General features: G+C 55.1%; 52 protein-coding genes, 1 tRNA gene and 1 pseudogene (1 of these 54 running past the window's edge). 28 read left to right on the top strand and 26 right to left on the bottom strand.

The window, feature by feature from the left end:
- Both ACB040_RS13895 and mdtH read right to left on the bottom strand, forming a co-directional pair.
- Positions 1 to 445, bottom strand: the 5' portion of a protein-coding gene (locus ACB040_RS13895) for a bifunctional helix-turn-helix transcriptional regulator/GNAT family N-acetyltransferase (protein WP_005340520.1). The gene continues 467 nt to the left of window position 1, outside the view; only the first 445 of its 912 coding nucleotides appear in the window; the start codon lies at positions 443 to 445; the stop codon falls past the left edge of the window.
- A gap of 139 nt (positions 446 to 584) precedes the next feature.
- Positions 585 to 1,781 (bottom strand): multidrug efflux MFS transporter MdtH, encoded by a 1,197-nt coding sequence (mdtH, locus tag ACB040_RS13890; protein WP_005340523.1) that lies wholly within the window; start codon positions 1,779 to 1,781, stop codon positions 585 to 587.
- Positions 1,782 to 1,873: 92 nt separating this feature from the next.
- Here mdtH and ACB040_RS13885 point away from each other — a divergent pair, with 92 nt between their 5' ends.
- Complete coding sequence (locus ACB040_RS13885; protein ID WP_005340524.1) at positions 1,874 to 2,767, top strand: LysR family transcriptional regulator; 894 nt, start codon at positions 1,874 to 1,876, stop codon at positions 2,765 to 2,767.
- A 32-nt stretch (positions 2,768 to 2,799) separates the two neighbouring features.
- Here ACB040_RS13885 and ACB040_RS13880 read toward each other — a convergent pair whose 3' ends face one another.
- The gene (locus tag ACB040_RS13880) at positions 2,800 to 4,575 is read right to left on the bottom strand and encodes a M4 family metallopeptidase (protein ID WP_338773744.1); all 1,776 of its coding nucleotides are present in this window, start codon (positions 4,573 to 4,575) and stop codon (positions 2,800 to 2,802) included.
- 346 nt (positions 4,576 to 4,921) lie between these two features.
- Here ACB040_RS13880 and ACB040_RS13875 point away from each other — a divergent pair, with 346 nt between their 5' ends.
- Positions 4,922 to 5,476 (top strand): GNAT family N-acetyltransferase, encoded by a 555-nt coding sequence (locus tag ACB040_RS13875; protein ID WP_139436561.1) that lies wholly within the window; start codon positions 4,922 to 4,924, stop codon positions 5,474 to 5,476.
- A complete protein-coding gene (gene rimJ / locus ACB040_RS13870; RefSeq protein ID WP_338773745.1) occupies positions 5,476 to 6,027 on the top strand; it encodes a ribosomal protein S5-alanine N-acetyltransferase in 552 nt (183 codons plus the stop codon). Before ACB040_RS13875 ends, rimJ begins: the two co-directional genes overlap by 1 nt.
- Positions 6,028 to 6,089: 62 nt before the next feature.
- Here the strand turns inward: rimJ and ACB040_RS13865 are convergent, their stop codons facing one another.
- The 3 genes from ACB040_RS13865 to ACB040_RS13855 all read right to left on the bottom strand — a co-directional run bounded on the left by ACB040_RS13865 (position 6,090) and on the right by ACB040_RS13855 (position 8,996).
- Complete coding sequence (locus ACB040_RS13865; RefSeq protein ID WP_005340533.1) at positions 6,090 to 6,338, bottom strand: hypothetical protein; 249 nt, start codon at positions 6,336 to 6,338, stop codon at positions 6,090 to 6,092.
- A 309-nt stretch (positions 6,339 to 6,647) separates the two neighbouring features.
- Complete coding sequence (locus tag ACB040_RS13860; protein ID WP_201947103.1) at positions 6,648 to 7,697, bottom strand: oxidoreductase; 1,050 nt, start codon at positions 7,695 to 7,697, stop codon at positions 6,648 to 6,650.
- 135 nt (positions 7,698 to 7,832) lie between these two features.
- Positions 7,833 to 8,996, bottom strand: coding sequence for a multidrug effflux MFS transporter (locus ACB040_RS13855; RefSeq protein ID WP_201947104.1), 1,164 nt, complete (start codon positions 8,994 to 8,996; stop codon positions 7,833 to 7,835).
- 238 nt (positions 8,997 to 9,234) lie between these two features.
- Here ACB040_RS13855 and rdgB point away from each other — a divergent pair, with 238 nt between their 5' ends.
- Both rdgB and hemW read left to right on the top strand, forming a co-directional pair.
- Positions 9,235 to 9,831 (top strand): RdgB/HAM1 family non-canonical purine NTP pyrophosphatase, encoded by a 597-nt coding sequence (rdgB, locus tag ACB040_RS13850; protein WP_005340539.1) that lies wholly within the window; start codon positions 9,235 to 9,237, stop codon positions 9,829 to 9,831.
- Positions 9,832 to 9,921: 90 nt separating this feature from the next.
- Complete coding sequence (hemW, locus tag ACB040_RS13845; RefSeq protein ID WP_371155230.1) at positions 9,922 to 11,067, top strand: radical SAM family heme chaperone HemW; 1,146 nt, start codon at positions 9,922 to 9,924, stop codon at positions 11,065 to 11,067.
- A 103-nt stretch (positions 11,068 to 11,170) separates the two neighbouring features.
- On the opposite strand, the gene ACB040_RS13840 is transcribed toward hemW, so the two are convergent.
- Together ACB040_RS13840 and zntR are read right to left on the bottom strand one after the other, a co-directional pair.
- Positions 11,171 to 11,410 (bottom strand): alternative ribosome-rescue factor A, encoded by a 240-nt coding sequence (locus ACB040_RS13840; RefSeq protein WP_005340543.1) that lies wholly within the window; start codon positions 11,408 to 11,410, stop codon positions 11,171 to 11,173.
- Between the two features lie 214 nt (positions 11,411 to 11,624).
- Positions 11,625 to 12,080: a Zn(2+)-responsive transcriptional regulator gene (gene zntR / locus ACB040_RS13835; protein ID WP_005341244.1), complete on the bottom strand. Its 456-nt coding sequence runs from the start codon at positions 12,078 to 12,080 to the stop codon at positions 11,625 to 11,627.
- Between the two features lie 415 nt (positions 12,081 to 12,495).
- On the opposite strand from zntR, the gene purH reads away from it, so the two are divergent.
- The 5 genes from purH to ACB040_RS13810 all read left to right on the top strand — a co-directional run bounded on the left by purH (position 12,496) and on the right by ACB040_RS13810 (position 18,371).
- The gene (purH, locus tag ACB040_RS13830; RefSeq protein ID WP_040067541.1) at positions 12,496 to 14,088 is read left to right on the top strand and encodes a bifunctional phosphoribosylaminoimidazolecarboxamide formyltransferase/IMP cyclohydrolase; all 1,593 of its coding nucleotides are present in this window, start codon (positions 12,496 to 12,498) and stop codon (positions 14,086 to 14,088) included.
- 114 nt (positions 14,089 to 14,202) lie between these two features.
- Complete coding sequence (gene purD, locus ACB040_RS13825) at positions 14,203 to 15,489, top strand: phosphoribosylamine--glycine ligase (RefSeq protein WP_338773754.1); 1,287 nt, start codon at positions 14,203 to 14,205, stop codon at positions 15,487 to 15,489.
- A gap of 277 nt (positions 15,490 to 15,766) precedes the next feature.
- Complete coding sequence (locus ACB040_RS13820; protein WP_005349056.1) at positions 15,767 to 16,141, top strand: cytochrome b562; 375 nt, start codon at positions 15,767 to 15,769, stop codon at positions 16,139 to 16,141.
- A complete protein-coding gene (locus ACB040_RS13815; RefSeq protein WP_338773756.1) occupies positions 16,122 to 16,679 on the top strand; it encodes a cytochrome b/b6 domain-containing protein in 558 nt (185 codons plus the stop codon). The genes ACB040_RS13820 and ACB040_RS13815 overlap by 20 nt, the downstream gene beginning before the upstream one ends.
- 399 nt (positions 16,680 to 17,078) lie before the next feature.
- The gene (locus ACB040_RS13810) at positions 17,079 to 18,371 is read left to right on the top strand and encodes a site-specific integrase (RefSeq protein ID WP_201907986.1); all 1,293 of its coding nucleotides are present in this window, start codon (positions 17,079 to 17,081) and stop codon (positions 18,369 to 18,371) included.
- Positions 18,372 to 18,672: 301 nt separating this feature from the next.
- Here ACB040_RS13810 and ACB040_RS13805 read toward each other — a convergent pair whose 3' ends face one another.
- Genes ACB040_RS13805 through ACB040_RS13795 form a run of 3 tightly spaced genes read right to left on the bottom strand, consistent with a single transcriptional unit; the run spans position 18,673 to position 21,070 of the window.
- A complete protein-coding gene (locus tag ACB040_RS13805) occupies positions 18,673 to 19,467 on the bottom strand; it encodes an SIR2 family protein (RefSeq protein WP_201907985.1) in 795 nt (264 codons plus the stop codon).
- Positions 19,464 to 20,024 carry a non-canonical purine NTP pyrophosphatase gene (locus ACB040_RS13800; RefSeq protein WP_201907983.1) on the bottom strand — a complete coding sequence of 187 codons (561 nt, stop codon included), beginning with the start codon at positions 20,022 to 20,024 and terminating at the stop codon, positions 19,464 to 19,466. The genes ACB040_RS13805 and ACB040_RS13800 overlap by 4 nt, the downstream gene beginning before the upstream one ends.
- Positions 20,021 to 21,070 carry a hypothetical protein gene (locus tag ACB040_RS13795; protein WP_201907981.1) on the bottom strand — a complete coding sequence of 350 codons (1,050 nt, stop codon included), beginning with the start codon at positions 21,068 to 21,070 and terminating at the stop codon, positions 20,021 to 20,023. The genes ACB040_RS13800 and ACB040_RS13795 overlap by 4 nt, the downstream gene beginning before the upstream one ends.
- Positions 21,071 to 22,184: 1,114 nt before the next feature.
- Here ACB040_RS13795 and ACB040_RS13790 point away from each other — a divergent pair.
- From ACB040_RS13790 to ACB040_RS13760, 7 genes are all read left to right on the top strand, one after another.
- Positions 22,185 to 22,385, top strand: coding sequence for an AlpA family transcriptional regulator (locus ACB040_RS13790; protein ID WP_201907979.1), 201 nt, complete (start codon positions 22,185 to 22,187; stop codon positions 22,383 to 22,385).
- Positions 22,386 to 22,494: 109 nt separating this feature from the next.
- Complete coding sequence (locus ACB040_RS13785) at positions 22,495 to 22,656, top strand: hypothetical protein (protein WP_201907978.1); 162 nt, start codon at positions 22,495 to 22,497, stop codon at positions 22,654 to 22,656.
- Position 22,657: 1 nt separating this feature from the next.
- Entirely contained in the window at positions 22,658 to 23,515 is an 858-nt protein-coding gene (locus tag ACB040_RS13780) for a replication protein (protein ID WP_201907976.1), read from the top strand.
- On the top strand, positions 23,512 to 24,924 hold the full coding sequence (locus tag ACB040_RS13775; protein WP_234916221.1) for a DnaB-like helicase C-terminal domain-containing protein: 1,413 nt from the start codon (positions 23,512 to 23,514) through the stop codon (positions 24,922 to 24,924). Before ACB040_RS13780 ends, ACB040_RS13775 begins: the two co-directional genes overlap by 4 nt.
- Positions 24,925 to 25,060: 136 nt before the next feature.
- Complete coding sequence (locus ACB040_RS13770) at positions 25,061 to 25,366, top strand: hypothetical protein (RefSeq protein ID WP_201907972.1); 306 nt, start codon at positions 25,061 to 25,063, stop codon at positions 25,364 to 25,366.
- A complete protein-coding gene (locus ACB040_RS13765) occupies positions 25,363 to 25,635 on the top strand; it encodes a hypothetical protein (protein ID WP_201907970.1) in 273 nt (90 codons plus the stop codon). The genes ACB040_RS13770 and ACB040_RS13765 overlap by 4 nt, the downstream gene beginning before the upstream one ends.
- A 327-nt stretch (positions 25,636 to 25,962) precedes the next feature.
- Positions 25,963 to 28,116 carry a nuclease-related domain-containing protein gene (locus tag ACB040_RS13760; RefSeq protein WP_371155237.1) on the top strand — a complete coding sequence of 718 codons (2,154 nt, stop codon included), beginning with the start codon at positions 25,963 to 25,965 and terminating at the stop codon, positions 28,114 to 28,116.
- A gap of 103 nt (positions 28,117 to 28,219) precedes the next feature.
- Here the strand turns inward: ACB040_RS13760 and ACB040_RS13755 are convergent, their stop codons facing one another.
- Positions 28,220 to 29,920 (bottom strand): tetratricopeptide repeat protein, encoded by a 1,701-nt coding sequence (locus ACB040_RS13755; RefSeq protein WP_201907966.1) that lies wholly within the window; start codon positions 29,918 to 29,920, stop codon positions 28,220 to 28,222.
- 330 nt (positions 29,921 to 30,250) lie between these two features.
- Here ACB040_RS13755 and ACB040_RS13750 point away from each other — a divergent pair, with 330 nt between their 5' ends.
- The 3 genes from ACB040_RS13750 to ACB040_RS13740 all read left to right on the top strand — a co-directional run bounded on the left by ACB040_RS13750 (position 30,251) and on the right by ACB040_RS13740 (position 37,533).
- On the top strand, positions 30,251 to 30,808 hold the full coding sequence (locus tag ACB040_RS13750; RefSeq protein WP_371155239.1) for a recombinase family protein: 558 nt from the start codon (positions 30,251 to 30,253) through the stop codon (positions 30,806 to 30,808).
- 435 nt (positions 30,809 to 31,243) lie between these two features.
- Positions 31,244 to 35,773 carry a sacsin N-terminal ATP-binding-like domain-containing protein gene (locus ACB040_RS13745; RefSeq protein WP_371155241.1) on the top strand — a complete coding sequence of 1,510 codons (4,530 nt, stop codon included), beginning with the start codon at positions 31,244 to 31,246 and terminating at the stop codon, positions 35,771 to 35,773.
- Positions 35,774 to 37,224: 1,451 nt separating this feature from the next.
- On the top strand, positions 37,225 to 37,533 hold the full coding sequence (locus ACB040_RS13740) for a hypothetical protein (protein ID WP_371155243.1): 309 nt from the start codon (positions 37,225 to 37,227) through the stop codon (positions 37,531 to 37,533).
- 133 nt (positions 37,534 to 37,666) lie between these two features.
- On the opposite strand, the gene ACB040_RS13735 is transcribed toward ACB040_RS13740, so the two are convergent.
- Positions 37,667 to 37,831, bottom strand: coding sequence for a hypothetical protein (locus ACB040_RS13735; protein ID WP_162629635.1), 165 nt, complete (start codon positions 37,829 to 37,831; stop codon positions 37,667 to 37,669).
- 165 nt (positions 37,832 to 37,996) lie between these two features.
- Positions 37,997 to 38,548 carry a hypothetical protein gene (locus ACB040_RS13730; RefSeq protein WP_371155245.1) on the bottom strand — a complete coding sequence of 184 codons (552 nt, stop codon included), beginning with the start codon at positions 38,546 to 38,548 and terminating at the stop codon, positions 37,997 to 37,999.
- 258 nt (positions 38,549 to 38,806) lie between these two features.
- On the opposite strand from ACB040_RS13730, the gene ACB040_RS13725 reads away from it, so the two are divergent.
- Positions 38,807 to 39,046, top strand: a complete 240-nt coding sequence (locus ACB040_RS13725; protein WP_371155247.1) for a hypothetical protein — start codon at positions 38,807 to 38,809, stop codon at positions 39,044 to 39,046.
- Positions 39,047 to 39,186: 140 nt separating this feature from the next.
- Here ACB040_RS13725 and ACB040_RS13720 read toward each other — a convergent pair whose 3' ends face one another.
- The 8 genes and pseudogenes from ACB040_RS13720 to rpsU form a co-directional block, all read right to left on the bottom strand.
- Positions 39,187 to 39,333, bottom strand: coding sequence for a DUF4113 domain-containing protein (locus ACB040_RS13720; RefSeq protein ID WP_371164849.1), 147 nt, complete (start codon positions 39,331 to 39,333; stop codon positions 39,187 to 39,189).
- Between the two features lie 74 nt (positions 39,334 to 39,407).
- The gene (locus ACB040_RS13715; protein WP_371155251.1) at positions 39,408 to 39,722 is read right to left on the bottom strand and encodes a hypothetical protein; all 315 of its coding nucleotides are present in this window, start codon (positions 39,720 to 39,722) and stop codon (positions 39,408 to 39,410) included.
- 195 nt (positions 39,723 to 39,917) lie between these two features.
- A pseudogene (locus tag ACB040_RS13710) lies at positions 39,918 to 40,469 on the bottom strand (hypothetical protein).
- A gap of 702 nt (positions 40,470 to 41,171) precedes the next feature.
- A tRNA-Ile gene (locus tag ACB040_RS13705) sits at positions 41,172 to 41,248 on the bottom strand.
- Positions 41,249 to 41,435: 187 nt separating this feature from the next.
- A complete protein-coding gene (rpoD, locus tag ACB040_RS13700; RefSeq protein WP_263718854.1) occupies positions 41,436 to 43,331 on the bottom strand; it encodes an RNA polymerase sigma factor RpoD in 1,896 nt (631 codons plus the stop codon).
- 183 nt (positions 43,332 to 43,514) lie between these two features.
- Positions 43,515 to 45,302, bottom strand: a complete 1,788-nt coding sequence (gene dnaG / locus ACB040_RS13695; protein ID WP_338773757.1) for a DNA primase — start codon at positions 45,300 to 45,302, stop codon at positions 43,515 to 43,517.
- Between the two features lie 88 nt (positions 45,303 to 45,390).
- Positions 45,391 to 45,834, bottom strand: a complete 444-nt coding sequence (locus ACB040_RS13690; RefSeq protein ID WP_005349081.1) for a GatB/YqeY domain-containing protein — start codon at positions 45,832 to 45,834, stop codon at positions 45,391 to 45,393.
- Positions 45,835 to 45,849: 15 nt separating this feature from the next.
- Positions 45,850 to 46,065: a 30S ribosomal protein S21 gene (gene rpsU, locus ACB040_RS13685; RefSeq protein WP_005309452.1), complete on the bottom strand. Its 216-nt coding sequence runs from the start codon at positions 46,063 to 46,065 to the stop codon at positions 45,850 to 45,852.
- Between the two features lie 179 nt (positions 46,066 to 46,244).
- On the opposite strand from rpsU, the gene tsaD reads away from it, so the two are divergent.
- Entirely contained in the window at positions 46,245 to 47,258 is a 1,014-nt protein-coding gene (tsaD, locus tag ACB040_RS13680; RefSeq protein ID WP_019444959.1) for a tRNA (adenosine(37)-N6)-threonylcarbamoyltransferase complex transferase subunit TsaD, read from the top strand.
- 242 nt (positions 47,259 to 47,500) lie between these two features.
- Here tsaD and ACB040_RS13675 read toward each other — a convergent pair whose 3' ends face one another.
- A complete protein-coding gene (locus ACB040_RS13675; RefSeq protein ID WP_021229055.1) occupies positions 47,501 to 48,820 on the bottom strand; it encodes an anaerobic C4-dicarboxylate transporter in 1,320 nt (439 codons plus the stop codon).
- A 125-nt stretch (positions 48,821 to 48,945) separates the two neighbouring features.
- Positions 48,946 to 50,388 carry an aspartate ammonia-lyase gene (gene aspA / locus ACB040_RS13670; RefSeq protein WP_005340569.1) on the bottom strand — a complete coding sequence of 481 codons (1,443 nt, stop codon included), beginning with the start codon at positions 50,386 to 50,388 and terminating at the stop codon, positions 48,946 to 48,948.
- 442 nt (positions 50,389 to 50,830) lie between these two features.
- On the opposite strand from aspA, the gene ACB040_RS13665 reads away from it, so the two are divergent.
- Positions 50,831 to 51,307, top strand: coding sequence for an FxsA family protein (locus ACB040_RS13665; protein WP_338773760.1), 477 nt, complete (start codon positions 50,831 to 50,833; stop codon positions 51,305 to 51,307).
- A gap of 34 nt (positions 51,308 to 51,341) precedes the next feature.
- Here ACB040_RS13665 and ACB040_RS13660 read toward each other — a convergent pair whose 3' ends face one another.
- The gene (locus ACB040_RS13660) at positions 51,342 to 52,676 is read right to left on the bottom strand and encodes an MATE family efflux transporter (RefSeq protein ID WP_240337311.1); all 1,335 of its coding nucleotides are present in this window, start codon (positions 52,674 to 52,676) and stop codon (positions 51,342 to 51,344) included.
- A gap of 54 nt (positions 52,677 to 52,730) precedes the next feature.
- Between ACB040_RS13660 and ACB040_RS13655 the strand changes: the two genes are divergently transcribed.
- The 5 genes from ACB040_RS13655 (at position 52,731) to ACB040_RS13635 (ending at position 57,465) form a co-directional block, all read left to right on the top strand.
- Positions 52,731 to 52,913, top strand: a complete 183-nt coding sequence (locus ACB040_RS13655; protein ID WP_371155255.1) for a hypothetical protein — start codon at positions 52,731 to 52,733, stop codon at positions 52,911 to 52,913.
- 23 nt (positions 52,914 to 52,936) lie between these two features.
- Positions 52,937 to 53,230 (top strand): co-chaperone GroES, encoded by a 294-nt coding sequence (locus tag ACB040_RS13650; protein ID WP_005340573.1) that lies wholly within the window; start codon positions 52,937 to 52,939, stop codon positions 53,228 to 53,230.
- A 43-nt stretch (positions 53,231 to 53,273) separates the two neighbouring features.
- Positions 53,274 to 54,908 carry a chaperonin GroEL gene (gene groL / locus ACB040_RS13645; protein ID WP_005340575.1) on the top strand — a complete coding sequence of 545 codons (1,635 nt, stop codon included), beginning with the start codon at positions 53,274 to 53,276 and terminating at the stop codon, positions 54,906 to 54,908.
- Between the two features lie 101 nt (positions 54,909 to 55,009).
- Positions 55,010 to 55,510 carry a molybdopterin-binding oxidoreductase gene (locus ACB040_RS13640; RefSeq protein ID WP_201944309.1) on the top strand — a complete coding sequence of 167 codons (501 nt, stop codon included), beginning with the start codon at positions 55,010 to 55,012 and terminating at the stop codon, positions 55,508 to 55,510.
- A 23-nt stretch (positions 55,511 to 55,533) separates the two neighbouring features.
- Positions 55,534 to 57,465, top strand: a complete 1,932-nt coding sequence (locus tag ACB040_RS13635) for a putative bifunctional diguanylate cyclase/phosphodiesterase (RefSeq protein ID WP_371155258.1) — start codon at positions 55,534 to 55,536, stop codon at positions 57,463 to 57,465.
- Between the two features lie 19 nt (positions 57,466 to 57,484).
- Here ACB040_RS13635 and ACB040_RS13630 read toward each other — a convergent pair.
- Positions 57,485 to 57,671 (bottom strand): hypothetical protein (locus tag ACB040_RS13630; RefSeq protein WP_371155260.1); only part of this gene is annotated, 187 nt, incomplete at its 5' end.

Raw genomic sequence — 57,671 nt, 5'->3', positions numbered from 1 at the left:
TGGGGCGGATCTGGTAACCCCGCTGGCGACGGGCGCGGGAGAGGGCGCTGCGATAGAGCCGCAGCCCTTGCCACAGCTGCTCCCGCTCGGGCAGGCTCAACTGCGCCAGCATCTCTTCCATCGCCCCGTCCATCTCCCGGTGCAACTCCAGCAGCATCCCCTGACCGTTGACGGTGAGGCGGGCCTCCTTGCTGCGCCCATCGGAGGGGTGCGGGTGCCAGCTGATGAGCTCCCGCTCGGCGAGGCGCGCCAGCGGACGGCTGGCGTTGGATTTGTCGATGTGCAGCTTTTCTGCCAGCTGCTGGTTGGTGGCCGGGGCGTTTTCCAGCTCGATCAGCAGGTGAGCCTCGATGGGGGTGAGGGCCAGATTGCCGCACTGCTGGGAGAGCATGCCGAGTTCGCGAACCAGATCGCGCGACAGGGCGCGCAGGGGACGGGGATCCATATCGTGGGTTCCTTTTTAGTTGTGCATGACAACTAAAATAGCGTAAAAGTTGTAATTCGCAACCTTTTGCTGTGATGACTTGCAGAATATGGGGTGAGCGGCAGCCCCGTTGGCGGGGCTGCCGTAGGCAGGGGGGGCTTCAGGCAGCGGCTCTGATGGCCAGCTCCGGGCGGCGGGAGAAGCAGCGGGCGAGCAGCAACATGGTGGCGACGCCTATGGTGCCCAGCACCAGCCAGGGGAGGGCCGGTTGCCCCTGTTGCAGCGAGAAGTCATAGAGGGAGCCACCGCCCACGTAGCCGGTCATGCCCCCCAGCGCCAGTCCGAGGCGGCTGAAGCCCATGTAGCTGCCGCGGGCTGTGGGGTTGGCCAGCCGGGTCATCAGGGTCTCCCGGGCCGGTTCGCAGATGATGATCCCCAGATAGAAGCAGGCCAGCAGTACGAAGATGCCGGAGAGGGTGCTGACGAAAGCGACCAGCCCGATCCCCACCGTCATCAGCAGGATACCTGCCATCAGTCGGCTCTCCAGCCGATAGCGCCGCTCGCTGAAACGGGCGATAGGGTAGAGCAGCGCCAGTGACAGCGCCGTTTCCAAGCTGTACATCCAGCCCACTGCAGTGGTTGTGCCGGAGAGCTGCTTGACCAGAATGGGGAAAATCAGCATCACCTGTACCCACAGCATGTAGTAGCCGCTTAAGATCAGCACCAGTCGGCAGAAGGCGCGATCCGCCAGCACCTGTCCCAACCCTTCCCGCATCGGAGTCGGTTTGACCGAGAGGCGGTAGGCGGGTAGCAGGGTCCAGTTGCAGAGCGCCGCCAGGGTGAAGAGTCCGGCGCCCAGCAGGCAGACATAGGTGAAGTCAAAGCGCAGCAGCCAGCTGCCTAGCAGGGCACCGGTGACGGCCCCTGCGCTCTCCAGCATCATCAGCAGGGAGATAAAGCGGCCCCGCTCATGGGGACGGGTAAATTTGATCACCAGTGCGGCCCGTGGCGGGTCGAACAGGCAACCGCCCAGACCCGAGAGGAAGCAGGAGAAGATCAGCATGGCGCCGCTGTCGGCCCAGGCCAGGGTGGCAAAGCCGACGGCGCGCAGCAACATGCCGGTGACGATGAGCGGGCGGGCGCCGAAGCGGTCGGCCAGCGAGCCGCCAAAGATCCCCAGCCCCTGCTGGGTCAGCTGGCGCAGGCCGAGGGCCAGTCCCACCAGACCGGCCGCCCAGCCGAGTTGATCGACGAAGCGCAGGCTGATCATCGGCATCACCACAAAGAAACCCAGGATCACCAGTGTGGTATCCAGCGCCAGAAACCAGCGCCCCCAAAACCTCGCCCTATCGACCATAACGCCCTCTCATTTACAGATACCTTCATTCTGGAGAGGGTTTAGATATAGTGGTAGACGACAACTACCTATATTTCATATCAGGATTATTTATGTCTATGGATCTGGACGATCTGCAACTGCTGCTGGATGTGGCCGAGCTGGGCAGCTTCAGTCAGGCGGCGGCCATTCGTGGCTGGTCACAGCCGCTGGTGAGCCAGCGGATTGCCCAGCTGGAGGAGAGCCTCGGGGCACCGCTGTTTCAGCGTCATCGGCGCGGGGTGACGCCGACCCGTGCCTGCGAGGAGTTTCTCCCTGCCGCCCGCTCGGCGCTGGCCACTCTGAGCGAAGGGCGGTTGGCACTGCAGGGGGCGCCTGCGCTGCCTTGTATCCGTCTCTCCAGCCTGCCATCCCTCACTTCGGTGGTGTTTGGCTCGTTATTGATGGAGCTGGTGGACGAGCCGTTCGAGATCCGCTGCACCACGGATCACTCCGGCGAGATCATGCAGTCGCTGCTGACCGGCGAGGCCGATATCGGCTTTGTGCTCAAGCGCCCGCCGGTTGCGGGCCTGCAGATGGAGCTGCTCTGCTGCTCCCCTATCATCGCTATCGCCTCGCCATTGCATCCGCTGGCCGGTTGTCACGGCCTCACCCTGGAGGATATTGCCGACCAGCGGCTGGCGCCTCAGGTATGGGGGCCGGGGTGTGACGTCTTTATCCAGCAGTTGCGGCGGCTGCGGCGGGCGGCCAGCCCCCTGCATGCGGTGCAGCCCGCCAGTGCGGCGCGGGATCTGGCGCTGGAACACGGGTTTATCACCCTGATGCCGGAGCTGGCCATCAAGCGGGATCTGGAGGTGGGGCGGTTGGTCAGGCTCGATGTGCGCAATCTGCCGCAGGAGCATTGGGATGTGATGATGGCGTGGCGCGGTGGCAAGCGGCCCAATCCGGCCCGGGAAACCGTGTTGGCCACCGCCCGCACGCTGGCGAAACGGTGGCGCAATGAGTAGCGCGATGCGGGACAAGGCCCGCATCGGGTGGATCAGTAGCTGGCCTTGAGGGTTACGCCACTGAACGCGGAAAACCCTGACAGCTGCACATGCCAGGTGCCCGCCTTGGGATTGGTGAACGAGCAGCTTTCGTTATTGCCCCCCTTGTAGGGGCGGCAGTCATAACTGCTGCTGGTGGGGGCGCTGCCAAAGCGGACGTAGAGGTCGGCATCACCGGTGCCGCCGTTGCTGCTGATCTGCAGCGACCTGGTGCCCGCCAGTACGTTCAGGGTGTAGTTGAGCTTGCCACCCTTGCTGGCGGCGAGGTTGCTCACTGGCACGCCGTTTTGCAGCACATTGTCGCTCGGTGGCGGAGTGGTGCCGCAGCTGGTATCAACCCCGACGGTCTGGAAGGCCCGTGCCACATCCGCCTGACTGTAACCCAGATCGGCGGTCGCCCGGCTGACGCCGCAGGCCCCTTGCTGGTAGTTGGTGTTGGCGCCCCAGTAGAGGCGGTTGGCCAGCAAGAACACTTCAAATGCCTTGCGGGTGTTCCAGCCGCTGCTGGTGGCGAGCAGGTAGAAGGCGCGGTTGTAGACCCCGGAGCTGTGGTGTACATCCATCCCCTCCTGATAATCCGCGGCATGGCCGATGGATCTGCCATCCCGGGTCGGATCCTCGAAGTAGCGCAGGGAGCCGTTGCCCTTGAAGATCTGGGCACCGACCAGCCAGTCGTTGCTCCCCTTCATGTAGAACTCGGCCGCTTCACCCGCCATATCGGAGAAGGCCTCGTTGATACCGCCGGATTGTCCTGAATAGATCAGCCCGGAGTTCTGCTCGGTAAAGCCGTGGCTCACCTCGTGGGCCGCCACATCGAGGCTCACCAGCGGGTGGAAGGTGGTAGCGCCGTCACCGAAGGTCATCTGGCTGCCATCCCAGAAGGCGTTCTCGTAATTCTTGCTGTAGTGAACCCGCATCTTCAGTTTGAAGGTGAGGGGCGCCGTGTTGTACCAGTTGCGGTACATGTCGAACACCACGTTGCCGAAGTAGTGGGCGTCGTTGAGGGGCGAGTAGGCGCCGTTGATCTCCTTGACCCGGTTCTCCGGGCAAGTGAACTGGTGGATGGCGCCGCCGGAGGTGGCGTGGTTGAGGTTGATGGTATCGACGTTGGGGCTGGTCATCCGGCAGTTGTCATCCACGATGAGTGGGCCAAAGTCGGTGCCGTAGACGTATTTGCCGGTCTTGATGTTGCCCCCGGGGCCAGTGGCATCCTTGTGGTTGATCCCCTCCCAGCGTTTGAGCTCCTCACCGCTCTGGGCATCAAGAATGACGAAGGGGCGGCTTGGCTTGTCACCTTCGGCGATGAAGGAGACCTGATAAACCAGCCGGGCCAGCCCGTTCTCATCCTGCATCACGTAGAGTTTGACCTGCTCGTTGCTCCCCTTGCTGCCCCCCTTGGCCTTGCTGGCGGCATCCTGTGGAGATAGGGTGGCGGCCGGGCTTGCCACATCCTGATCGATCTGGCGCAGCATGCGTCCACTGGCCTGTTGCAGCTGGCCGTTCAGGCTCTTGTCAGCCACCACCACCTGACCCATTACCGGGATGCCGTTCCAGACCTGCTCGTAGCGGATCCGCTGCTGGCCGTTGGGCAGCTTGACCACCCGCACCTGACGAAATTCGCCATCTTCCAGCTGCAAGGTACCACTCGCGGCACTGAGGCCTGTCATGGCCCGGATGCCGTTTGCCGTTACGTTGATCTCTACCTCTTGTGCCGCCAGTGCGGCGCTTCCCCAGCAAGCCAGCGCAACGGCCAGATAAATTTTATTCATCTCTTCTTTCCTTAAATCGATGAGGTTGATAAACCGACCGAAGGTCGGGCGTTTTGAAGCTAGTGCCGGTGGGGGAAAGTGCCCCCTGTCAAAAGTGACAGCGCAGCACAAAGGGGTAGCAGGATCTGCCAAAGTGCCGTTTGGGGGCATTCTTCGGCGCCATGTGGAGAGCATTATCCGGTTTCAGACACCCACCCTCCTCTTTTGAGGGAGGAGAGAACGCACGCTGAGACCCTCTGCGATACCTGCCGGAGGGGAGGCGTAAAAGTGGCTGGCGCGGCCAGTGGCGATTGGCTACATTGGGTGCTGATTCGCTATTTGATCACTGATTTGAAAGGAGAATCCCATGTTTTCATGGCAGTTGGACGACGAGCTTGCGCTGCTCTTCTTGCAGCCAGATATGGCGAGCGAACTGTTTGCCCTCTGCAATGACAACCGGGAGTACCTCTCCCAGTGGCTGCCCTGGCCGCCACTGATCCAGCGCCCTGTCGACAGCGCCCTCTTCATTCGCAGTGCCATCGAGAAGTTCGCCCGCGGCGAGGGGCTCACCACTGCCATCGAGTATCAGGGGGAGGTGGTGGGGGTTATCGGTTACAACAGCATCGATCATGACCTTGGCAAGGTGGTCATCGGCTACTGGCTGGCGGAGCGCTGGCAGGGTAACGGCATCATCACCCGGGCCTGTCAGGCCCTGATCCACCACGCCTTCGAGGAGATGGGGATGGAGAAAGTGGAGATCAGCGCCGCCACCGATAACGAGCCCAGCAGGGCTGTTTGTGAACGGCTCGGGATGCAGCTGGAGGGGGTGACCCGGCGCGCAGAGCGGCTGGGCAACCGGATTGTGGACCATGTCCACTACAGCCTGCTGCGCGATGAGTGGCTAAGACAGAGGGAGTCCTGATGGCGCTGCCACATATCAAGACGGCCCGCACCCACCTGACCATACTGTCGCCGGATCAGGCCCCCATGATGCTCGACTTCTACCGGCGCAACCGCGCCCATCTCGCCCCCTGGGAGCCGCTGCGGGACGAGCACTTTTACACCCTCTCTTACTGGCATGCCCGGCTGCAGGACAGCTACAGCCAGTTTTTCAACGGCACCGGCGTCAATCTGGTGGCCCTCGATCCGGCTGGCGAGCGGGTGATCGCCACCTGCAACTTCAGCAATATCCTGATGGGGGTCTTCAAGGCGTGTCATCTGGGCTATGCCATCGACCAGCAGCATCAGGGGCAGGGGGTGATGAGAGAGGTGCTGTCAGCCGCCATCGACTACCTGTTTTGCGAGCACGATCTGCATCGCATCATGGCTTGCTATATGCCTGCCAATCAGCGCAGCGGCGCCCTGCTGGAGCGGCTCGGCTTCGAGCGGGAGGGATTCGCGCGGGCGTATCTGATGATCAATGGTCGCTGGGAGGATCACATCCTCACCTCGCTGATTAATCCGGCTCCCTGATCGTCAGATAAAAAAACGGGCCCGAAGTTGCCTTCGGACCCGTCTTCGAATGAGGTGCAGGCTTAGTTGGCCTTGGCATCGCTCACTGCAGCTTCAACCTTGGTAGCGGCTTCGGTAGCAGCTTTTTCTACGGTTGCAGTCGCTTCGGAGGTGGCCTTCTCTACGGTAGAGGTGGCTTCGCTAGCGGCTTTTTCTACAGTGGCAGCAACTTCGGCGGCCGGAGCAGCAGCAGGAGCGGCAGCTTTTTCTTCTTTCTGACCGCAAGCAGTCAACATCAGACCCAGGATACCGGCTACCAGTACTTTGTTCATGTGCATTCCCTCAAATAAATATGGAGAGATGGTCTGTGCAACCATCACAGCGCCCACCGTTGCCCGGTATTGAAACAAGAAGCCGGGAGGCAGCAGGCGGGCGCAATATAGCCCCATTAGTTACCGATGAAAACGGATATCACAATGACATTTTTTCGTGCCGTGGATAAAAAGCTCCACTGCAACGACTGATATCAATACAAGATGCCGTTAAATGGCGCCAATTGCACAATAAAACACCACTTTGATGCCATCTTGTGGCGGTTTAACAAGGTCAAGGTTGGTCAATAGCGGCCGATGACCCGCACCTTAGTCAGACAGCTTCTGACAGGGCAGCCGTTTTCCCTCAAGGTGGCTCTGACGGGCCAGATCCAGCAGCGCCATCACCGCCAGCGCTTCACTTGCTGGCACCGGGTTGCTCCCTTCGCCCTTGATGGCGGCGCAGACACCGCGATAGTAGGCGCCATAATCCCCCGCCTCACCCACCACGCTCTGCTGCTGCAGCTGACCATCGACAATGCGGCTGAGCTGACCGGGTTCACTATCAATGCCCCAATCAGCTGCTGGTGGCCGCTTGCCCAGCTTGAGCTGATCTTCCTGCACATCCATACCGAATTTCACGAACGAACCCTGGCTGCCGTGAATGACAAAGCGCGGCATGGTGGCCGAGACCAGACAGCTGCCATGCAGAATAACCCGCAGAGCACCGTAACCCAGCACCACATGGAAGTAGTCGTCCGCCAGTGCGCCGGGGCGTTGCTCGGCCAGATCGGCCTGCAACCAGTCCGGTTGGCCGAACAACTGCAATGCTTGATCCAGCACGTGAGGGCCGAGATCGAACCAGAGGCCGGAACCCGGGCCACCCGCTTCGCGCCAGCGCTGGCGCACCTCGGGGCGATAGCGATCGAAGTGGGATTCGAACTGGGCGATCTGTCCCAGCGTCCCCTCGGCAATCAAACGGCGCACGGTAAGGAAATCCCCGTCCCAACGACGGTTGTGGAAGATACTGAGCAGCCGCTGCTGCTTTTCGGCCAGCTCGACCAGCGCTTGCGCCTCGGCCAGATCCAGTGCAAAGGGCTTATCGATCACCACATGTTTGCCTGCCAGCAGCGCCTGGCGGGCCAGAGGAGCGTGGGTGTCGTTGGGGGTGGCGATCACCACCAGATCGACGGTCTCATCGCTTAGCACCTCCTCCAGTGAACCGACCCGGCAGCCGGGCAGATCGGCCTGCACCTTGGCGGCATCGCGGCTCACCACCCAACTCAGGGACAAGCCCGGCGTGGTGGCGAGGAAGGGGGCGTGGAAGGTCTTGCCTGCAAAGCCATAGCCCACCAGGGCTGCGTTGAGAGTGTGGCTCATCGGGAGTTCTCCGCTGACATCGAGTGAGTGGGGTCGCCATCACAGGCTCTCTGCCGGATGGCCATTCGTTGTAAAGGCGATACAAACGAGAAGGGGGCCGATGGCCCCCTGAGTGTGCCCATCAGAGCACAGGATTTATTGCAAACACAAGCGGCGGCCGCGTCGGGTCATCAGCATCACCAGAGGCGGCAGCAGCAGCCACATATGCAGCGCCAGCTGGCTGATCGGGTCGTGCATCAGGGCGCCAGTCAAGCCAACGAGGGCGCCGGAGCCGCTCATCTGGAACAGGCCGAGCAGAGCGGCGGCGGTACCGGCGCAGTGGCCGAACGGTGCCAGCGCCATCCCGGCGGCAGCGCCCAGGATCATGGCAAAGCCGATGCTGGAGAGGAATACCGGCCCCATCATCGCCAGCGGATGCTCGATGTGCATCGCCAGCGTCAGGGTGATGGCCGAGAGCATCAATACCAGCAGGCCGATGCGCAGGGTGCGTCTTGGCCCCACCTTGGCGATAAAACGCGGCGCCATGAAGCAGGCCAGGATGTTGAGGGCTGCGTTGGCGGTAAACCAGTAGCTAAAGCCGCTCATATCGAGCCCCAGTTTCACCATCAGCTGCACCGGTGCGGCTGTGACATAAGCGAGGATCACCGCCATCGCCAGCATGCACAGCGCCGCGTTGAACAGGAAGCTGGGGGAGCGCAGCACCGGGCTGTAGCGGGACCAGCTGATGAGAGCCCCTTCGCTGCGGGTCTCCTCCGGGCGGGTCTCCGGCATCCGCCACATCAGCCAGCTGCCGACGATGAGCGCATAACCGGCCATAAACCAGAAGTTTGCAGACCAGCCCGCCTTGGCGGTGAGCCAGCCACCGAGCAGGGGGGCCAGCGCAGGAATAAAGCAGATGGCGCCATTGAGGTAGGAGATCATCTGACCGCTCTTTTTCGGGCCATAGCTGTCACGCACCACCGAGAAGGCGGCGACCGAGGTAGCGCAGGCGCCGAAGCCCTGCAGCACCCGGGCCAGCATCAATTCACCGAGGCTGGCTGCAAAACCGGCCCCCAGCGCGCTCAGGCCATAGAGCAGCACGCCGCCCAGCGCGATGGGCTTGCGACCGTAACGATCGGCCAGCGGGCCAACAAGCAGTTGCCCCAGTCCCATGCTGAACAGGAACCAGGTGATGGTGCCCTGCATCAGAGTTACTTCGGCGCCCAGCTGCTCGGCCATCTGCGGAATGGCGGGCAGGTAGATGTCGATAGCCAGCGGACTGAACAGCACCAGTAGTACGAGTAAAAGTATCAATGGCATCTGTCACCTCTTTAGTCAGCCAGGTTAATGAATTGGGGCGCGAGTCTACTGACTCACAGTAATGAATAGAAATGGTATTTAATCACTTTGGTTATTCCATTATGGAAACATGTATTAAAAAGCTGGTTATTCGATGGCGGCAAATCCCCCGTAACCCCATCACAGCGGGTGTAATTGACGCTTTTACTAAACGCTTGCGCCGCATAGAATGCGCAGATTATTTTTGCGGAGGTGCTCGATGAACAAGCTTGTCCTGGCAACAGGTAACCAGAAAAAGGTGAAGGAATTGGCCGCCATGTTGGCCGATATGAAGATCCAGGTGATCCCACAGAGCGAGTTTGCGGTCTCCGATGCCGATGAGACCGGCACCACCTTCGTCGAGAATGCCATCATCAAGGCCCGCCACGCCGCCCGTATTACCGGTCTGCCCGCCGTGGCCGATGACTCCGGTCTGGAAGTCGATCTGCTGCAAGGGCGCCCCGGCGTTTACTCCGCCCGCTTTGCCGGTGTGGGTGCCGGTGACAAGGCCAACATCGAGAAGCTGCTCGGCGAGCTGCAAGGTGCCCCCGAGTACCTGAAGAGCGCCCGCTTCTGGTGTGTGCTGGTCTATATGCGCCACGCTGACGATCCCACTCCCATCATCTGTCAGGCGAGCTGGGAAGGGATGATCATCGACGAGCCGCGCGGTCAACATGGCTTTGGCTATGACCCCGTCTTCTTCGTGCCGGATCACGACTGCACCGCCGCCCAGATGCCCGCCGAGCTGAAGAACCAGCTCAGCCATCGCGGTCAGGCGCTGGCCAAGCTCAAAGCGGCGCTGGCTGCGGCGCACTGAGTTACTTCGCCACCTTGTCGGTTACACACGGTCAATTACACATAGTCATCTACAATGGGGGCCTTGAGCCCCCGTTTTATTGGAAGCCCCATGCTGCAACTGCCGCCGCTCTCTCTCTATATTCATGTGCCCTGGTGCGTCCAGAAGTGCCCTTACTGTGACTTCAACTCCCATGCCCAGAAGGGGGCGTTGCCTCACCTCGAATATGTCGCCGCCCTGCTGGAAGATCTGGATCAGGATCTGAAGTGGGCGCAGGGGCGGCCACTCTCCTCGATCTTTATCGGCGGCGGCACCCCCAGCCTGTTGACGGTGGAGGCGATGCAAGCCTTGCTAGACGGGGTGCGAGCCCGCATTCCGCTCACTGCAGATTGCGAGATTACCATGGAGGCCAACCCGGGCACGGTGGAAGCGGACAAGTTCGCCGGTTTCCAGCGCGCCGGCATCAACCGTATCTCCATCGGGGTGCAGAGCTTCCAGCAGGAGAAGCTGACCCGCCTCGGCCGCATTCACGGCCCGGAAGAGGCGCGCAAGGCCGCCGCACTGGCCCACGCCATCAAGTTGCCCACCTTCAATCTGGATCTGATGCACGGTCTGCCGGATCAGAGTCTGGACGATGCCCTTTATGACCTGCAGCAGGCTATCGACTGCGCCCCGCCGCACCTCTCCTGGTATCAGCTCACCATAGAGCCGAACACGGCCTTTGCCTCCAAACCGCCCAAGCTGCCGGAAGATGACACCCTGTGGGACATCTACGAGCAGGGCCACGCCATGCTCACCGCCAGCGGTTATCGCCAGTACGAGATCTCGGCTTATGCCAAAGAGGGCTACCAGTGCCATCACAACCTCAACTACTGGCGCTTTGGCGACTATCTGGGGATCGGCTGTGGTGCTCACGGCAAGGTGACTGATCTCGCGGCTCAGCAGATCCTGCGCACCGCCAAGGTGAAGCATCCGAAAGGGTATCTGGACAAGAGTCGCCCCTATCTGGACGAGCAGTGGCAGGTGACGGCAGACGATCTGCCGCTCGAATACTTTATGAACCGCTTCCGCCTGTTTGAACCGGCCCCCAAGGTGGAGTTCGAGGCCTATACCGGCTTGCCGCTGGAGCGGGTCGAGACGGTGCTCGCCATCGCCCAAAGCAAGGAGCTGATCGAGGATTTGGGAGAGAGCTGGCAGCTCACTTCTCTCGGCCATCGCTATCTCAACGTGTTGCTCGAACTCTTTATGGATGAGTGAGCGGCCTGTTGAGGCTGTGAGTTGGCGTTGCCAAATCGCTTCTTCTGTCAAAACAATCAGGGCGCCAATGGCGCCCTGATTGTTTTGGTCGGTAGAAACCCGCTCAGCAGCAGACGCGGATCATCTGCTGTTGGCCGGGCTCCCACCGCTTGCCGAATTTGGCCTTGCGCTGGTAACTCCCCTTGCCCTTCTTGTTGCGCTCGACTCGGCTGCGAAACAGCGGATCGGAGAGCAGGGCATGCAGATGGTTATCCTTTATCTCGCCGCGCTGATGGGCATAGTTGCCCCCTTGCGCATTTTCCTCACGGGGGAGGGCGGGTTGGTCGACCCGAATTTTGGCCATAATGGCTCCTCTTCTTTTCTCTTGCTGTGTTGATTCTTGTGTCTGGATGGCGGTTTTCACTGCGAGCGCCTGTGCAGGCTAGCGCCCGGCAACCGGATGCACTGGCACCGGTTAAAAACGCGGCGATTTTGTCACCAAATCGCCGCCGGAGCAATGCGTCGGGCGCGCCGAGTCAGTCACACTGAGCCAGGCACGCTCAGTCAGGCATACCATGTCAGCCGTGAACCGGGTCATGCTGGTCGTGGCTGTGGTGCTCGTGATGGGCCGGGGCACCAGATTCCAGCGTCTCGAGGATGGCGCAGTGCTCCGCCGAGCGCGGCCCGCCGCAGCAGATATTGGAGAGCTCGCGCAGATTGTCGCGAAAGCGGGTCAGTTCGATGATCTTCTGCTCCACCTGGGCCAGCTTGGTGTCGGCCACTGCTTTCACCTCCTGACAGGTGACTTTGGCCTTGTTGGTATCAAGGTCGAGCAGCTCGCCGATATCGGCCAGCGAGAATCCCACCGACTTGGCGCGAATGATGAACTCCAGCCGCCGCTTGTCCTGTTCACTGTAGAGGCGGTAGCCGGATTCGTTGCGGATCCCCGGTGAGATAAGCCCGTTCTTCTCGTAAAAACGCAGGGTATCTGCCTTGACCCCGCACGCCTTGGCCAGTTCACCGATCCGATACATGCTCTCTCTCCCCTTGAATGTATGCCGCCACAAAAACCGGAATCCACTATCACCCCTTTGCCCATGGATTGCCAGCCAAGGGCATAAAAGGGGCAGATAAACATCTCCTGGCGACCCTTTTTTCCATAAAACGCTGAAAGTGCAAACGTTTCGAGAAAATCAGGTGGAAAACGTTTAACGCCGCGCCAAATAAGGCTTTGCTGTTTCAAAAAATCCACCACAGGTCACATTTTTTGTGTAGAATACGCGCCCATAACAGAGTGCCGCACCAAGCGGGCATTTCCTAAAACGCTTTTGCCGGATGTCGGGGCGAGAGTGGTTTGCGAAATCCCCCACTTCCATTTATTTGGGGACTCTCTGTGTTGAGCCTCGCCTCCCATGGAACGGTCCCCGTTATGTTGAGGACGATAGTGTGATGGAACAAGCTCGACCCATTCGCCGTGCACTGCTGAGTGTGTCTGACAAAACTGGCATTCTGGAATTTGCCAAGGCACTCAACGAGCGTGGTGTTGCCCTGCTCTCCACGGGCGGTACCGCCAAGCTGCTTGGCGAGGCGGGTCTGCCGGTGACCGAGGTCTCCGACTACACGGGTTTCCCTGAAATGATGGATGGCCGGGTCAAGACCCTGCATCCCAAGGTTCATGGCGGCATCCTCGGCCGTCGGGATCAGGATGACGCCATCATGGCCCAGCACGCTATCTCCCCCATCGACATGGTTGTCGTCAACCTCTACCCCTTTGCTGCCACCGTGGCCAAAGCGGGCTGCACCCTGGCGGATGCGGTCGAGAACATCGACATCGGCGGCCCGACCATGGTGCGTTCTGCCGCCAAAAACCATAAAGATGTCGCTATCGTCGTCAAAGCTGCCGACTATGATCGGGTTATTCGCGAAATGGATGCCAACGGCAACAGCCTGAAACTGGCGACCCGTTTCGATCTGGCCATCGCCGCATTCGAGCACACTGCTGCCTACGACGGCATGATCGCCAACTACTTCGGCACCATGGTTCCTTCCTACGGTGACAACAAGGAGGGTGACGAGGAGTCACGTTTCCCGCGCACCTTCAACAGCCAGTTCATCAAGAAGCAGGACATGCGTTACGGCGAAAACAGCCATCAGGCTGCCGCCTTCTACGCCGAAGAGCATGCCGCTCCGGGTTCTGTCTCCAGCGCTATCCAGCTGCAGGGCAAGGCGCTCTCCTACAACAACATCGCCGATACCGATGCGGCGCTGGAGTGCGTCAAAGAGTTCGACGAGCCGGCCTGCGTCATCGTCAAGCATGCCAACCCCTGCGGTGTGGCCATCGGTAGCGACCTGCTGAGTGCCTACGATCGCGCTTACCAGACCGACCCCACCTCCGCCTTTGGCGGCATCATCGCCTTTAACCGTGAGCTGGATGGTGCCACTGCGGCAGCCATCGTGGCCCGCCAGTTTGTCGAAGTGATCATCGCCCCAACCGTCAGCCAGGAGGCCCGCGATGCGGTCGCCGCCAAGCAGAACGTGCGTCTGCTCGAATGCGGGCAGTGGACGGCTCCGGCGCAAGGCTTTGACCTCAAGCGCGTCAACGGCGGTCTGCTGGTACAGGAGCGGGATCTCGGCATGGTGACTCTGGGTGACCTGACCGTGGTCAGCAAGCGCCAGCCGACCGAGGCCGAGCTGCAAGATCTGCTGTTCTGCTGGAAAGTGGCCAAGTTCGTCAAATCCAACGCCATTGTCTACGCCAAAGATGGCCAGACCATCGGCGTCGGCGCAGGCCAGATGAGCCGTGTTTATTCGGCCAAAATCGCCGGTATCAAGGCGGCGGATGAAGGGCTGACCGTGGCGGGCTCCGTGATGGCCTCCGATGCCTTCTTCCCGTTCCGCGACGGTATTGATGCTGCCGCGCAGGCCGGTATCTCCTGCGTGATCCAGCCGGGTGGCTCGATGCGCGATCAGGAGGTGATCGATGCCGCCGACGAACACGGTATGTGCATGGTGTTCACCAACATGCGCCATTTCCGTCATTGATGGGTCAGGGGCTGCCGATGGCGGCCCTTTTGTTGTCTCTTTTCAACTGACTATTTCCGCTGACTGACGGCCCGGGTGGCCGTCCAGTGACCACAAATAGAAGCGAGCGATACGATGAAAGTACTGATCATTGGCAACGGTGGCCGCGAACACGCCCTGGCCTGGAAGGCCAAACACTCCCCGCTGGTACGCCACGTTTTTGTGGCGCCGGGCAATGCGGGCACCCAGCTTGAGCCGGGTGTCGAGAACGTCGCCATCGAGGCGACCGATATCGAAGGGCTGCTGGCCTTTGCCAAAGAGAAGCAGGTCGGCCTCACCATCGTCGGGCCGGAAGCGCCTCTGGTGAAAGGGGTGGTGGATGCCTTCCGCGCCGCCGGTCAGCCGATCTTTGGCCCGACCGCTGCCGCTGCCCAGCTGGAAGGCTCCAAGGCTTTCACCAAGGATTTCCTGGCCCGTCACGCCATCCCGACTGCCGAGTACCAGAACTTCACCGAAGTGGAGCCTGCGCTCGCCTACTTGCGCGAGAAGGGGGCCCCCATCGTCATCAAGGCCGATGGTCTGGCGGCAGGCAAGGGGGTGATTGTCGCCATGACCTTGCAGGAGGCGGAAGACGCGGTGCGCGACATGCTCTCCGGCAATGCCTTTGGCGAAGCGGGCTCCCGGGTGGTGATCGAGGAGTTTCTGGAAGGTGAAGAGGCGAGCTTCATCGTCATGGTCGATGGCGAGCACGTGCTGCCGATGGCCACCAGTCAGGATCACAAGCGAGTTGGCGACGGTGATATCGGCCTCAACACCGGCGGTATGGGGGCTTACTCCCCGGCGCCTGTGGTGACCGCCGAGGTACATCGACGCGTGATGGAGCAGGTGATCATGCCGACAGTGCGAGGCATGGCGGCCGAAGGCAACGTCTACACCGGTTTCCTCTACGCCGGTCTGATGATCGACGGTGCAGGCAATCCCAAGGTGATCGAGTTCAACTGTCGTTTCGGCGATCCCGAGACCCAGCCCATCATGCTGCGGATGCAGTCCGATCTGGTGGAGCTCTGCCTGGCCGCTTGCGCAGGCAAGCTGGATCAGAAAGAGGCTATCTATGATCCCCGCGCCGCTATCGGCGTGGTGTTGGCGGCGGGAGGCTATCCCGGCGATTACAGCACCAACCACCCCATCAGCGGCTTGCCGGTGGATGAAGTGGCGGGCGAGAAGGTGTTCCATGCCGGTACCCGCCTGGAGGGCGATACCAGCCTGACCGCTGGCGGCCGCGTGTTGTGCGCCACCGCCCTCGGCCACACTGTGGCAGAAGCCCAGCAGCGTGCCTATCAGCTCGCTGGCCGTATCAAGTGGGATGGCGTCTTCTACCGCAAGGATATCGGCTGGCGCGCCATTGCTCGCGAACAGGAGTAACTGACGCACGCAAATGGCCAGCTGATTCAGACCCCGCTACGGCGGGGTTTTTTGTCCCTGTTTACCGCTTTCAACCATCCTCATGCTGCGTGTCACCTGCGTTCAATCAGTTACCAAGCGCAAACAAGCGCGGCATACTTGTCACTATTTGCCACAAAAAACAGCATTTTTCACAAACGTTTCACCATGAGTCATGGCATCATGCTGGTGATGAATTCTTGTTTGGATTCATAAGTACCCCTAACAATTCGAGCATGTCGTTATATAAGGAAATCCCATGTTGAAAACCGTCCGCCCCCTGCTGTTGCCCCTGATGTTTGGCCTGATGACCCTGCCTGCCGTGGCGGGTGATCTGGAACAGCCGATGAAGAAGATTGGCTTCAACTACAAGCAGGCCGTCAAGGCTGATGATGCAGCCACCATGGAGAAGCACATCAACGAGATGAAGGCCCAGCTGGATGTGGCCAAGCAGAAGAACATGCCGGCCGCCAAGAAAGAGAAATTCCTTGAAGGGATGAACGAGGTACAGACCGAGCTGGACGCCAGCCTGGCCGCACTCAAGGCGGGTGATGAGGCCAAGGCGCGCGAACATCTGGCCAAGGTCAACGACCTGAAGAAGGAGTACCACAAATATGCCAAGCAAAAAGGGTGAGCTCTTTCGCTGGGATCCGCTGGTTCGCCTGACCCACTGGGGCTTGGCGGCGGTCTGCATCGGCAACCTCTGGGTTAACGAAGCGGGGGAGGAGTGGCACGAGTGGCTGGGTTACGGCGCCATTGGGCTGGTCTCCTTGCGTCTGCTCTGGGGGCTCACTTTCGCCCGTGGCTACGCTCGCCTTGGTGCCCTAATCCCCAGCGGTGAGGATTTTCGCCAGCAAGCGCGCGAGATGCGTGAGCGGCAGCCTCCGGCACCGGGTCATCACGGCAGCGGCAAGCTGGCCGTGTGGGCGCTCTGGCTGGTTGTGCTGGCCACCGCTGGCAGCGGCTGGTTTCAAAATACCGAGACGGGATTTGAACTGGGGGCTGACGAGTGGCATGAGTGGTGCGTGGTGGCGCTGCAGGGGCTGATTGGTCTGCACCTGCTGGCCATTGTCTTTACCTCCTGGCGCCAGCGCAGCAATCTGGTTACCCGGATGCTGCCAGCCATCGGGCGTCGCTCGTCCATCCAGAGCGGCAGCAACGAGCAAACCTGAGGCTCAGCATTAGGCTCCTTGTCTCTGAGTGAGGCGCCTGATCCGGACCCTGCCCAGACCCGCCCATGGCGGGTCTTTTCTATGACCTCATCGAGCTCATCACTGGACATTGCCCGATCAGCAGAAGCAAAAAGGCCGCTCATCATGAGCGGCCTTTTTCAATTTGGTGGCCCCTGGGGGACTTGAACCCACGACCAATCGATTATGAGTCGTAAGGCTTATGTTCTCACTATGTCTCATTGTGTTTCATAAGTCACACAAAAATCATAGTAAACACATACATATAGCAAACTTGCTTGTCTCATAAGATCTCGTAAAATATCAGATAGCTTCATCTTAAAAGCACCCATTAAAGCACCATGATTTGAGCATGGGTGCTTTTAGCGAGACCTGTCGACTATGCCATTAACGCCCAATGATATCGCTGCACTACCAGCGAAAACTAACGCCTATTACAGGATGGATGATACCCGTACTCGTGGGGCAGGCGGGCTAGGGGTCAAAGTCCTCCCCAGTGGTGGCAAGATGTTTGTTTTCCGCTACATGCGCGAAGGAAAACGAGCCTTCATACAGCTTGGACGTTTTCCCACTCTATGCCTTGCTGATGCGCGTAGTAAAGCACGGGCCTTGAGCCAAACAATCCGAGATGGTCTAGACCCCAAAGATGAGCAAGAACGACAATCAAAAGAGCGTGAGCAGGCCAAGCGAGAGCATGAGCAACAAGGCACTATAGAGCAGTTATTTCAAAGCTATACCCAACAGATGAAGAAAGACGGTAAACGCACCCATGAGGCCGTCTTGGTGGCGCTGGAAAAAGAGACATACCCGCATCTGAGCAAGACGATCAAAGCAAAGGATGTGACCGCTCATGATATCAAGATCATTTTGGCCCACATGATACGCCGGGGAGCGAGCACCCAGTCAAACCGGGTACGTAGTTACCTGATGGCAGCCTTCAATTACGGCCTCAAGCACGACAACGATCCTGCCAACTTCATAGATGATGCTAAGTTTGGCCTTGTGATGAACCCTGTAGGAGCGATACCTAAACAGAAGGCAGCCGAGTGTGTAGGAGAACGATTCCTATCTTGGAGCGAGACCCGAAAGCTACTCGACGACATGGAGCAACCAATTAACCTCGGCCCGACCTTGCGAAGTTTGATCCGGCTGAGCTTTTTCACTGGAGGTCAACGTCCCAATGAGTTAGCAGGGTCCCGCTGGGCCAGCATTGATTGGCAAGCTAAAACCCTTACCATTACCGCCGACATTTCAAAAAATAAGCGTATCCACGTTGTTCCACTCACTGATAGCGCCTTGCGTGTCCTTCGGTTCCAACAAGAGGTTGCTGGTGATAGCCCTTTTATCTTTCCTCACGCCCTGCAGCCGGATAAGCCTATGCCGATGGCATCACTGAGCCAAGCAATCGACCGTTACAGAAAACGAAACGATATGGAGCATTTTATCCCCCGCGATTTCCGGCGTACCTGTAAAACCCTTATGGGTGAGCTTGGCATTGCCAAAGATCTGCGCGACCGCCTCCAGAATCACGCCCGGAATGACGTGTCTAGCAAACACTATGACCGTTACGAATATCTGCCAGAAAAGCGCCATGCCTTGGAATTATGGGAGAGCCGCCTGTTACAAATGAAAGTGGATGCTGTAGTTCCTATGCGCTTCGGGGGGCGTGAGTGATGGTCAGTTTTCGAGATTATATCGTTCATCACGGTTATGAATGATTTTGCTGTTTTGAGCGTCATCATATTGTGAATAGTGATCGGCATCAGACTGATTCCGCCAATCAATAGAAATGATATCTACCGATGATGGCGCCAATTACTTTCTTGCGCATCTCTACAGAACGAGAAAAGAAGATGGCCTAGCTAAGTCGCTTCTTAGGTGGGACTGACCGGGCTCGATTCTATACTTCTACCCATGAGTCCCTACCGTCAGTGAGATGAGGTCTAATCCCTAAAATTGCGACCTAGTGGGTTTGTTAGCTCACCAAGTGCTGGAGAAAATCCGTGAGCGCTTTCTTTGGATCGTCTTCTTCCGATACGATCATTTCGATACCCCATTGACTCAAAACTTCCTGTGCGACTGGGTTCGGTCGATTTGTGAAGACATAGGACTTTGGTCTGGCAGATGGTAGCACCGAACGCCCCCACATTTCTGTCAATCTATAAAACAAGAGTCGAATGTTGATATCCGAAATACTGTATCCGATGAAGAGAACAGAGTTCCCTAGGGCATCGTTGCTGAGCTTGATGTCCAGCGGAGAGTCATTATTCAATCGCTTAAAGTAACTGGTTTCATCAAGAACAATTGATGTTTCATCATCAAAGTCCCCATGGAATTTCACTATCTGACGCTGCCCCTCAGTGACAGACACTAAGTCAGCAACGCTTGCGATCTTGTCGTATTGTACTTTGAATTCGTCGTGAGCCCTTTCTAGCCATCTATCGTAGTTGGTTGTGTAAATTCGCGAAAAATTTCCAATGGCAATCAGTCGATGGATTTCAGAAGTAGAAATATCTGTACTGGGCTTGTGCCATTCGCGATCCATCCAGCTCCTAAGCGGCCCAAGATTACCTTTTCTCCTCTTGTAATACTCAGCAAGCGCAAGAGGTGTTCCGTAAGTGGTGAAGATCTTCGGATCGTAGCCTAAGTCCTGAGCGATGTGAGTGATAAGCTCGTTCCAAGTAGGCAAATTAAGATTGGCAGATACCCCTGCGCCTACAAAGAGCATTAGTTTGCCAGTGCGATATGCATGTAACAGTTCAGAGTTCATCTTACACCACCAGTAGTTCTGAGATATGTGGCGAACTGGTCGAGAGCTCGACGGCGCATGGAAATAGTATCCTTGGCGTCTCCCATCTCGGCGAAAGTTTGTGTGTACCCGTTCGGGATAAAAACGCAGTCCCATTGAAAGCCCGTGGGACCTGCCGGTACAGTAGGCACAGTTCCCTCGATAGACCCTTCAAACAGCCGAATATTACGGCCATCACAATACCCCAACACGGTTTTTGCGGTTACGGAGGGATTTTCTAGGCCAGCTACTAGCTTAACGAATCGATCTGCCTCTAGTTTGTCCCAAAATATCTGGGTCAAGCCTGCAGGAAACCCATTTAGGCCGTTCAGGTAGAGGCCTGTGTGTTCGACAAAGAGTGGACGACCAATAGCTTCAAATGCCTTCGTTAACTTGTCCCGCACTAAACGCTCTACATCCTCGGTCTGCAGCTCTTCAATTTTCCTAGATACTGGTACGACTTCCACTCCGACTGGGGCAAGAATGCGCTGAACCTCGCGGATCTTGTGCAGATTCCCGGACATGAATCGAATTTTCAATCTAGACCCTCTATGAATGAATATCGCTTGGCGACGTAGAACTGTTCGTAAATATCACTAGCGGATAGTCCCTCGCTCATTGCCGATGCATGATCATCTACTAGACCCTTCTGATGAATAGCTGGGTTGTCTGAACAAATCACAAATGGGACCTGGTGACGCTTGAATTCCAGCAATGGATGGGCTTCGTCGGCAGAAACAGCACCAGTGAGTCTGTTGCTAATTGGACATACTTCGATGCAGATATCCTGCTTTGCGAGGAAGTCTAGTAGGTGAGGAGCCTTGCTAGCTGCGGTTCCATGACCAATTCGGTCTGCACCAAACAATTCCACGGCAGATCGAACATTGTCCACTCGACCAGTTTCGCCCGCATGGATGGTTATCCCGAGTCCGAAGCGATCCTTCGCCTTCCGAAATAGCGATGGTAGCTCTGTTGGGTAGGCAATTTCCTCGTCTCCCGCCAAGTCAATCCCGACTACATCATCAGGCTCACCAAGATCTTGATATGCCTTTAGAAGTGTGGACAAGGCAACTGAACTATAATCGCCACGTGTCACAGTGAGAATTAAACCGATACGCATACCAAACTGGTCAGATGCCGCTCTAGATGATTCTAAAAGGCGCTCCAATGCTTGAGCGGGTGAGCAATTTTGCAAAGTGGCAAGGTACAAAACGCTACTTCGGAGTTCTACTAAGCGTACGTTGTTCAGGGCTAGGTTCTTAACAACAGCCAATGAAAGACGATCTAGGTTCTCACGTTTTTTGGGGAATAGTCGCAGCACCTGCCAAGGTGTCAGGTATGATGCCAACGACTGGCATGGTGTACACCTCAGCATGTCCCGCTCAAAAATGAAACCTGGTGGCAGCTCTGTTAATTCGTCCACGAAAATGTCTTGAATAGTCGAAACCGGGATTGCGCCGTTCATATGTACATGAAGTTCTGCTCGATCTAGGTTGCTGATTTTTTCAGCTACGTTCATATGCACAATGTCATGTTCGGTTGTTCCACTATGCTTTTCTACAGAGTCAATTTGGTATTGAGTCAATTATTATCCTTAGTCACTCGCCACTAGCCTCGCTTTCACACATCCCCAGTCGACTGTTTGGTTACGACGAATTAAATAAATGACTCTATATATCAGTTGTTCTTGTTGCTAATCCAGTATTTTTCCCCTCAAGGGAGCAAATATTGAGTAAAGTGACATTAAGTTTAAAAATGTATAGTTTTTCCTCGTTTTTACCTAATAGCTCATAGGCAGACCCCCTTTAACCATACGCGATACAACCAGACAGACATGATGGGTTTGTTACCTACACGACTGCGGATCGAGTCTGTATCACACCCCCTTGCTAGCAATAGGCTGTGTTGGTCTATTCCGCTACAGTCTGACTGATGCCTGCCTTGACTGTCTCCCACTTTACAGTTGTCCGAACAACTGCCATCAGGTTGGTCCCTGCTGGAGGTGAGTCAGGCTTCCACGTGTTATAGGTTGACTCTTTTGTCAACAATCTGAAGCTTGTGGGTTGTCTTTGGATTGCTACTTCAAGTTGATGACAATCTGCCTGACCGGGGTTTTACGTTGCGAATAGATCTTTAGATCTTTAGATCTTTAGATCTTTAGATCTTTAAAGACATAAAAGAACGCGCACGCACGCGTAGGAGACTGTTTCTAAACGGTTAGCGAATGGTTTAAAAGCAGTTTGCGAAGGGTTCTGCTCTTAGGTTATAGCTATCCTCAAACCCACATAAACTCTGCATTCGTTGGAGTTTTATGACCAATTTGTACAGCTATTTGTACTGATAAGTTTTATTCAGTTTGTGTCATTTCATGTGTTGGAAAAAATAGATGAAATTGACTGTTTAATAACGGTTCGCGAAGTGTTCGCAATCCGTTTCGGAACTATTCGCCAAGCGTTCATTCTAGTTCCTTAACTCCTGCCGAAGCGAGCCAAATACCATTCCCTCCCCATCGAAAAAGCCTCTATTGAGGCTTGTCGGTGCCGGCCTGTTGCTGTGTGGGCTGATACCCAGATTCAAGGTGTTGGGTTGAAATGTCAGTCCAATTCGAATCCAAGTCAGCTGTTACCCCTGTAGGGCTGGCCGCATAGGTTGACATTCCTTCAGACTGCTCTCGAATGAAAAAACCAAGGAGCAATCTTATGAATCAACCTAATACGATACTGATTTCCGAAGCTAGCTTGCGTAAAAAGCTGGAAATCTCGCGGGCTACCATCTACCGCTGGCGTAAAAATAATCCGAACTTTCCCAAGGCTGTCCATATCGGACCGCGGGCTATTCGTTACGACCTTGCCGCTGTTGAGGCATTCATTGCCAAATTGAGCGAAGGGGAGATTACGTAATGGCCTCCCCATTCAAGAGATTCATTTTGCTGCTCTACATGCCCTTCACCATGGAGAAGAACTACCTGCTCTCTGCTGATGGTTTCCTTGCTGTGATTGGAGGTGAGACATGGGTGATGTAGTAAGACCGGATGCCAAGGACGTTACACCTCAAGAGCGCTGGGTTTTGTACTCGAGGGAAAAGGCACTGTTGCTTGAATGTGAGAAGGAGCTCACCCACAAAGAGATGGAACTGCGTGTACGTACACTGGTCGATAAATACGGTGTGTAATATGGCTGATGTTTATAAGTTTCCGAACAAGCACCGGCCTGTACAACCACCGGCGGTGCGTGTGGCAACCCTTGATGATGGATTTATCCGTATCCCCAATGATCTCTATGAAGCGCTGATCCTGGCTGATCTCAACAAGCGGGAGCAAAAGGTGGCACATGCCATCGTCCGCAAAACCTATGGGTTTAACAAGCAGTTTGACAGGATCAGCGACTCTCAATTGACAGAACTGACTGGGATACATCGCACGCATGTTTGCACTACTAAAAAGGCACTGCTGGATCGCCAGATTCTGAAGCGGGAAGGGAAAGCGATTGGACTTAACAAAGTCGTTTCTGAGTGGAAATCACCTGAGTGCCAAAATGGTTACAGTGTAGCTGTTTCAGCTACACCCTCTGTAGCCAAATCAGCTACAGGAGGTGTAGCCAATTTGGTACACACAAAAGACACTATTCAAAAGACACAAGACAACCCCCCCCTCCCCCCCAGCGGGGGAGAGCAATCGGCTGATGCCGACTTGCCGTTCATCGCTGAGAACTCTGCCACTAAGAAGTCCTCAGTGCAGTATCAAGCCTTTGCAGATGCCTATAACGCGATCCTGGGAGGTCGGTTGCCACGCTGTGAAACGTTGAGTAACCAGCGCAAGCGCGCCATCAAGACTCTGGTTGGCCACTTGCGCCCTGACCGGCCTGCGGTCGAGGCTTTCACAGCTTATTTGGAAGATTTTCGTGACCACGCTAGCGGGTTCTACTTCGGTGATAACAATCGTGGCTGGCGTGCAAATTTTGATTTTATGGTTCGGTTGGAGACCCTGATCAAGGCTCGGGAAGGGGCGCTGATGGAGGTGGGTTGCAAATGAGTGTCCATAAAGAGTCAGGGTGGGTGCCTCCCCATAGTTTCGAGGCTGAGCAATCGCTGTTGGGTGGAATCCTGCTGCGCAATGACAAGTTCGGTGAGCTGACCGTGTGTGAAGGGGATTTCTACGCCCGTCCACATCGCTTGATCTTCTCCGCGATGGCGGAATTGTATTTCAGCCATCAGCCGGTGGATCTGTTGGTACTGCAAGAACGTTTGGAGTCACGTGGTCAACTGACCGAGGTAGGCGGGATGGCCTATCTGGTAGAGATCACAAAGAACACCCCGAGCGCAGCCAACGTATCGATTTATAACCAGATAGTAAGGGATTACAGCCACCGCCGATTTGCCATCGCCAAGCTGCAAGATGGGCTGGAAGCGATGACTCAACCCGGCCAGGCAACAGTGGATGAACGCTTCGCTACATTAAATGGCTTGATGGCGGAGGTAGATACCAAGCGGGCAGGAGGCGTCAGTGGTCTGGCTACCCCGGCCAGTGATATTGCGTTGCAGTGGTTTGAGCAGCAGGAACTTCGTGCTGCACGCCACGATGGTGAGTTAACCGAGGTATCAACAGGGATCCCCTCGCTGGATAAGCTGCTCTATCCGAAGGGTATCAGCCAGACGGCACTGGTAGTGATTGGAGCACGCCCTAAGATGGGCAAAACCAGTCTGCTGGCGGCGATGTGCAATCACGCAGCGCTTGACCGGAAGCTACCTGTGATAGGTTTCAGTTTGGAGATGACCCGGGTCGAACTGTTCGAGGTTATGGTGTCACAGGCCTCAGGGATTGCATCTCATCACTTCAGTATCCTTGAGGATCAGCAAAAGATTGACAAGGGGAATAAGGTGGCTTCCCAGTTGGGACAGTCGACGTTGTATTTGGCCGATGCACCCAGGATCAGCATCCATCAAGTCATCCGCGAGAGCAGGCGGTTACGCAGGGAACATGGCCAGTTAGGGTTGATAGCAGTGGATTACCTGACCTTGATGGCTACGGACAAAGCTGAGCGCAATGACTTGGCATATGGCGAGATCACTAAGCAGCTGAAGCAGTTAGCCAAAGAACTTAATTGCCCTGTGGTGTTGCTTACCCAATTGAACCGTCAATTGGAACAGCGTCCTGATAAACGGCCGATGCCCAGTGATAGCCGTGACACTGGTCAGATTGAACAGGACTGTGACCTGTGGATTGGGCTGTATCGCGACGAAGTATATCACGAGGGTAGCTCTTACCGTGGCGTGATGGAGTTGCTGGTACGGTTGAATCGGGGTGGCAAGACGGGGACGGCTTACTGCGGATTCCATGACGGGGTAATCACTGCGATGAATGAGGAAGAGGTTCATCGGATGGCTGCAGTCGAGGCTATGTCAAACCAACCGACAGGTAAGGCGCACAAGAAGGAGTACTAACAGTATTTTCTCCTAATGCCAATCGTGACAAGGGTATGTCCTGTAAAAAACAGGAAATTAACAGGAAGCCTGTGTAAAAACACTGCGCCATGTGTCGTATTGCGAGCAGTCAACTTCAAACTTCGGGAGTGCAGACATGAAGTATAAACCAGGGGAGTCGGGTAATGCTGCTGGTCGGCCCAAGGGCTCATTGGGCAAGCGCAATCAGTTGTCAGCCAACCTCGTCGATGAGGCATTGCAACAGCTACGGGCTGCCGTTGAGGCGGGCGACATGCATGCAGTGAAGTTGGTCATCGAGCGGGCCTATCCTGCTCTCAAACCCGTTACGCCGGAACATTCCATTGATGCAGAACTGTTAGAGCTCAAGATCCGCAGTATGCGTGAAGTTGAAGAGCGGGTAGCAAAGTTGGAAGCGTCTTTACTGAAAGAGGTGAAAATATGAGCAGTCATTCCTTGTCCGGTCGCCTAGATCGTCTCGAGCAGCGAGTAGATCCGGATAAACAACTGAGAGTTGTAAGTCAGGTGAGTTTCGTAGCATTGGTTGATGTCGATGACCCCCGGTGTGGTACATGGAACATCTGTTTGCAAGGAAAAACAGCAACCTCATCGTTCACGGAGATCGAGTTTTATGGCCGAGACCTTGCTCATATCGAGGCTCTTCACGATGAATACCGGCAGCAACAGAAGTCTGAAAGTGCCGCTATAGACTAATGATTCTATCGAGGCATCCAAGGCTACAATCTAGTTTAGGACGAGGGGGTAGGAGATTCGAATCCTCTCACACCGACCAAATTAAACAAGGGTTTAGCTTCGGCTAGGCCCTTGTGCTTTTCCGGTCCCCCTGTTCTGTGGGACATTTTGATTTGCTCCCTTGTTTACCACATCTGCAATCGCGAGCTGTTGGATCCTCATCCGTTGTTTCCCCTTTCTTGGAAACGTGTTAACTATTTTGCCCGACTCGTTGTAGGCCTCAAATAAACGGCTGATATCAATATCTTTGAATATCAGGCTTCGATGGTAGGAAAAGGATCACCAGATATGCAAGGCCAGGAACGGCAATGCCAGGAGTTTTACCAGACTCGTTTTGCTGGATATGCACAGCAGCTTGCCCCATTCGCCGCACTTGATGAGTGCCTTCACGACTTTCTGGATCAACGTCCGAGCGGCAAATACACAACTCGCAATCGTGCTGCCGGACTGGCTGCCGCATCCTTTTGGTGGGAGCCAGTCAATCTTGAAGGTGCTCAACTGGCAAGCTTGGCACTGGGACGTATTTTGCATTTTGAGGATGCTATTAGTACTGCGCTGCTGGATCATCTGGCCGCTCGTCATCCAGATGTATTGCGTTGGGCGATTCGTTACTCGAAGCTGTTTACACGCAGCGATTCACCGCTCTGGCGGCATCTTCGGGACAATCTCGTCAGCAAGGATTGGTGCGAATTTTTCGGCGTCTGTGATCGCTTGCTTGAGCAACTCGAACCATTCGATAAAGCCATCGCACTGGCTGAGTCCCACCTGAAGTCGCTTACGCTATTAGAGCTGCTTTCCTATTTGAGCGTGACAGCTTATGGGCAACTTGGTGCCGCTAAGGATAGAGACAGCAGTGCGGAAGATTGGGATGTCTATGATCGGATTATCGCGCGCAAACTGTTGAATTGTTCCGAGCGTGATTTTCAACTGACAGAGGAGGTTCTCGGCCGATCTCTCAAGCGTCATTTGTCGCCACTCCTTTTTCCACAGTCAGGTGTGGGGCGAGAGTGTGTTGCCAACCTCGAATCGGTTGCCCTGCTTATTGCCGCTATGCGCGAGCGAATCGACTACGAGAATTCCATCAATTGGTTCTGTTTTGACAGCGATTGCGGTTACCAGCTCAAGCCGGGACAACCGGTCATCTTCAATAAAACTGATTTGGGCTCACAGCGCTGGCAGCGTACTGAGAGAAAAAGCAGGTTGCTTTGGCACTACTGGATGTACCGCGCGATTGAACAATTCGCAGCGTCCGATATGGCTGGCGCAATCATAGGGAGGCCGGAAAACCACGAAGCGAATCAGCTTGCTTACATAAAAGCCATTCGCAGTCAGCTCTACCTGCAGACCATTTTCGGATTGGGTGAACGGGTCAGACTGAACGATGGAGCTGAGGTAGCCCTGCACCACGCGATATTAGCCAGTGAGCTGACAACCGTGTTCTTCGAGCTGGCATTTCTCCAGCCTTTTCTGCGCTATATGGATGACTCAGGTGTAGCAGTGAAGGCTCTGGGTCAATTGGCTTTTGAAGGACTTGTGCATGGTGAGAACCGCTTTCCCATCACCTGGTCGGAACCGAAAGATAAGATCCGTCGTATTTGTGGTTGGACCGTCAGCCCTGAGCATCCCAAGGGCGACCCCGAGGCGGCTGAAGCCATCCTGAAGTTCTGGACCAGTGATCTGCAGGCTCTATCCGCGCAGATAAGGCAAGCGCCAAGCATACCGTCACCACGACTGTACGAGCGGCCGTTCTACAAGATTGGCCGCTACAGTTTTCAGTTCCCCTGGGTTGCCGGTCAACAGAACAATCTGACCGCTGCGGTGAATAACCTGCGTCGTGTTGAACAACGCAGGCCAGCTTTGCGCAGCGAAACGGAGCGTATTGAACATACCCTTGCCGAAGTGCTAAGGCAGAGGGGATTCCACGTCGTGGTGGGCTACCAACCGCCACTGAGTGATGAGCGCGATGCTGGCGAAGTGGACCTGATCTGTCACCTAGATGGGGTCGTGTTGCTGCTGGAGGTCAAGTCGGGCTTCATCCGTTCAACTCGTCATGAAGTCTGGCTGCATCGAACTAATACTCTGCGCAAGGCGGCAAGACAGTTAAAGCGCAAGCAACCGGTTGTGCTGCAGGCCTTGCTAAACGACAAAGGGTTACGTTCGGCCCTATTGCTGAGTGATGTCAATCCTCAGCCAGCCCTGCATGCCTGGGTTGTGGATACGTCTATTGAATTTGATGGTGAGGTTGTCGATGGATTCCACGTCGTCTCCCGCGAGATCATGGAAATCGCTTTGCGCGATGAGCCGCATTATCTGCGGGCGTTTGAACAGATGGACGAGGCTGGGGTTGAGAATAAGGAAGAGACACTGTATGCCGACGGATTCAGTGCGCAAGCTCTTGTTAGGTTGATCGAGTCCGATGGAGTCTGGCGTGATGTGCTTTAGGCGCCAGTAGAGATGGATAGCTAGCACCGCCATATATGTGTTCCTACAGAGCCAGCCCCATCGATACCGAAGCTGGGTTTGTAGTCAAGATTCAATGCTTTTGTCACGCTTCACTACCGTGACACTTTTTAAATTTTTTTCCGGAACCACAGTGACAAGGTTCGTTTCGCCCCGGTTGTGGAATATTGGAGGCACGACGCAAAACAGTCATCCGCTGGCGTTCTCGGGACATTGGCCGTATCGGTCGTGGATTGAGGCAGGCTTCACGTAGCAGGTACGCAGCACCCTGATCGCTTGATATACAACCTAAATTGTACATCTGTTCGGCAACCGCCATCTGCCTGACTTGTCTATCGACAACAGGGATACAGTGATGGTCGAAGAGGGTCAAAGTGATGATGTCACTGCCATTTAGCGAACTATCTGGCCCATTTACGTTGATCTGCTCTCGCAGACGCTCGACGACGTTTTTACAGGCCAACAAGCATTCGCCACGTAAATCCGTCGGATCACCATCTGTTGACAGGAGTGCGAAGCAGTCTTGCAGATATACCGCCGCACGAAGTAAATCCGGCCGCTGGCTAGTACGCTCATAGATCATATCAGCTGCTGATAGAGTCGCACGGGCCCTAAACTCATCAAATTCCATCGCCCGCTCAAACTCAGCCTCCGCATCGCTAGCAGGGCGATTCGGAATCCTGCCGTCACGAATTAAACAGGCTAGTTGATACACCGCACAGGGGTAATCCTGAGCGGCTGCTTCCTCAAGCCAGTGGATGAAGTCTGTTTCGCTTTGTGGCACCCCTGTGCCATTCATGAAGAGAACAGCAAGATTGTACTGCGCCTGGGGAAAGCCAGCTTGCGCTGCTTGGAGGGTAAGCTCCGCAGCTTTAATCGGACTGGCCTCACATCCGACACCTTCAAGATACATGAGCCCCAACCCAGAGAGAGCTGCGGGATGTCCTAACTTTGCTGCACGGTTATATAGCTCGAATGCTTGAGCCTCATCTTGAACAAAAATACCTATTCCAGAAATTGTTCTCTGGGCGGCATAGACAAGAGCGTCAGCATGGTCCGCTTGTGCTGCCTGCGCTATATATCGTTCCCCTTCATTAATCTGAGCTTGCTCTTTCTCCTGATCATTGAAAAAGTGCTTGGTTAGATAATGTCCGTACTCGTAAAGACAGTTAGGATGTTTCTTGTTGGCCCCTCGTTTGAACCAAAACATGGCATGGTCGATATCTTCTTTCGCTTCCAGAGGATATCCATCGGAATGAAGCGGCACCCCAAATTTGGAGTGTTGCTCTGCTCTTTCCTTGAAGTACATACCCGCCTGATTCATGGCTTCGACATCATGATTAAGCATCGCGCGGACACACATCTCTTTGAGAACTCCAGACTCAATTTCCGCGACACCATATTCAGGTACATCCTGATGCCTAGCGGTATAGATATGCTCAATCAGGCTCCTCGCTGCGACCAACGCCTCAGCCGCGATAGCTGGTAGATCCAGCTCAATGAAATCGTAACTTTCTGGGTGGGCCGCCTGATTTCCACTAATCTGCAACAGCCGTAATTGCTGCTTCACTTTTGCCTTAAGCATCCCCTGTTGATCAAGGCGGGTGATTTTGTCAGCTAGCATCAGCCTCGGTAAGTCACGGTCCAGGCAGTCACAAAAAATTGTGGCCAGACCACGTAGTGACAACAGTGCGAGAGCAGGAGTGTCGATACTGAATGCTTTTGCATCTCTGTAAAGTCGTCCTATGTCAGCAGAAGCACCATATGCTAACTGAATGTCGTCCATGAATAATCTCAAGCAGGTTGATGGCCAACGATAACGAAATACACCAAAGTATGTGTAAGGTCTGGCCGATACAAGTTTATAAATATTGACGGGTTATAACATGTAATTGACGAATACACCGCCAATTACAATCACAATGAACGTTGAAGATTATGGCGGAGCCGAGACTCGGCACACGCTGTGCCGAGTCTCACCTTATATAGCTCAAAGAGTGTACCTTTTGAACCATATAATCAGCCCTTCAAAAATATAGCTCAAAGCTGTTGTTTTTATTATGAGCCACACCTATGTTTAGAGCCATAGATAATGAGCCAGGCATAGGGGTATATCGTGGCAGTCATCGGGTATCTCAGGGTTAGCACGGGCGAACAGAGCGTTGGTGCTCAACGGCACAGTATTGAACAAACGCACAATGTCGAAACCTGGTTTACGGACGAGGGGGTATCGGGAGGGGTGAAGGCTCTACAGCGTCCTGGCTTTGCCGAGTTGTTCAAGTTCATACGCAAGGGAGACACGCTGATCGTTCCTGCGGTAGACCGTCTTGGGCGCAATACCATCGACGTGTTAAATACGGTTGAGGCACTTCAAGGCAAGGGCGTTTCAATCATCAGTTTGCGGGAAGGGTTTGATCTGTCAACGCCGATTGGCAAGGCCATGCTGACGATGTTGGCCGCTGTTGCAGAATTGGAACGTTCAAACATCAAGCTCCGGCAGATGGCTGGGATTGCCAGGGCGAAGGCAGAAGGTAAGGCGCTGGGGCGTGAGAAGACAATTGACGATGCTGCCGTTGCCATCTGGCGCAAAGAGAATTCAGCAAGCATTAAATTAACCGCCGAACATTTCGGGATCTCGCCTGCCAGCGTAAAACGTGCTTGCAGGCTCGGGTAATGAAAGATACGACGGATGTTGAATGTGATGGTGATTTAGGTGATGCAAAAGGTGTGCTCATGCTCCAGGTTTGGGAGACTTCACGCTTGTTTGATAGAGCCTGTTTTGAAAATTTCAGCACGGTGGTAGGTGAGATACTTAGTCTGCTAAAGGCTGAATGTGCCTACATTCATGGGTAGGTTAGCTAAAGGGCCTGCTTGATGCTGGGTTCAGAACATAGTTGGTCGCCGGAGTCTGAAAAGGTGATCCACCCTTGGTCAAATAATTTGTCGATGTGTGAATCGTCCCCAGCAGTCATAAACACCAAGTGATGCCTATGTCATCAAGCAAATGAACCGCCTAGCAATTCAAATGTCCAGTGGTAGGATGAGTTCTGTCGCAGATATCGATTCGCGACCTTGAGCGAAATTTTTTCGATACATAAGGGGACGCGAAGTGAAAGAACTACTGGCAGCAGCTACGATGAGCGACGACGAGGCTGCTGCAGGTCGGGAGGCTGCAGATCGGCTTGCGTATGACTGGGACAACCGTGACTGGGTACCTTTATCACCAACTCGCGAGTGGGCGCGTGCGGCAACCAATCGCTTAGGCGAGATCATATCTAGCCAACCGACGATACTTCGGGCAAGTCTAAGGGGCGCCGACAGGGGCGCTAGCACACTAAGCCCGCGGCCTTTCCAAGGGCTCATAGAATGCCTACAGAATGCGGATGATCTCGGTGCATCAACTCTGCATATCGCATATCGGAGTAAACCACATTCCGAGTTGCTTATTGTCCATGACGGCGAACCGGTCACGTTTGCGAATGTTGGCGCGATGCTCCTACCATGGCTTTCGACTAAGGATGCCGACGCTGCCGCAGCCGGGCGCTTCGGCATTGGTCAGCGCACACTCGGAGCTCTTGGTAGCCCGATCACACTCCACGCATCTCCATTTCATTTTGTGATGGATGAGGATGGGCCGATATCAATTGAACCATACCCCGATGTGGATGGAGTCTACAAGGCAAGTCGTCGGGATACGATGCTTGTAATTCCACTCTTAGAATCTGTAACTAGCGACAAGGTTGTCGAAGCTGTTCGTGAGTTGAATGCCGACTCGTTAATCTTCCTACGAAGTATCCGTACGCTCCAATTCCATCATCTCGAAGATCCTTCGCATGACCTGCTCTTCGCTGTTGAAGTAACTCCACAGCAAAATGGAAGGATCGAATTCGATGAGGACGTCGCCGTAGTTGAAATCGCGGACGTGGACGTCCACTTTCCTGCTGGTGTAGTGCAGTCATACCGCCGTTATTCGACGCGGCGAGCCATCCGAGACGGCGAAATGCGGTCGAATAAAGCGACGGATACTTCCACTCTGATTGGAGTCTGCGTGCCGATGAGTGGTCTATCCAGGCCTCTGCGGCTGTATGACCGTATGCCACTGCCAGAATTCACCGGTTTGTCGATAGGCTTTAATGCACAGTTCGATCCCGACGCAGCTAGATCTACCCTGCTGCCCAATACCTGGAACCGGAACCGATTCACAGACCTTGGTCAGCTTGTCGCCTGGGCGGCGCTCGAAACATTTCGAGCTGGTTCCATCACTGCATGGAACCATGTCCCCTTGAGGGCCGAAGCGGACAAGCATGAGGGATGGACTGCCAACCAAGTTCGCGAACTTATCGTCGATGCCAGTCACTTCATTCTCCGAAACAATTTGACCCTGCTGACCGGTTACGGTGAAACATCGGTCGACAACATAGCCTACGAAACCGAAGCACTCGAGGCCCTACTCAGCGAACAGGACGTCGAGCTGTTAACTGAGGGGAAGGTTGCTCTTCCGCACCGCAGTCGCGATGTATCAGGACGTTGGCGTCTGGTGTTGGGAGAATTAGATCGTTCCGAGATCGTCGAAGTTCAGGATGCACTTCAAGTAGTGGACGGCGACCCCAAGCGGGGCGTCGATTGGTACGTGCGATTCGCTGCCATCGCGGAGCAACATGGGTATTTCGATACCTTCATCTCACAGCGTGGCCTTATCCTGGCTGACGGTACGACCACTGCTAAGCCGCAGCCCACTGATATATGGGTGCTAGTAAAGACAGCATCGCCAACGGCACTGTCCACGCGTCTCGGGCTCGCCCGTCAGCTCCACCCTGCCTACTTCAATAGCGGCGCCGGAACCCTCTCGTTTTTGTCGAAACTTAAAAACCAAGGTGCGTTGTTCGACGACCGAGACACAGGGACCGACGTGTTCGCGATCTTAGAGCGCGGCGCGTCCTCGATCAGCAAAGCACCTACGACGATCAGGCTGGAGGACGAAGACCTGCTCGAACTCCGTGACGCTTGGGCTGTGGTTCCACGCGAACGGCACGCCGATCTGGGACAAAAAGTTGGTCAGCGGATCGAACTGAAGGCGATTTGGTACGACTCCGATGGCAAGCGAGTAACTGGCTGGTCCCGCCTTGTGGAGATGTATCAATCCGCCAGTATCGATCGCGACAAGGATAGCTTTGCCTCGGCTGCTTACCGCACACCCGGCCTAAAATGGGTGGATAGTGGGTATGCTAAGGTTCTTAAGCCGTCAGCTGGGCGTTCGGCGATTGGCGCACAGCGCCTTCTGTCCGCCTGGGGCGTTGCGCGAGAGCCAAGGTTGATCCGGCCGAAGGACGAATACGCCCCCTATTTACGCGATCCGAGACCGGTGAGCCCGATCAAGACACACATGCGCACCGCAGATCAGTTGCAAAACATTCAAGCGGGAGGATATTCCACACATCTACTTGACGACCATTGGTCACCAGATGCGGAAGCTGTCGCTGCGAACATCTCCATCGCGCCCGCCAAGGCTCGCAAAAAGAGGGCTATGGCCCTACTTTCGACGCTAAGCCGCGCATGGGAGAAACACTATTCGGATTCTGCGACGGCGCACACAGCTTCCGGTTACTACGGATACTGGTCTACCGTTATTGAGGTTCGCGCGACATGGCTTGCACGGCTCGCGGACATCAAATGGATGCCTGATGCCGGTAATGGCCTGCAACGCCCATTAGCTCTTCAGGTGCAAATACCTGGAAATCCACCAAGACAGAACGAGCGTTCCTCTACCGTAGCCAAACTAGACCCGCAGATCCTGCGGTCCGGAATTCTTGCCGCACTAGGGGTGAAATCGGGACCAACTCAAACCGACCTCATTGAGCGACTTCGTACCCTACGCAAAGAACCAGTGACGGAGTCGGTCATTGCGGACTCGTTAGCGGCATATCAACTCCTCGCGGCATCTCTGCGCAACAAAAGCGATGGTTTCCAAGAAGGAAGGATGACGGCAGCACAGTTGAAGAACGCTTTCAGAGCTGGCTCGGAGGGTCAGGGTTTGCTTCTGGTTGGCGTCAAATGGCTGTCTCCAGAGGACCTGTTGCGTGGGCCGGCAATCTTCGGCGCCCGCAGGGAATTCGCCCCCAACATTGATGGCCTAGAGTCGCTCTGGAGTACTCTTGGTGTCAAATTGCCGGTTGCTAGCGATGCAATCTCTGTCCTTAAGGAGATTGCCAAAGGACAGCCTTCACCAGAAGACTTGGGCATCGCGATCCGTGCGCTCACTCTTTTGTCTAATAACTTAGTCGATATGCAACCTCAGATGCGTACGAAGCTACGCCGACTGCCGCTTTGGACTGGCTCAGAATGGACGACGGAGCGTCCTGTTTACGCATTTGAGGGAGAAGCGCTGCAGTCATGTGCGCCGACCAACATAAAGATTTGGAGGCCCGGGTTTAGTTCCTTTGGCACTATTTCAACACTGCTTGAGGCGCTCGGGGTGGTCCGACTAACCCCTGCTGACTTCCGTCCGGTATCGATTCCCGAATACGGAATTGCAGAAGATGATTCCATTAGGTCGGTCTTCACCAGGGGGGTCGCTCTTCTTAGGCAGGAGCTCGTCAAGGGAGACCAAGCGCTGCTCGACGGACTTACCGTCGACTGGGAGCATCTCATCGCTGCGCCAGTGGTGGTCGACCCCAACTTGTCGATTGTCACTGAACTCATCTCGGGGTCGATCCATTTGCAGGCAAGGGCGCATGTTGGTCGAGAGCCTCTCAGCTTGATAGTAAGGAGCTTGTCGGACGCTGGTACTGCTGAGGGAGCAGGCGCAGCCATAGCATCACTGTTTGAGGGGGATCGCCAAAAGGTTGCGTGGGCGTGGGCCGCTATCTGGCCTCGTGCAGTAACCGGTGAACAAGCGGAAGGTGCCGTGCTGCCGAAAACTCGGGTCGAGCGTGGCGAGGATACGGAGCGGCTCAAACAGCTTGCAAAGCAGGTGTCCGGACGGAAAGAGGTCAGACACCAGATAGAGAAGTCTAGGGTGAAGACTCATTCTGCCTTACAGCCTGTCCAAGTGCGGAAGCTACGCGATCTTGGCGATTTGGTACCGTCGGTGGGGATTGTAATTAACGAGGGTACAAAGCAGTCGGGCAAACTGATCTTCGCCAAGCGTAGGCAGGACACTGGGACGAGGCAGTATGATCCTAACATCTCAACGAGCGGATTGAATGACTTCTCGCTGCAGCGTACGGTACTTCCACCTACCAGCGACCGCGAAAGGATGGCGCTAGACGTGGTTCGGCGCGCTTTGCGGCTGGATGCTCAGCAGCTCAATGATCTTCGCAACAAACGGGGTGTTGGTGTCGATGCTATCGACGAGTTGCGTCAATGTTATGAGATTAAAATGAGCTCAAATTCGGCGGTACCTAATGATATCGTCCTCACTGCAAGCGAGGTTGAGGCTGCAAGGAACGATCCTGATTTCTTCTTAGCGATTGTCTCCGGTCTAGAGGACGGTGAGGGCAAGTTACGTGTTCGCTTTATCTTCAATCCGCTAGCACAGCTCGATGTCAGGGTACGCAGCGACCTTATGCTGACCGGTGTGTGTCGTGCAGAGGCGCTGGAATTTGAGTTTGACCAAGTAGGACACGAAGATGAAAGGTAAGCGTTCACTTAGACTGCATTGTGCCAAGAGGGGACTTAATAGACTGCAAATGGAAGTGGTCAGCATTGAATATCGCAAGGTGGGTGTTCAAACATCGTGATTTCTTCGCCCTTTACGATGTGTCCTATCTGATGGGCATCACGGCGAACGATGATGCATGCGTGGTTATCTATTTGAGGTCATTGTGCTGTGGACTGCCTCAGTCCCAGTAGACGATCCTGTCCTAGAGTTGGACAACAATTGTAGGTGTTATGACCCGTCAGCGTTATCCAGAAACATTCAAGATGACAGCAGTTTAACAAGTCATCGAGCGCGGGCAGCCTGACTCGCGGAGAGTGGGAGCCGCAGTGGTACCTGCTCTATCAGGCGGTGCTGGCATGGTGCCATGTGCAGGAGAGTGAGGTGGAAGCCTTGTACAAGAGTGGGACAGCTGCCTGAGTTTATTCCGGCATTCGTTATCGCTAGTGAAATATACGGGTTTCAAACTGCATCTATCCAACCCATTTTGAGCAAATAATTTGCTATCAAGATTGCTCGGAGTTACGTTTACATCGTAAATAGTTTTCCGGCTTGGCCCATCTCTGCTGAGAAAACCGGCGGCAACCATCGGTCGCCACCGTAGGTCCTCAGTGACCAAAGATTACATGGTAAGTGTCAATCACTTTGAGTATTGCATCGCACCAGTTTGTGATGCAGATAGGTAGTGCCATAAACAGGAATCCTACGGCTTGCCAGAGCCAAGGTCTCCATCTATTCCAAGGCCCTTCAGTTCGCAGCTGTTGGGCTTTGTTTTTGCTGCTGTCGCAGCTTGTCTCCGCACATCGGCGGCTTTCCTCTTCTTCCATATGGCTCTCCTGCTCGCCAAAGGTTTATCGCCATTTCACTTATCATCCTGCTTGCTCCAGTTATGATTTGGTTGCTGTGGCTATGATCCTTCATCAGGGGGTCATTTCGATCCACCTCCTACACGGTAAAGGTTGGTACCACATCACGCAACACAACCGATGCCCACATTATTAAAGTCCTTATGAGTCCCTGTGGATAACTGTAATTTTAATGGCGTTGCCATTCTACTTATCGCCCTAGTGCGTGGACAAACTCATTCCTTAAATGTCATACCAACACTATGCCATGTAGATACATCTTCCCTCTTGGGGGATTTCCGTACTTCAGTCACCTACAGCTGTCACGTGTTAGCGTGGTGTTATGCGTCATAGAACCTCCACAATGCGAGCCCGATGCTCTGTATGGATATTGCTACAGTTTCTGAGACGGATGCAAAGGACGCCCAGCAAGATCTGGCCAGATCTGGATAGAAAAAAGATATCGCTCTGACACTTGGAATGAGGCTTTGAAGCTCGATTACATCGCGATACCAATAAATCGACTCGCACAGTGAGAGCAGTGACGACATACCCGCGACATTAATATGGTGGGGCAAGAGGGACTCAATGGACAGCAAATGGAAGTGGCCAGCGTTGAAGGTAGCAAGGTGGGGGCTGCAGCATGGTGAGTTTTTTGATCTCTACGATGTGGCCTATTGGCTGGGGATTCCACTTCAAGAAGCCAGCAAGGTGATGTGTTATCTGAGATCTCTGCGTCATGTGGAAAAAGAGGCCGAAACGAGGCGTTGCAAGCCTGAGCTTGGGCGAATGGCGCGTCGCCGGATCTTTATCAAGGTGTTGGCTATTCATTCGGAGCCAGAGAAAAATCAGACTTCGGTTCCGGATGAACGCAATCTTGCTCAACAACATGCATGAGCTGTGCTTATGTGCTGGCGGTGGGTATTTGGTGAAAGGAAGAGAGAAACGATGGCGAGATGTGATGTATAAAATCGGGGTATAGAAAAAACAAAAGGGAGCAAATGCTCCCTTTTATCAGCAACATGCTAAATTAGCATGCAGTTTTTTGCCAGGCGTGGTCCGGGACACCTAAGTAACGGAACAGATTGCTGTTCTGAGTGGCCATTTCAATCAGCTTTGCATTCTGTTCTGCAAACTTGACCAACGGACCACGGCCCTCAGCATACTCAGAAATCACAGCTTCCAGTGCTTTCATGAGCTCTCCACGATTTGCCATAGCAGACTCCAATTTGAACCACACTCTTGGTGTGTTAAGTGTACACCCTACCAATAAATGAGGCTGTACGATATGAATCATTTTTAAAATTTTTAGCGAGGCGCTAGATTCTACATGGGATTTAATTCATGGTCAAATTGTAACCTACTTCCTGTAGGTTACGACTGCCGGAATGCCCTTACAATAGTTGTCAACCATTGTAAAGCCAGCCGACTCAAATGAGATACTGTCACACCTGGTGGGTGATGTAAACGCAAACTTCTCGACAGAGATCTCACTTTTGCTTAACTTTTCCATGAAGATAGATAGGTCTTCAAGCGAGGCTGTTAGTATCGGGATCCAGTGGACATGAATCTCTTGTGGAGCCTTAGTACTCATCTCCCAGTAGTTAATGTCTATGCTGTTATCCGTCATAGCCCCGACAGCATATGCCACAGGCATGCGATCATAGTAAACAATCAGTCGAACTGGCATACCTATGCCTGATGTCCAATAGGCTGGCATGATCAGCTCAGGATCATATACAAAATGCCCAGCTCTTCGAAACGCAGAAATATCATCAATTGCCTGCTCGTTCACAACGCCGAGACCAAGTCTCTTAGTGAGTTGTAGCTGGCTTTCCAGAATCGTTTCTGTAACGCCGTAAGTCAATCTCTGAACTTCAATAAAGTCTTTTTCTGGCATGAATGTGCTCATACCACCCCCCATAACTTAATGCAGCCGCGATTTTAGCCGAGAGATGATACATGGGGGACAACTGAGTCGGCAATCATTTGTTACAATTTCACCTTGATGTAGTGCTGATTTATAAAAACTATTGAAACCAATGACTTTTCGTGGTTTTTCCTTGCATTATGCTCGCAATTTCTGGTATTGATTTTAATGTCAAAAGGTGGTTTTTTATTGTTGTAGTGGTTTTTTATGCAGATATGTGCTTTGCACATGGAGGGAGCATTGGATTCAAATTTTATTGAGAGAATGTGCTTGTCATCTGGTGAGATCATAGATGAATTGCTGGCGAAGTATCCACTACCTGGTTTTGGGCCACTAGCTTGGATTGAGGCCGCGGATGCTTCTGCTGTCTTGGCTGGTGAAACAATGCTTGATGTACTGTCTAGATGGATGCACTTATCAAAAGAAGGCCGGCTGAAAGTGCAATCTGATGTGAATGGGCTATCCATATCAGAGGGATGATAGGGACGTGGCTACAAAAAATGGTCTCGAGATGAAGGTAATCTGCATCTAATAGGTTAGGTGCAGTTTCCTATACATATGATGCTGCCGCTGGTACTAGCAAGTTGTAGTCAGTATGTAATAGTCATTAATCGACATGCTTATGCCTTTACTGCGGGAAGATCTCTGATACAAGTAGTGTATCGCGGACTTAGCCGCTCCCGCTTCATCATCCATTCGCTGGTATCCCGCCCCCTTGTTCCAAAGTAGACCCTCCCTATTTCTTCCTGATTGCTCTTGTCGACCATCAGCAGCATTGCTGCGCTGGCTTTGTTGCTCACTGGTGAACAGGTCGCCCTGTTGGATGCGGTCTGGGGTGAAGTCAGCCAGCATGAAGCCACCTTTCTGGTAGCGGTGTCCATTTCGCCAGATGTTGGATAGGAGCGGTCCAATCAGGGCAAGCAGGGCCCTGGTGTATGGCTACCCGGGGGTTGATCTGGTTGCCGTAGTACGGCTCTTTGTCATTGAATGGACTGTTGTGGATAAACAGGGTGATGTGGCGACAGCACATCCCTTCAGCTCTGAGCTTCTCGGCAGCCCGCTCCATGTAGCAGGCTAGGGCCTGGTGCATGGCGCCGATCTGAGTGATGCGCTCACCAACGCTCCTGCTGAAGATGATCTGTTGCTTGGCCTTCACTATCTCTTCCAGACCGGCGCATGGGATCCCCCCGCAGCTCCTGGACAGTTCGCTCGACGACTACCCCATGTCTCCGCCTCAGGCTCTTGGCATCTGCTGACACCAGTTCGGTCACGGTGTGGATTCCCTGTGATTCCAGTTTGGCGGTCAGCCGTCGGCCAATTCCCCACACGTCTTCGACCGTGATGATAGCCATCAGCCTAGCCCGCTTTGCCTCATCGCGAGGATCCACCACACCGCCGGTGGCAGGCCACTTCTTGGCAGCGTAGTTCGCCAGCTTGGCCAGCGTTTTGTCGGCCCAACCCCAACCCCAACCCCAACCCCAACCCCAACCCCTACCGTTAGACCTGTCCACTGCTGCACCCGCTCACGGGTCTGGCGACCGTATTCCGTGAGGTCACCTGCCCATGATTCGCTGAGCTCGATAATGGCCTCATCGATGCTGTAAACCTCTACCGCTGGAGCCATACCTTCTAGGGTAGTCATGGCACATTACGACATGTCGCCATTGAGGGCGTAGTTGCTGGAGAACCAGACGCCTCCCATGGCTTCAAAGAGCTGGCGGATCTGGAAGTAGGGGGCCCCCACCTTGAGCCCTAGTACCTTCGCTTCTACTGATCGGACCACAATGCAACCGTCGTTGTTGGGTCGCACCACGATTGGCCGCTCCTTCAGGTCTGGTCGAAACAGGCGTTCGCAGGATGCGTAGAAGTTGTTCACGTCAATCAGAGCAATTGCCTGCGGCATGGTTTACCCCAGCTTGGTCTTGTGGATCACGAAGGTTACTACGCCGAATATCTCCAGTTCCTGGCCTTCCTGCAGGATGAACGGTGGTAAATCTGGGTTGGCTGGGAGCAGGGCTGCGAATCGATGTTCTTGCAGCCGCTGACTGAACAACTGACAAGGGGGCGAAGCCGCTTGTGTTCCTGGGCTGATGTTAGCCCAGAGTGAGACCTAACAAGAAATGAGCAAGGCTCGCATCACTGCGAGCCTTGCTGTAGGAGCCGAACCTGCAACCTTCGCATTACGAGTACGGTAAGCACAAGGCGTAGCAGCAGGCATATAGCAAGTTGGAACTGTTTTTAACAGATGGTGGAGGCGGCAGGAAACCTGTAAGGGTAGGTGCGGCGCTCTATTGAGACTGATTACAAAAGGAGATAAAGGTGCGTGCAATACATGCATTGATAAAGACATCAGATAAAAGAGAAGAAGGCAGGGAGTATAAATTGTAAAGCCGTTTCGCTATCGAGGTGAGGAAATGGCTATGTGTACCAGCTTCGCCAGCAGTTGCTTTGCTACCCACACAGTCCTTTGTGTCAATGAGCTATCCCTACCGTAGGTTAACTACCAGCATCCCAGCTTCCGCCTAAAAGCACCCATTAAAGCACCCCAAAACGCCAGATAAGCAAAAGGCGTAGCGGTTACTAACCTGCTACGCCTTGCTGTATGTGGTGGCCCCTGGGGGACTTGAACCCACGACCAATCGATTATGAGTCGACTGCTCTGACCAACTGAGCTAAGGGGCCAAATTGTGCGTTTAGCGGCGTGGATTATAGGGGAAGAGGAAGGGGCAGTCTATAGGCATATCAACCACTTGGCGACTAATTGTCCAGGTCTATAGAGGGTGCAAAGCGGGTCGCAAGAGTAAATGCCAGACAAAACAAAGCCCCGCATGGCGGGGCTTTGGCAGAGCAGTTTGACACAGGGTCAGGACTATTCGTCCAGGAAGCTGCGCAGCACTTCCGAGCGACTCGGGTGGCGCAGTTTACGCAGTGCCTTGGCTTCGATCTGACGAATACGCTCACGGGTAACGTCGAACTGTTTGCCCACTTCCTCTAGGGTGTGGTCAGTGTTCATGTCGATACCGAAACGCATCCGCAGTACCTTGGCTTCGCGGGCGGTCAGGCCAGCCAGCACTTCGCGGGTGGCGTTGCGCAGGCTTTCGCTGGTCGCCGCATCCGCTGGCAGAGCCAGGGTGGTATCTTCGATAAAGTCGCCCAAGTGGGAATCTTCATCATCACCGATGGGCGTCTCCATGGAGATAGGCTCTTTGGCGATTTTCAGTACCTTGCGGATCTTGTCTTCCGGCATGCCCATGCGCATGGCCAGCTCTTCCGGGTTCGGTTCACGACCCATCTCCTGCAGCATCTGACGGGAGATTCGGTTGAGCTTGTTGATGGTCTCGATCATGTGTACCGGGATACGGATGGTACGGGCCTGATCCGCGATGGAGCGGGTAATGGCCTGACGGATCCACCAGGTAGCATAGGTCGAGAACTTGTAGCCACGACGGTATTCAAACTTGTCTACCGCCTTCATCAGACCGATGTTGCCCTCCTGGATCAGATCCAGGAACTGCAGACCGCGGTTGGTGTACTTCTTGGCGATAGAGATAACCAGACGCAAGTTGGCCTCAACCATCTCTTTCTTCGCACGGCGGGCCTTGGCCTCACCGATGCTCATGCGGCGGTTGATATCCTTGATCTGGGCAATCGACAGACCGGTCTCTTCTTCAATCTGCTGCAGCTTGCCGATGGCGCGCTGAATATCCTCGTCCATTTCAACCAGACGGGGAGACCAGGCTTTGCCAGCCTGCTTCTGGTATTCGAACCAGGCAGTTTCACACTCGTTGTTGGTGAAGGCCGCGACGAAGGTTTTCTTCGGCATCTTGGCCTGCTCAACGCAGAGCTTCATGATGATGCGTTCCTGCACGCGGACGCGCTCCATCATTTCACGCATGTTGTTGACCAGGCGATCGAACTGCTTGGGCATCAGGCGGAATTGACGGAATACATCGGCCAGCTGGGCGATGGCGGCCTGGGTATCTTCGTGCGCGCGACCATTCTTCTGAATGGAGAGGCGGGTCACTTCATACTGTGCACGCAGTTCACCAAACTTCTCGCGAGCGACTTCCGGATCCGGACCACCGTCACCGTCGTCGTCAGAGCTGTCGCCATCTTCGTCTTCGTCTTCTTCGTCTTCTTCATCTTCGTCGGCCAGATCGTCTTCGCCGAGTTCGGAACCGATATGCGTGGCGGTAGGCGCCATATCTTCAGTTTCGTTCGGGTCAATAAAGCCAGAGATGATGTCAGAGAGACGCAGCTGCTCGGCTTCGTACTTGTCGTACTGTTCGAGCAGGTAAGTAATTGCTTCAGGGTACTCGGCTACGGAGCTTTGTACCTGGTTGATACCGTCTTCGATCCGCTTGGCGATGTCGATTTCGCCTTCACGGGTCAGCAGTTCGACGGTACCCATTTCCCGCATGTACATGCGGACGGGATCGGTCGTGCGACCAATCTCAGATTCAACAGATGCCAGAGCCTGGGCCGCTGCTTCGGCAGCGTCCTCATCGGCGGTACCACCTTCAGCCATGATAAGGTCATCGGCATCCGGAGCGTTTTCAACCACTTGAATGCCCATATCGTTGATCATCTGAATGATGTCTTCGATCTGGTCTGAATCGACAATGTCTTGCGGGAGGTGATCGTTCACCTCGGCATAGGTCAGGTAGCCCTGTTCTTTACCTTTGGCAACGAGGAGTTTAAGCTGAGACTGCGGGGTTTGCTCCATAGAACTCATCCGGTTGGTGTTGCTAGGTTGCGCGTACAGTGCGCTGCTGCGCAAATAGCCAATTCTAATAGAAAACCGCCAGACATGCTATGTCTGGTTGCGGCGTCGGTCATGAGAAACCCCTGCCCGCAGTATTGTCGGGGCCAGGCGGTTATAAAAATTTTGCTTTTCATCCCGTCGATTCGGGCAACGCTATCCATATTGGGACTAATCACTCAAATATCAAGCCCCACTCTCATTTCTTTTCTCAATTTGCACCTCTCTTATCAGCATCATCAGCTCTTGGGTTTCTTCGGAGCTTAGTCCTTCCTGAGCCACTTTGGCCTGCAATTCTTCGATCCGCTGTTTCAGAAACTGGTTGATGAAGCCGACGAAGGTGTCCTGCAATTCTCCCAGAATATCTGGATCCTGATCGAGTTTGATCTCCTCGAACAGGTCGTGCATGGCCAGCTGAGCAAGGATCTCTCCCTCCTTGGTTCCACGCCAGTGTTCCAGCAGGATACCGGTTGTGATACCGGGCTGTGCCAGGATTTGCTGGTGCAGTTGCAGCAGAAACTTGATGCCCTGTACGCGTAGTCCGGCCAATTCCGGCATGGGGGGGAGCTCAGCCGTTACTGCCGGATATTGCACCATCAGTGCCAGCGCACGCCGCAGTGGCGTCAGCTTGGCTGCCTTGGGTTTGTTGACCTCGGCCTTGGGCTGACTGTTGCGAGCAAAGAGCTCGGCGATGCGCTGCTTGTTCTCGCCCCAACGCATCATGCTGGAGAGACGAGTGATCAGCCCTTCGCGGGTAAACCCTTCCGGAACGCGACGAATAAGCTCGGCGGCCTTGTTGGCCACTTCGAACTTGCCTGCCTCACCCGAAAGTGCGGCATCCCGGCCGAGACGCTCGAACATGAAGTCGGCGAACGGTTGGGCTTGATCGAGCAGGGCTTCAAAACCCTCCTTGCCGATCTGGCGTACCAGCGAGTCGGGATCCTCGCCATCGGGCAGGAACACGAACTTCAGCTCGCGGCCATCCTGCAGATGAGGGAGGGCATTATCCAGCGCGCGCCAGGCGGCTTCACGACCGGCGTTGTCACCATCGTAGCAGCAGACTACCTCGGCGGTGGTGCGAAACAGGGTGTGGATATGGTCGCTGGTCGTTGCAGTACCCAGCGCCGCCACCGCATAGTCGATGTCGTACTGACCGAGTGCCACCACATCCATGTAGCCTTCCACCACCAAGATCCGGCGTGGATCCTTGTGTGCCTGCTTCACCTCGTAGAGACCGAACAGCTCCCGCCCTTTATGGAAGATGGGGGTCTCCGGCGAGTTCAGGTATTTGGGGGTGCCATCACCCAGCACCCGGCCACCGAAACCGATGACCCGGCCACGCTTGTCACGGATCGGGAACATGATGCGATCGCGGAAACGATCATAACTCCCCGGGCCATTGTCACGGGTGATCAGCATGCCGCCCGAGATAAGCAGCTGTTCGTGATCCCGGCTGGCGCCGAAGCGACGGCGCACCTGATCCCAATCGCTGGGGGCGTAGCCAATATTGAAGCGTTTGACCACTTCGCCGGTCAGACCGCGGCCTTTGAGATACTCCACCGCATGGGGAGCGCTCTTGAGGTTGCTCTCGTAGAAGCGGGCGATCTGGTTCATCAGCTCGAACAGATCCTTGCTGACGGCGGGCTGGCTATTGGCCGAGCCGCCGATGCTCTGCTCGCGAGGTACCTGCATGCCTTGCATGCTGGCGAGCTCTTCGATGGCATCGGGAAATTCGAGACCGTCGTACTCCATGACAAAGCCGATGGCGTTGCCGTGGGCGCCACAACCGAAACAGTGGTAGAACTGCTTCTCCTGGCTGACGGTAAAAGAGGGGCTTTTTTCGTTATGAAAAGGGCAGCAAGCCTGGTAGTTCTTACCGGCTTTTTTCAGCCGCACTCGCGAGTCGATCAGCTCGACTATGTCTGTGCGTACGAGCAGATCGTCGATAAAGGATTGGGGGATCCTGCCTGCCATAACCGTCCTGTTTCATTGCGGAGAAAATAAAAAAGCCGCGCATTCCAAGGGAAGCACGGCTTCTTCGACCAAACAAGAGAGTTGCCTGTTACGCCAAGCGGGTTTTCACCTGAGCACTGACGGCGCCGACATCGGCACGCCCCTGAATTTTCGGCTTCAAGACAGCCATGACCTTGCCCATATCAGCCATGACGGCAGCACCACTTTCAGTGATGGCTTGCTCGATCAGGGCAGCAATTTCATCTGCGGTCAGCTGTTGTGGCAGGAATTCCTGCAACACAACGATCTCGGCGGACTCTTTGTCGGCGAGATCCTGGCGACCGGCAGCTTCAAATTGGCTGATGGAATCGCGGCGCTGTTTGACCATTTTGGTCACGACAGCGAGGATATCCTCATCATTCAGCTCGATACGGGTATCGACTTCACGTTGCTTGATTTCTGCCATCAACAAGCGGATCGCTCCCAGACGTGCCTTATCTTTGGCAAGCATGGCGAGTTTTTGCTGATCCTTGAGTTGATCCTTCAGAGACACGGCAATATCTCCCGATTAGTACAGGCGGATACGACGTGCGTTTTCGCGAGACAGCTTCTTGGCGTGACGCTTGACAGCAGACGCTTTGGCGCGCTTACGAATGGTAGTCGGCTTCTCGTAGAACTCACGGCTACGAACTTCGGACAGGATACCGGCTTTTTCGCAAGAACGCTTGAAACGACGCAGAGCAACGTCAAACGGCTCATTTTCACGGACTTTGATTACTGGCATGTGCCTTTCACCTCAGTGATAAATTGTTAGCTGACCTTCAATCGATCAGCATGTCTTAAAATGGTGCGAAATTATACTCTGGACAGGGAATGAAAGTAAACCCGCAGAGATCGCTCTGGTTTAAAAAACCCGCGAAGGTTACCATAGCCGTCTCATTTTAGCAGTGAAATTTTTTAGCAATGCGTGTATTGGGCATAGAGACATCCTGTGACGAAACCGGGATCGCGATCTTCGACGATCAAAAAGGGATCCTTTCCCATCAGTTATACAGCCAGGTCAAGCTGCATGCGGACTACGGTGGCGTCGTCCCCGAACTCGCCAGCCGGGATCATGTTCGCAAGACGATCCCGTTGATCCAGGCCGCATTGCAAGAGGCGGGACTGGGCAAAGATGACATCGACGGCATCGCGTATACCGCGGGGCCAGGTCTGGTTGGCGCCATTCTGGTGGGGGCGACCATTGGCCGCTCGCTGGCGATGGCGTGGAACAAGCCTGCTATCGCCGTCCACCATATGGAAGGGCACCTGCTGGCCCCCATGCTGGAAGAGAAAGCTCCCGAGTTTCCTTTCGTGGCGCTGCTGGTCTCCGGTGGTCACTCCATGCTGGTGCGGGTCGACGGTATCGGCAGCTATCAGCTGCTGGGGGAATCCATCGATGATGCCGCTGGCGAAGCGTTCGACAAGACCGCCAAGCTGATGGGGCTGGACTATCCGGGTGGTCCGCTGCTCTCCCGTCTGGCCGAGAAGGGCACTACCGGGCGCTTCCACTTCCCTCGTCCCATGACTGACCGTCCTGGGCTCGACATGAGCTTCTCCGGCCTCAAGACCTTCACCGCCAACACCATCGCCGCCAATGGTGATGATGAGCAGACCCGTGCCGATATCGCTCGGGCGTTTGAAGATGCGGTGGTCGATACCCTGGCCATCAAGTGCCGTCGTGCTTTGAAAGAGACCGGTCTTAAGCGTCTGGTGGTTGCTGGCGGCGTCAGTGCCAACCGTCATCTGCGAGCCCAGCTGGCCGAGCTGATGGAGAGCCTCAAGGGTGAGGTGTTCTATCCGCGCACTGAATATTGCACTGATAACGGCGCCATGATCGCTTACGCCGGTATGCAGCGCCTGAAAGCGGGCGTGTTTGAGCCGCTGGTGGTCAAAGCCGTGCCGCGCTGGCCGCTGGATACCCTGGATCCGGTCTGATCCGACGGATCCCGCCTTCTGGCGTGGTGGTGAGTACCATGGTGGCCTACTACTCCGGCAATCCGGCAGCGGTGGTCATAGCGCCGCTGGTACGCTGTTGTGGTGTCTGTTGTCGCCGTGGTTGAGCCATCCGGATAAGAGGTCAGGTCTTTTGCTGGCAGACAGCCAAGCACAGAGTAAAGAGATAAAAAAATCCCCGCCAACTGGCGGGGATTTTTGTTTGGCGATCGGCAGGCGATGAATTACAGCAGGATGCCGCCGAAGAAGAAGCCCAGTGCCACGGCGATGGCGATGGTGGCGGTGCCCGGTACGAAGAAGGGGTGGTTGAAGACCGCCTTACCGATACGGGTGGAGCCGGTGTCGTCCATCTCTACCGCGGCCAGCAGGGTCGGGTAGGTCGGCAGTACGAACAGGGCGCTCACGGCTGCGAAGGAGGCAATCGCAGTCAGCGGGCTGACACCCAGTGCCAGTGCGGCAGGCATCAACGCTTTGGTGGTGGCGCCTTGTGAATAGAGCAGCATGGCAGCGAAGAACAGCACCACGGCCAGCAGCCAGGAGTACTGGTTCAGCAGGTCGCCAGCGATCAGCTGGATGGTGTCCATGTTGCCTTTCACGAAGACGTTACCCAGCCAAGCCACACCCAGTACGCAGATACAGGCGGACATACCGGACTTGAAGGTCGGCATGTTGGTGACCTGGGTGGCGTCCAGTTTGCACACCAGGGTCATGATGGTGGCCGCGGCCAGCATGATGCCCATGATGGCACCGTCACGGGGGATCGGCGGGTTGGTGATCAGACCCACTTTACCGGAGATGGCAGTGGCATAAGCCATGACAGCAACGATGGCGGCGATGAAGATCCAGACAGACAGTTTGGCGTACGGTTTGATCTCGAGCTTGGTAGTACCACGCAATTTGATCAGGCCCTTGGCTTTGCGCTCCAGATAGACTTCGTCCTGCTCCAGCGGCTTGCCCATCATGTTGGCAATGAAGGCGCCCAGGATACAGGCCAGGAAGGTCGAGGGGATGCAGATGGCCAGCAGGGTCAGGTAGTCAACACCAAACGGCTCGAGCATACCGGAGAAGGCAACCACAGCGGCAGAGATCGGGGAGGCTGTGATGGCGATCTGGGAGGCGACAACCGCGATGGAGAGCGGACGGGATGGGCGGATCCCTTGCTCTTTGGCCACTTCAGCGATCACCGGCAGGGTGGAGAAGGCGGTATGACCGGTACCGGCCAGCATGGTCATCAGGTAGGTGACCACCGGGGCGGCGAAGGTGATGTATTTGGGGTTCTTGCGCAGCGCTTTTTCTGCCAGGAAGACCAGGTAGTCCATCCCGCCAGCCAGTTGCATACAGGCGATGGCGCAGATGACGGACGCGATGATCATGATCACATCCCAAGGGATGTAGCTGACCAGTTGATCGCTCGGGATGGGCATGCCCAGACCCCACGTCAATACCAGTACCCCCAGACCACCGGCAAAGCCGATGCCGATGCTGCCTATCCGGGCCCCCAGATAGATAGCGGCGAGCACGACAAGTAACTCGATTCCAATCATAGCGATAACTCCATTTTTTAGTTTTTGGTTTTTATTTGGCAAAAAGCCAATTCCCGATCGGGCTGGGGATAAAGACCAATCGGGAACTGACTTTATGGGCCGGGAAGATCCCGGCCCACACTCGCTTATACGGCAGCTTCGCGGGTGAAACGCTTGGCTTTGTATTGCGGGTTCATCAGGTTCTCGATGGAGAGAATTTCGTCCAGCTGCTCGGCGCTCAGCAGGCCACGCTCAAGAACGACTTCGCGGACGTTCTTGCCGGTCTGGGCACAGATCTTGCCGACGATATCCCCTTCGTGGTGGCCGATGAAGGGGTTCAGGTAGGTCACGATACCGATGGAGTTCAGCACGTGATTCATGCAGATTTCCGGGTTGGCGGTGATACCTTCCACGCACTTCTCGCGCAGGGAAATACAGGCTTTTTCCATCAGGCTCAGGGATTCGAACATCGCCTGACCAATCACCGGCTCCATGACGTTCAGCTGCAGCTGACCGGCTTCGGCGGCGAAGGTGATGGTGATGTCGTTACCGAATACCTTGAAGCAGGATTGGTTGACCACTTCCGGGATAACCGGGTTGACCTTGGCCGGCATGATGGAGGAACCCGCCTGCATTTCCGGCAGGTTGATCTCTTTCAGTGCAGTGCGCGGGCCGGAGGAGAGCAGACGCAGGTCGTTACAGATCTTGGACAGCTTCATGGCCAGACGCTTGATGGCGCCGTGCAGCATGACGTAGGCGCCACAGTCGGAGGTCGCTTCGATCAGGTCTTCTGCCGGCACATAGGCACGACCGGTGATCTCGGCCAGACGCTTGATAGCCAGTGCAGAGTACTCGGGCGGAGTGTTCAGACCGGTACCGATGGCGGTCGCGCCCAGGTTCACTTCCAGCAGCAGCTCCTGGCAACGCTTGATGGATTTGATCTCTTCACGCAGGGTCACGGCGAATGCGTGGAACTCCTGACCCAGGGTCATCGGAACCGCATCTTGCAGCTGGGTACGGCCCATCTTCAGGATGTTTTTAAACTCTTTCGCTTTGGCATCGAATGCCGCGATCAGGTGCTCCAGCGCGTGCAGAGTCACGTCAGTGCTGTTGACCACAGCAACGCGGAAACCGGTGGGGTAGGCATCGTTGGTGGACTGGCACTTGTTGACGTGGTCGTTCGGGTTGATGACGTCGTAGCGGCCTTTCTCCAGACCCATGATTTCCAGGGCGATGTTGGCCAGTACTTCGTTGGTGTTCATGTTGACGGAGGTGCCGGCACCACCTTGGTAAACGTCGACCGGGAACTGGTCGAAGCATTTGCCGGTGTTCAGCATCAGGTCGCAGGCTTCTACGATCTTGTCAGCAATTTCAGGACGGATGGTACCCAGTTCACCGTTTGCCAGCGCAGCGGCCTTCTTGGTCAGCACCATACCGCGGACGAATTCCGGAACGTCAGAAATCTTCTGAGAGCTGATCTTGAAGTTCTCGACAGCGCGCAGGGTATGCACACCGTAGTAGAGATCATTGGAAACTTCTTTGGTGCCCAGCAGGTCTTCTTCAATGCGGACGTTCTTGATGTCGCTCATTGTAATGCCTCAGAAATCAGATAAATGGAAAAATCCTCACCGAGTGGTCGCGAGTTCCTTGCGCACAGCTCATCCTGAAGCACCACACATCGAGTGGGGCAGTTGGGAGAATGACCTCCCGAAAAACTAATCAATATACTACTCCAATTGAGGTATCGGTTATTAGAGGTGGATCACTAAATTTGCGACATTTTCAAATTACTTTGAGGAAAGTACACATATGTTATGAAGTTTTTATCATGATGATTTTTATAAGTTTTTGTGACTTTTTGCTGGTTTTTTAGATTGCTGATGATGTAGGAGTCAGTTGACCAACTTGAAAAGAGGGGGGCAGCCCCCATTTATTCAGGGCAGAAAGTGGTGATGACGGGGCGGTAAAATCGCCTCTGACCATCGTTGGATGGGCGCCACTTTTTCTCAATTTACCGGTGCTGGAGTGGATATGGGCAAGTTGTTTTTGTTGTTGGTGGGTCTGGTTGTGCTGGAGCTCACCGTGATGATCGAGGTCGGCTCGGTAATCGGGGCGCTGCCGACTGTCGGCTTGCTCATCCTGACTGCGGTACTGGGCTCCTCGCTGGTGCGCAGTGAAGGGATCAAGACCCTGTTCAGCGCCCAGCAAAAGATGCAGATGGGCGAGATGCCGGGTCGCGAGGTGATGGGGGGGATGATGCTGGCGTTGGCTGGTTTGCTGCTGATCATTCCGGGTTTCGTGACCGACATTTTCGGTGTGCTGTTGCTGCAACCCTGGCTGCGCAACAAACTGGCTGACAAGCTGATCGGCAGCAGCCAGTTCCGGATGCAGACGGGCGGTTTCCAGCGTACTCAATCCCCGTTTGGCAACGCACCGTCCGATGATCATCTGGGGAACGCCAAGCAGGGCGGCACCACCATCGAAGGCGAATTTGAGCGTAAAGAGTAATCGACGAGACGAAAACCCGAGGCGAGTGACTGAATCAGGGTTTGCCCTGATGGCACAAGGCCTCGAAGCGGTGTCGGGCATACCACCATGCGAGGGTGCCCGCCGCCAGATTGGCCAGCAGTATCCCCAGATATATCCCCTGTTCTCCCCCCAGCTTTGCCCCCAGCCAGGCTCCTGGCAACAGAAAACCAAACAGCCGCAGTCCGTTGAACAAGAACGAAATACTGGATGCTCGCACGCCATTTAGCGCCGAGGCCAGCAGCATCACCATGCCCTGAAAGCCATAACCGATCGGCACCAGATGCAGATAGAGAATGATGAGGCGAATGACCTGCGGATGATCGCTGAACAGGTTGGCGATGAGTGGCGCCAGTAGCCAGGTCAGGCCATAGATGGCGAGTTGGAACAGCAACGCAAACCTCATGCAGCTCTGCAGTGCGGCCTTGGCGCGGGCCGGATTGCCAGCGCCGCAGTTTTGCGAGATGAAAGGGGCCAGTACGGAGGCGAGGGCCATCATCACAATCAGCAACAACGCCTCGACCCGCGACGCGGCGCCGTAAGCGGCCACCACCTCGGTACCCAGACCCGCAAAGATCGTCATCAGCACCGCATTGGCCAGGGGATTGAGCATATTGGTAAAAGAGGCGGGGACGGCGACATGGAGCAAGGCCCGCCAGTGATATAGCAACCGCGCCCGCGGCGAGAGGCGCCACAACAGCAAGCCCTCCCGATGACGCAGGATATAGAGGCTGACCAGCATCGCCATCAACCAGGAGATAGAGGTCGCGATGGCGGCCCCACGGATCCCCCATTCGGGAAAGGGGCCGATACCGAAGATCAACAGAGGATCCAGTACCCCGTTGACCAGCCCGGCTACTGCCATTACCAGACTGGGGGTTTTGGTATCGCCGGTCGCCCGGATGGCGGCATTGCCCACCATGGGCAGCACCAGCATGGGGACGGTGAGATACCAGATCAGCATGTAGTCATGGATGAGGGAGATAAGCTCGGCACTGGCGCCCAACAGGGTAAACAGAGGCTTGATGGTGAGAGCCCCCCCCGCGGAGAGCAGGGCCACCATGATCACCGCCAGAAACAGGCTGTCGGTGGCGAGATGGGCTGCCTCATCGTGTTTGCCCTGCCCCAGGGTATGACCGATCACCGCTGACAATCCGGCGCCCAATCCCATCGCCAGCGAGGTAACCACAAAAGTGACGGGAAAGGTAAAACTGATGGCGGCCAGAGCTTCGGTTCCCAGCATACCGATAAAAAAGGTATCGACCAGATTGAAGGCCAGAATGGCGATGATGCCGAAGATCATGGGGCCCGTCATCTGGCGCAGTACGACCGGAATAGGGGCTGTCAGCATGGGGTTGGTGCGGGTCAAAGGCTCGTCTCTACAGCTGGCTTTGAAGGTTCTAGCATGGAAAACTGGCGGCTTGAACCGACCTTGCACCAGAGTGCGGACATGGCTGAACCATCGAAGATGTTTATAGTACGTGAAAAATTTTTTTTTGTATTTGCCCTTGAAGGGTTAGCAACTCTGCCCCACATCAGCGACATATCTAATTTGGCCTGGAACGGCCATTCCTCAAAGCAACAATGAGACTCATTTTGGGAGAGTTATCGATGAAAATTCGTCCACTGCACGACCGCGTCATCATCAAGCGCATCGAAGCTGAAGCCAAATCTGCCGGCGGTATCGTCTTGACTGGTACTGCGGCCCAGAAGTCCACCCGTGGTGAAGTGCTTGCCGTGGGGACTGGTCGCATCCTGGATAATGGCGAAGTCAAAGCGCTGGCCGTGAAGGTTGGTGACAAGGTGATCTTCAACGAAGGCTACGGTGTGAAGACCGAGAAGCTGGATGGTCAGGACGTCCTGATCCTCTCCGAAACCGACATCCTGGCGATTGTCGAAGAGTAATCCATCCTCCTTTTCCCCGAATTGATTTAAGGATTGAAGAAAAATGGCAGCTAAAGACGTTAAGTTTGGTAACGAAGCCCGCATCAAGATGCTGGAAGGCGTAAACATCCTGGCTGATGCCGTCAAGGTGACTCTGGGCCCGAAAGGCCGCAACGTGGTGCTGGACAAGTCCTTCGGCGCCCCGACCATCACTAAAGATGGTGTTTCTGTTGCGCGCGAAATCGAGCTGGAAGACAAGTTCCAGAACATGGGCGCCCAGATGGTCAAGGAAGTGGCTTCCAAGGCGAACGATGCCGCCGGTGACGGTACCACTACTGCAACCGTTCTGGCTCAGGCTATCGTCAACGAAGGTCTGAAAGCCGTTGCCGCCGGTATGAACCCGATGGATCTGAAGCGCGGTATCGACAAGGCCGTTGTGGCTGCTGTTGCCGAGCTGCAAGCGCTGTCCCAGCCGTGTGCCGACAGCAATGCCATCGCTCAGGTGGGCACCATCTCCGCCAACTCCGACGAGAAAGTAGGCAAGCTGATTGCCGAAGCCATGGACAAAGTGGGTCGCGATGGCGTCATCACCGTTGAAGATGGTCAGGGTCTGGAAGATGAGCTGGCAGTTGTTGAAGGTATGCAGTTCGACCGCGGCTACCTGTCCCCCTACTTCATCAACAAGCAAGAGACCGGTTCCGTTGAACTGGACGACCCGTTCATCCTGCTGGTTGACAAGAAAGTCTCCAACATCCGCGAAATGCTGCCGGTGCTGGAAGGCGTTGCCAAAGCTGGCAAGCCGCTGCTGATTGTTGCTGAAGACGTGGAAGGCGAAGCCTTGGCGACTCTGGTGGTCAACACCATGCGCGGTATCGTGAAAGTGGCTGCCGTCAAGGCGCCTGGCTTCGGTGACCGTCGCAAGGCCATGCTGCAGGATATCGCCGTACTGACTGGCGGTACTGTCATCTCCGAAGAAGTGGGCATGGAGCTGGAAAAAGCGACTCTGGAAGATCTGGGTCGTGCCAAGCGTATCGTCATCACCAAAGAGAACACCACCATCATCGATGGCGTGGGTGATGCCGGTGTGATCGAAGGCCGTGTTGCCCAGATCCGTCAGCAGATCGAAGAGACCTCTTCCGACTACGATCGTGAGAAGCTGCAAGAGCGCGTAGCCAAGCTGGCTGGCGGTGTTGCCGTGATCAAGGTTGGCGCAGCCACCGAAGTCGAGATGAAAGAGAAGAAAGCCCGCGTTGAAGATGCCCTGCACGCTACCCGCGCCGCGGTTGAAGAAGGTGTGGTTGCCGGTGGTGGTGTTGCGTTGGTTCGCGTTGCTGCCAAACTGGCTGGTCTGCGTGGTGACAACGAAGACCAGAACGTCGGTATCAAGGTTGCCCTGCGCGCCATGGAAGCCCCGCTGCGTCAAATCGTCATCAACGCCGGTGAGGAAGCCTCCGTCATTGCCAACGCAGTGAAGAACGGCGAAGGCAACTTTGGTTACAACGCTTACAGCGAACAGTATGGCGACATGCTGGCCATGGGCATCCTGGATCCGACCAAGGTAACCCGTTCCGCCCTGCAGTTTGCCTCTTCCATCGCCGGTCTGATGATCACCACCGAGTGCATGGTCACCGAACTGCCGAAGAAAGATACCCCTGCAATGCCTGACATGGGCGGCATGGGTGGCATGGGCATGATGTAATCATCCCCCTTGCTCTGTTTGACAAACGGCTCGCTCAAGGCGAGCCGTTTTTTTATATCTGGCTAAACTGAGTCTGTTGAGACAGCAAATCTGGGGGAGATATGAAAATGTTTGGTTGGCTGACACTACTGTGTTCATTGGTCATCATGCCGGTGATGGCTGCTGAGGCGCTGACTGGGCCGGTGATCCTGAAAGTCGGTGGTAACATCAGGTCGGCAGACGAAGTTGATGGCAAGGTGTTGTTTGATCTGGCCAAACTGCAGGCTCTGCCGCAACATGAGATAGTGACCGGCAACCCGTGGGTGGATAAGCCACACACCTACAGAGGCCCAAAACTGGCAGATGTGTTGGCTGCAGTCGGTGCGGATGGCAAGACCATTACGTTGACGGCACTGAACAGTTTCCAGATCCGCATTGAATGGGACAAGGTTGCCAAATACGAGCCCATCCTCGCATGGGAAGACAATGGTGCTGTCATGCGGGTGCGTGACAAGGGGCCGGTCTGGTTTATGCTGCCTCTTGATCAATATCCGGAATTGAAGCGATCCGAATATACCGACATGATGATCTGGCAGCTGGATTTTATAGACATTCAGCACTGATAAAAACAGCACGGGAGCATGGGGTGAAAGGAAAGACCAGGGCGTGGCCACTGCTCGTCATTCTGTATGTATCCATCCTGTTGTTTACCGGGAGCACCCTCTATTGTCTGATGCAAATCCAGAATGCGACCAGAGCGATGGAGAAATACACCTATGATGTCTCCTGGGCGCTGATGCAGTTGCAGCTGGAGCTCGGTCGTTTCCTCAATGCGGTAGAGGTCTATCACTATGGCGGGATTGATCATGACGCCTTGATGTTGCGTTATGACATTCTTTGGAGCAGAACGCCCATCCTGTTGAGCGGCCAGCTGCGCAAGAGCATGCAGGACAAGCAGAAAACCTTGCGTCTGGTGCAGCTGATTGAAACCAATATTCGCCAAATAGAGCCCGACATCATCAAGTTGCAAAGCGGGGCATCTGACTATCAGCAGATCATGATGCGCCTTGCCCCGCTGCAAGAGCCGCTCTCCTACTCCCTCGCTTCTGTGATGCAGAAGAACATCAACGTCTATTCCGAGAACGATCGTCATTTTGGGCAGTTGCGCAATGCCTTGTTGCTGATGGTCTCCGGTCTGGTCATGTCAGTGCTGCTGCTCAGCATGCTGCTTATATATGAAGGGCGTCGCCATTTCAGAGCGGCCAGACGGGATCCGCTGACCGGGTTGTCCAATCGGGTTGCCCTACTGGAGCGGATGGAGCTGTACGCCACACAGGAAGTGCCGTTTGGGCTGGTGCTGGTCGACATCAACGACTTCAGAGATATCAACAGTAAGTTTGGCTATGACACCGGTGATTATCTGCTTTGTGAGTTTGCCACCCGCATCAGAGTGCTCTGTGAAGAGGGCGAGTGGAGCGGACGTCTGGGGGGGGATCAATTTGCCATTATTCAGCGTGGCAGCAGCGATCTGCGTCAGGTCAGGGAGCTGGTAGCGCGATTGCTGCATGCTCTGAAGCAAGATATCGTCTATGACAACTATCCCTTCCGGCTCGAAGTCGGGATCGGCATTGCCTTCTATCCGATGGACAGCGACAAGACTCAGGAGTTGTTGAGTCGTGCGGAACAGGCCCTGTTCCATAGTCGCAAGACCCATGTCCCCTATGTGATTTACGATAACTCCCTGCTCAACGAGACGGCGCGGCGCAAACATCTGGCGTCGGACATGATCATGGCGCTGGAACACAATGCGCTGGAACTTTATTACCAACCCATCGTCAATCTCGAGAGTGGCCGCTGCGAAGCTGTCGAGGCTCTGCTGCGCTGGCGGCATCCTGAGCTCGGTTTCATTCCGCCAAACGAAGTGATTATGGTGGCTGAGGAGTTCCAGCTTGCCGAACGGGTTGGCAGCTGGGTGCTGAACACCGCTTGTGAGCAGCTCTATCAGTGGCACCAGCTTGGTATGGTTGATCTGCAAATGTGTGTGAATATCTCGCCAGGCATGTACCAGCGTAATTTGCTCAAACTGGTGGCCAAGGCATTGATGGAGCACCACCTGCCTGCCCGTAGCCTGGTCTTGGAGGTCACGGAAGATACTACCATGCGCGAAGTGAAGAACTCGCTGCAACTGATGCAGGATCTCAATCAGCAGGGGGTACTGCTGGCATTAGACGATTTTGGGACTGGTTATTCCTCTTTGAGTTATCTGCAAAAGTTACCGGTCAGCAAGGTGAAGATCGACCGCTCCTTTATACAGGGCATTGACACTTCACTGGAGGCATCCGAACTGGTCGCCAATATTTGCCGGATGGGGTCGATGTTGGGCAAGAGTCTGGTGTGTGAAGGGATTGAGACACAGGCCCAGTTGGATGTGCTGCGATCCCTGACCGATATCCACTTGTATGGACAGGGCTATCTGTTCAGCCGACCGGAGCAGGCGGAGCAAATCTATCAGACCTTGTTGGAGATGGAGGAGCTTTGGCTGGCGCGTCAACAATCCGAAATGGCTTATACGAGTTGAGAGGGGGAAAATGTGTGATTTAGCTCAAACTTTCCTCTTTTTGTTTATTGTTTGAACAGTTGTGCGGTTTTGTCAAAAAAACATGCAATTTAGCCTTGCCAGAAAGAATCTGTTCCCTATAATGCGCCTCCATCGACAGGGCAAGCGGCAACGCAGAAAGCCAAGTCGATAACCTCGAAAAGCCTTTGAAAATAAGGCTTGACTCG

It is taken from the genome of Aeromonas sp. S11(2024) (assembly GCF_041402345.1).
Lineage (GTDB): Bacteria > Pseudomonadota > Gammaproteobacteria > Enterobacterales > Aeromonadaceae > Aeromonas > Aeromonas veronii.
This window is presented reverse-complemented; position numbering and strand designations above follow the sequence as displayed.

Coding starts and splice junctions, on each gene's coding strand:
- tsaD (WP_019444959.1), top strand. CDS start 46,245: ATGCGTGTATTGGGCATAGAGACATCCTGTGACGAAACCGGGATCGCG.
- ACB040_RS13880 (WP_338773744.1), bottom strand. CDS start 4,575: ATGAATAAAATTTATCTGGCCGTTGCGCTGGCTTGCTGGGGAAGCGCC.
- ACB040_RS13805 (WP_201907985.1), bottom strand. CDS start 19,467: ATGAACTCTGAACTGTTACATGCATATCGCACTGGCAAACTAATGCTC.
- ACB040_RS13865 (WP_005340533.1), bottom strand. CDS start 6,338: ATGAACAAAGTACTGGTAGCCGGTATCCTGGGTCTGATGTTGACTGCT.
- rdgB (WP_005340539.1), top strand. CDS start 9,235: ATGAACAAGCTTGTCCTGGCAACAGGTAACCAGAAAAAGGTGAAGGAA.
- ACB040_RS13735 (WP_162629635.1), bottom strand. CDS start 37,831: ATGAAAGCACTGGAAGCTGTGATTTCTGAGTATGCTGAGGGCCGTGGT.
- ACB040_RS13780 (WP_201907976.1), top strand. CDS start 22,658: ATGGCTGATGTTTATAAGTTTCCGAACAAGCACCGGCCTGTACAACCA.
- ACB040_RS13655 (WP_371155255.1), top strand. CDS start 52,731: ATGGAAAACTGGCGGCTTGAACCGACCTTGCACCAGAGTGCGGACATG.
- ACB040_RS13765 (WP_201907970.1), top strand. CDS start 25,363: ATGAGCAGTCATTCCTTGTCCGGTCGCCTAGATCGTCTCGAGCAGCGA.
- purH (WP_040067541.1), top strand. CDS start 12,496: ATGGAACAAGCTCGACCCATTCGCCGTGCACTGCTGAGTGTGTCTGAC.
- ACB040_RS13860 (WP_201947103.1), bottom strand. CDS start 7,697: ATGAGCCACACTCTCAACGCAGCCCTGGTGGGCTATGGCTTTGCAGGC.
- ACB040_RS13720 (WP_371164849.1), bottom strand. CDS start 39,333: ATGGTCGACAAGAGCAATCAGGAAGAAATAGGGAGGGTCTACTTTGGA.
- ACB040_RS13665 (WP_338773760.1), top strand. CDS start 50,831: ATGGGCAAGTTGTTTTTGTTGTTGGTGGGTCTGGTTGTGCTGGAGCTC.
- ACB040_RS13650 (WP_005340573.1), top strand. CDS start 52,937: ATGAAAATTCGTCCACTGCACGACCGCGTCATCATCAAGCGCATCGAA.
- mdtH (WP_005340523.1), bottom strand. CDS start 1,781: ATGGTCGATAGGGCGAGGTTTTGGGGGCGCTGGTTTCTGGCGCTGGAT.
- ACB040_RS13815 (WP_338773756.1), top strand. CDS start 16,122: ATGCCAAGCAAAAAGGGTGAGCTCTTTCGCTGGGATCCGCTGGTTCGC.
- ACB040_RS13855 (WP_201947104.1), bottom strand. CDS start 8,996: ATGCCATTGATACTTTTACTCGTACTACTGGTGCTGTTCAGTCCGCTG.
- ACB040_RS13730 (WP_371155245.1), bottom strand. CDS start 38,548: ATGAGCACATTCATGCCAGAAAAAGACTTTATTGAAGTTCAGAGATTG.
- ACB040_RS13660 (WP_240337311.1), bottom strand. CDS start 52,676: ATGCTGACAGCCCCTATTCCGGTCGTACTGCGCCAGATGACGGGCCCC.
- purD (WP_338773754.1), top strand. CDS start 14,203: ATGAAAGTACTGATCATTGGCAACGGTGGCCGCGAACACGCCCTGGCC.
- ACB040_RS13790 (WP_201907979.1), top strand. CDS start 22,185: ATGAATCAACCTAATACGATACTGATTTCCGAAGCTAGCTTGCGTAAA.
- rimJ (WP_338773745.1), top strand. CDS start 5,476: ATGGCGCTGCCACATATCAAGACGGCCCGCACCCACCTGACCATACTG.
- ACB040_RS13755 (WP_201907966.1), bottom strand. CDS start 29,920: ATGGACGACATTCAGTTAGCATATGGTGCTTCTGCTGACATAGGACGA.
- ACB040_RS13775 (WP_234916221.1), top strand. CDS start 23,512: ATGAGTGTCCATAAAGAGTCAGGGTGGGTGCCTCCCCATAGTTTCGAG.
- rpsU (WP_005309452.1), bottom strand. CDS start 46,065: ATGCCAGTAATCAAAGTCCGTGAAAATGAGCCGTTTGACGTTGCTCTG.
- ACB040_RS13820 (WP_005349056.1), top strand. CDS start 15,767: ATGTTGAAAACCGTCCGCCCCCTGCTGTTGCCCCTGATGTTTGGCCTG.
- ACB040_RS13875 (WP_139436561.1), top strand. CDS start 4,922: ATGTTTTCATGGCAGTTGGACGACGAGCTTGCGCTGCTCTTCTTGCAG.
- ACB040_RS13740 (WP_371155243.1), top strand. CDS start 37,225: ATGGACAGCAAATGGAAGTGGCCAGCGTTGAAGGTAGCAAGGTGGGGG.
- ACB040_RS13785 (WP_201907978.1), top strand. CDS start 22,495: ATGGGTGATGTAGTAAGACCGGATGCCAAGGACGTTACACCTCAAGAG.
- ACB040_RS13675 (WP_021229055.1), bottom strand. CDS start 48,820: ATGATTGGAATCGAGTTACTTGTCGTGCTCGCCGCTATCTATCTGGGG.
- ACB040_RS13770 (WP_201907972.1), top strand. CDS start 25,061: ATGAAGTATAAACCAGGGGAGTCGGGTAATGCTGCTGGTCGGCCCAAG.
- ACB040_RS13810 (WP_201907986.1), top strand. CDS start 17,079: ATGCCATTAACGCCCAATGATATCGCTGCACTACCAGCGAAAACTAAC.
- aspA (WP_005340569.1), bottom strand. CDS start 50,388: ATGAGCGACATCAAGAACGTCCGCATTGAAGAAGACCTGCTGGGCACC.
- zntR (WP_005341244.1), bottom strand. CDS start 12,080: ATGTATCGGATCGGTGAACTGGCCAAGGCGTGCGGGGTCAAGGCAGAT.
- hemW (WP_371155230.1), top strand. CDS start 9,922: ATGCTGCAACTGCCGCCGCTCTCTCTCTATATTCATGTGCCCTGGTGC.
- dnaG (WP_338773757.1), bottom strand. CDS start 45,302: ATGGCAGGCAGGATCCCCCAATCCTTTATCGACGATCTGCTCGTACGC.
- groL (WP_005340575.1), top strand. CDS start 53,274: ATGGCAGCTAAAGACGTTAAGTTTGGTAACGAAGCCCGCATCAAGATG.
- ACB040_RS13840 (WP_005340543.1), bottom strand. CDS start 11,410: ATGGCCAAAATTCGGGTCGACCAACCCGCCCTCCCCCGTGAGGAAAAT.
- ACB040_RS13640 (WP_201944309.1), top strand. CDS start 55,010: ATGAAAATGTTTGGTTGGCTGACACTACTGTGTTCATTGGTCATCATG.
- ACB040_RS13760 (WP_371155237.1), top strand. CDS start 25,963: ATGCAAGGCCAGGAACGGCAATGCCAGGAGTTTTACCAGACTCGTTTT.
- ACB040_RS13885 (WP_005340524.1), top strand. CDS start 1,874: ATGTCTATGGATCTGGACGATCTGCAACTGCTGCTGGATGTGGCCGAG.